At 37.4% G+C, this 57,671-nt stretch carries 52 protein-coding genes (2 of these 52 only partly in view); 19 read left to right on the plus strand and 33 right to left on the minus strand.

Annotation, left to right across the window (positions count from 1 at the left end; all coding sequences use genetic code 11):
* Nucleotides 1-156, plus strand: the final stretch of a protein-coding gene (locus PXG98_RS01495; RefSeq protein WP_276388628.1) for a lipid-binding SYLF domain-containing protein. It extends 402 nt beyond the left edge of the window; the window shows 156 of its 558 coding nt (coding positions 403-558); the start codon falls outside the window, past its left edge; it ends in the stop codon at nucleotides 154-156.
* Between the two features lie 82 nt (nucleotides 157-238).
* Here the strand turns inward: PXG98_RS01495 and PXG98_RS01500 are convergent, their stop codons facing one another.
* From PXG98_RS01500 to PXG98_RS01560, 13 genes are all read right to left on the minus strand, one after another.
* Nucleotides 239-1,360, minus strand: coding sequence for a formylglycine-generating enzyme family protein (locus PXG98_RS01500; protein WP_276388629.1), 1,122 nt, complete (start codon nucleotides 1,358-1,360; stop codon nucleotides 239-241).
* Between the two features lie 77 nt (nucleotides 1,361-1,437).
* On the minus strand, nucleotides 1,438-2,874 hold the full coding sequence (cls, locus tag PXG98_RS01505) for a cardiolipin synthase (RefSeq protein WP_276388630.1): 1,437 nt from the start codon (nucleotides 2,872-2,874) through the stop codon (nucleotides 1,438-1,440).
* Between the two features lie 40 nt (nucleotides 2,875-2,914).
* Nucleotides 2,915-3,415 carry a DUF4381 domain-containing protein gene (locus PXG98_RS01510; RefSeq protein ID WP_276388631.1) on the minus strand — a complete coding sequence of 167 codons (501 nt, stop codon included), beginning with the start codon at nucleotides 3,413-3,415 and terminating at the stop codon, nucleotides 2,915-2,917.
* Nucleotides 3,412-4,782, minus strand: a complete 1,371-nt coding sequence (locus tag PXG98_RS01515) for a BatD family protein (RefSeq protein WP_276388632.1) — start codon at nucleotides 4,780-4,782, stop codon at nucleotides 3,412-3,414. The genes PXG98_RS01510 and PXG98_RS01515 overlap by 4 nt, the downstream gene beginning before the upstream one ends.
* A gap of 2 nt (nucleotides 4,783-4,784) precedes the next feature.
* Nucleotides 4,785-6,521, minus strand: coding sequence for a VWA domain-containing protein (locus PXG98_RS01520; RefSeq protein WP_276388633.1), 1,737 nt, complete (start codon nucleotides 6,519-6,521; stop codon nucleotides 4,785-4,787).
* The gene (locus PXG98_RS01525; protein WP_276388634.1) at nucleotides 6,514-7,548 is read right to left on the minus strand and encodes a vWA domain-containing protein; all 1,035 of its coding nucleotides are present in this window, start codon (nucleotides 7,546-7,548) and stop codon (nucleotides 6,514-6,516) included. Before PXG98_RS01525 ends, PXG98_RS01520 begins: the two co-directional genes overlap by 8 nt.
* A gap of 1 nt (nucleotide 7,549) precedes the next feature.
* Nucleotides 7,550-8,521, minus strand: coding sequence for a DUF58 domain-containing protein (locus tag PXG98_RS01530; protein WP_276388635.1), 972 nt, complete (start codon nucleotides 8,519-8,521; stop codon nucleotides 7,550-7,552).
* A gap of 5 nt (nucleotides 8,522-8,526) precedes the next feature.
* Entirely contained in the window at nucleotides 8,527-9,564 is a 1,038-nt protein-coding gene (locus tag PXG98_RS01535; protein WP_276388636.1) for an HAD family hydrolase, read from the minus strand.
* 11 nt (nucleotides 9,565-9,575) lie between these two features.
* Nucleotides 9,576-10,547, minus strand: coding sequence for an AAA family ATPase (locus tag PXG98_RS01540; protein WP_276388637.1), 972 nt, complete (start codon nucleotides 10,545-10,547; stop codon nucleotides 9,576-9,578).
* Nucleotides 10,548-10,575: 28 nt separating this feature from the next.
* Nucleotides 10,576-12,087, minus strand: a complete 1,512-nt coding sequence (locus tag PXG98_RS01545) for an arylsulfatase (protein ID WP_276388638.1) — start codon at nucleotides 12,085-12,087, stop codon at nucleotides 10,576-10,578.
* Between the two features lie 14 nt (nucleotides 12,088-12,101).
* Complete coding sequence (locus PXG98_RS01550; RefSeq protein ID WP_276388639.1) at nucleotides 12,102-13,655, minus strand: arylsulfatase; 1,554 nt, start codon at nucleotides 13,653-13,655, stop codon at nucleotides 12,102-12,104.
* 290 nt (nucleotides 13,656-13,945) lie between these two features.
* Nucleotides 13,946-14,629, minus strand: coding sequence for a hypothetical protein (locus PXG98_RS01555; RefSeq protein ID WP_276388640.1), 684 nt, complete (start codon nucleotides 14,627-14,629; stop codon nucleotides 13,946-13,948).
* Between the two features lie 87 nt (nucleotides 14,630-14,716).
* Nucleotides 14,717-18,418, minus strand: coding sequence for a metallophosphoesterase (locus PXG98_RS01560; protein ID WP_276388641.1), 3,702 nt, complete (start codon nucleotides 18,416-18,418; stop codon nucleotides 14,717-14,719).
* A 237-nt stretch (nucleotides 18,419-18,655) separates the two neighbouring features.
* Between PXG98_RS01560 and PXG98_RS01565 the strand changes: the two genes are divergently transcribed.
* Entirely contained in the window at nucleotides 18,656-19,837 is a 1,182-nt protein-coding gene (locus tag PXG98_RS01565) for a Pycsar system effector family protein (RefSeq protein ID WP_276388642.1), read from the plus strand.
* 23 nt (nucleotides 19,838-19,860) lie between these two features.
* Here PXG98_RS01565 and PXG98_RS01570 read toward each other — a convergent pair whose 3' ends face one another.
* The gene (locus tag PXG98_RS01570) at nucleotides 19,861-22,236 is read right to left on the minus strand and encodes a GAF domain-containing protein (protein WP_276388643.1); all 2,376 of its coding nucleotides are present in this window, start codon (nucleotides 22,234-22,236) and stop codon (nucleotides 19,861-19,863) included.
* A 115-nt stretch (nucleotides 22,237-22,351) separates the two neighbouring features.
* Here PXG98_RS01570 and PXG98_RS01575 point away from each other — a divergent pair, with 115 nt between their 5' ends.
* On the plus strand, nucleotides 22,352-23,254 hold the full coding sequence (locus PXG98_RS01575; protein ID WP_276388644.1) for a metallophosphoesterase: 903 nt from the start codon (nucleotides 22,352-22,354) through the stop codon (nucleotides 23,252-23,254).
* A 63-nt stretch (nucleotides 23,255-23,317) separates the two neighbouring features.
* Here PXG98_RS01575 and PXG98_RS01580 read toward each other — a convergent pair whose 3' ends face one another.
* The 3 genes from PXG98_RS01580 to PXG98_RS01590 all read right to left on the minus strand — a co-directional run bounded on the left by PXG98_RS01580 (nucleotide 23,318) and on the right by PXG98_RS01590 (nucleotide 26,283).
* On the minus strand, nucleotides 23,318-24,040 hold the full coding sequence (locus tag PXG98_RS01580) for an energy transducer TonB (protein WP_276388645.1): 723 nt from the start codon (nucleotides 24,038-24,040) through the stop codon (nucleotides 23,318-23,320).
* 156 nt (nucleotides 24,041-24,196) lie between these two features.
* Nucleotides 24,197-25,795 carry a Gfo/Idh/MocA family protein gene (locus PXG98_RS01585; protein ID WP_276388646.1) on the minus strand — a complete coding sequence of 533 codons (1,599 nt, stop codon included), beginning with the start codon at nucleotides 25,793-25,795 and terminating at the stop codon, nucleotides 24,197-24,199.
* Nucleotides 25,792-26,283 (minus strand): DoxX family membrane protein, encoded by a 492-nt coding sequence (locus PXG98_RS01590; RefSeq protein ID WP_276388647.1) that lies wholly within the window; start codon nucleotides 26,281-26,283, stop codon nucleotides 25,792-25,794. Before PXG98_RS01590 ends, PXG98_RS01585 begins: the two co-directional genes overlap by 4 nt.
* 340 nt (nucleotides 26,284-26,623) lie before the next feature.
* On the opposite strand from PXG98_RS01590, the gene aqpZ reads away from it, so the two are divergent.
* The 8 genes from aqpZ to PXG98_RS01630 all read left to right on the plus strand — a co-directional run bounded on the left by aqpZ (nucleotide 26,624) and on the right by PXG98_RS01630 (nucleotide 35,222).
* Nucleotides 26,624-27,310: an aquaporin Z gene (gene aqpZ / locus PXG98_RS01595; RefSeq protein ID WP_276388648.1), complete on the plus strand. Its 687-nt coding sequence runs from the start codon at nucleotides 26,624-26,626 to the stop codon at nucleotides 27,308-27,310.
* A gap of 63 nt (nucleotides 27,311-27,373) precedes the next feature.
* A complete protein-coding gene (locus PXG98_RS01600) occupies nucleotides 27,374-28,690 on the plus strand; it encodes a gluconate:H+ symporter (RefSeq protein ID WP_276388649.1) in 1,317 nt (438 codons plus the stop codon).
* Nucleotides 28,691-28,699: 9 nt separating this feature from the next.
* Nucleotides 28,700-29,164 carry a RidA family protein gene (locus PXG98_RS01605; RefSeq protein ID WP_276388650.1) on the plus strand — a complete coding sequence of 155 codons (465 nt, stop codon included), beginning with the start codon at nucleotides 28,700-28,702 and terminating at the stop codon, nucleotides 29,162-29,164.
* A gap of 11 nt (nucleotides 29,165-29,175) precedes the next feature.
* Nucleotides 29,176-30,288 (plus strand): D-TA family PLP-dependent enzyme, encoded by a 1,113-nt coding sequence (locus tag PXG98_RS01610; RefSeq protein WP_276388651.1) that lies wholly within the window; start codon nucleotides 29,176-29,178, stop codon nucleotides 30,286-30,288.
* A 7-nt stretch (nucleotides 30,289-30,295) separates the two neighbouring features.
* On the plus strand, nucleotides 30,296-31,366 hold the full coding sequence (locus tag PXG98_RS01615; protein WP_276388652.1) for a dipeptidase: 1,071 nt from the start codon (nucleotides 30,296-30,298) through the stop codon (nucleotides 31,364-31,366).
* 224 nt (nucleotides 31,367-31,590) lie between these two features.
* Nucleotides 31,591-33,447, plus strand: a complete 1,857-nt coding sequence (locus tag PXG98_RS01620) for a 2-oxoacid:acceptor oxidoreductase subunit alpha (RefSeq protein WP_276388653.1) — start codon at nucleotides 31,591-31,593, stop codon at nucleotides 33,445-33,447.
* A gap of 2 nt (nucleotides 33,448-33,449) precedes the next feature.
* The gene (locus tag PXG98_RS01625) at nucleotides 33,450-34,460 is read left to right on the plus strand and encodes a 2-oxoacid:ferredoxin oxidoreductase subunit beta (protein ID WP_276388654.1); all 1,011 of its coding nucleotides are present in this window, start codon (nucleotides 33,450-33,452) and stop codon (nucleotides 34,458-34,460) included.
* 117 nt (nucleotides 34,461-34,577) lie between these two features.
* Nucleotides 34,578-35,222 (plus strand): hypothetical protein, encoded by a 645-nt coding sequence (locus PXG98_RS01630; RefSeq protein WP_276388655.1) that lies wholly within the window; start codon nucleotides 34,578-34,580, stop codon nucleotides 35,220-35,222.
* Between the two features lie 3 nt (nucleotides 35,223-35,225).
* Here the strand turns inward: PXG98_RS01630 and PXG98_RS01635 are convergent, their stop codons facing one another.
* Nucleotides 35,226-37,424, minus strand: a complete 2,199-nt coding sequence (locus tag PXG98_RS01635; protein ID WP_276388656.1) for an acylase — start codon at nucleotides 37,422-37,424, stop codon at nucleotides 35,226-35,228.
* Nucleotides 37,425-37,740: 316 nt separating this feature from the next.
* On the opposite strand from PXG98_RS01635, the gene PXG98_RS01640 reads away from it, so the two are divergent.
* Nucleotides 37,741-39,477, plus strand: coding sequence for an ABC transporter ATP-binding protein (locus PXG98_RS01640; RefSeq protein ID WP_276388657.1), 1,737 nt, complete (start codon nucleotides 37,741-37,743; stop codon nucleotides 39,475-39,477).
* Here PXG98_RS01640 and PXG98_RS01645 read toward each other — a convergent pair.
* From PXG98_RS01645 to PXG98_RS01680, 8 genes are all read right to left on the minus strand, one after another.
* Nucleotides 39,474-39,803 carry a 2Fe-2S iron-sulfur cluster-binding family protein gene (locus tag PXG98_RS01645; RefSeq protein WP_276388658.1) on the minus strand — a complete coding sequence of 110 codons (330 nt, stop codon included), beginning with the start codon at nucleotides 39,801-39,803 and terminating at the stop codon, nucleotides 39,474-39,476. The genes PXG98_RS01640 and PXG98_RS01645 overlap by 4 nt on opposite strands.
* 90 nt (nucleotides 39,804-39,893) lie before the next feature.
* Nucleotides 39,894-40,133, minus strand: coding sequence for a NifU family protein (locus PXG98_RS01650; RefSeq protein WP_276388659.1), 240 nt, complete (start codon nucleotides 40,131-40,133; stop codon nucleotides 39,894-39,896).
* A gap of 2 nt (nucleotides 40,134-40,135) precedes the next feature.
* Entirely contained in the window at nucleotides 40,136-41,275 is a 1,140-nt protein-coding gene (locus PXG98_RS01655; protein WP_276388660.1) for an Mrp/NBP35 family ATP-binding protein, read from the minus strand.
* Nucleotides 41,276-41,428: 153 nt separating this feature from the next.
* Complete coding sequence (locus PXG98_RS01660; protein WP_276388661.1) at nucleotides 41,429-41,764, minus strand: MGMT family protein; 336 nt, start codon at nucleotides 41,762-41,764, stop codon at nucleotides 41,429-41,431.
* A gap of 1 nt (nucleotide 41,765) precedes the next feature.
* Nucleotides 41,766-42,395 carry a LysE family transporter gene (locus PXG98_RS01665; protein ID WP_276388662.1) on the minus strand — a complete coding sequence of 210 codons (630 nt, stop codon included), beginning with the start codon at nucleotides 42,393-42,395 and terminating at the stop codon, nucleotides 41,766-41,768.
* A 3-nt stretch (nucleotides 42,396-42,398) separates the two neighbouring features.
* A complete protein-coding gene (gene trmB / locus PXG98_RS01670; protein WP_276388663.1) occupies nucleotides 42,399-43,070 on the minus strand; it encodes a tRNA (guanosine(46)-N7)-methyltransferase TrmB in 672 nt (223 codons plus the stop codon).
* A 28-nt stretch (nucleotides 43,071-43,098) separates the two neighbouring features.
* Nucleotides 43,099-44,082: a sensor histidine kinase gene (locus PXG98_RS01675; protein WP_420909526.1), complete on the minus strand. Its 984-nt coding sequence runs from the start codon at nucleotides 44,080-44,082 to the stop codon at nucleotides 43,099-43,101.
* A gap of 104 nt (nucleotides 44,083-44,186) precedes the next feature.
* Nucleotides 44,187-44,873: a response regulator transcription factor gene (locus PXG98_RS01680; RefSeq protein WP_276388665.1), complete on the minus strand. Its 687-nt coding sequence runs from the start codon at nucleotides 44,871-44,873 to the stop codon at nucleotides 44,187-44,189.
* 254 nt (nucleotides 44,874-45,127) lie between these two features.
* On the opposite strand from PXG98_RS01680, the gene PXG98_RS01685 reads away from it, so the two are divergent.
* From PXG98_RS01685 to PXG98_RS01695, 3 genes are all read left to right on the plus strand, one after another.
* Nucleotides 45,128-45,439, plus strand: coding sequence for a T9SS type A sorting domain-containing protein (locus PXG98_RS01685; RefSeq protein WP_276388666.1), 312 nt, complete (start codon nucleotides 45,128-45,130; stop codon nucleotides 45,437-45,439).
* 185 nt (nucleotides 45,440-45,624) lie between these two features.
* Nucleotides 45,625-45,945 (plus strand): T9SS type A sorting domain-containing protein, encoded by a 321-nt coding sequence (locus tag PXG98_RS01690; RefSeq protein ID WP_276388667.1) that lies wholly within the window; start codon nucleotides 45,625-45,627, stop codon nucleotides 45,943-45,945.
* 77 nt (nucleotides 45,946-46,022) lie between these two features.
* Complete coding sequence (locus PXG98_RS01695; RefSeq protein ID WP_276388668.1) at nucleotides 46,023-47,000, plus strand: LuxE/PaaK family acyltransferase; 978 nt, start codon at nucleotides 46,023-46,025, stop codon at nucleotides 46,998-47,000.
* Here PXG98_RS01695 and PXG98_RS01700 read toward each other — a convergent pair.
* Nucleotides 46,989-47,777, minus strand: coding sequence for a sterol desaturase family protein (locus tag PXG98_RS01700; protein ID WP_276388669.1), 789 nt, complete (start codon nucleotides 47,775-47,777; stop codon nucleotides 46,989-46,991). The genes PXG98_RS01695 and PXG98_RS01700 overlap by 12 nt on opposite strands.
* A gap of 9 nt (nucleotides 47,778-47,786) precedes the next feature.
* Complete coding sequence (gene tyrS, locus PXG98_RS01705) at nucleotides 47,787-49,085, minus strand: tyrosine--tRNA ligase (RefSeq protein WP_276388670.1); 1,299 nt, start codon at nucleotides 49,083-49,085, stop codon at nucleotides 47,787-47,789.
* Between the two features lie 100 nt (nucleotides 49,086-49,185).
* On the opposite strand from tyrS, the gene PXG98_RS01710 reads away from it, so the two are divergent.
* Nucleotides 49,186-50,193 (plus strand): NAD-dependent epimerase/dehydratase family protein, encoded by a 1,008-nt coding sequence (locus tag PXG98_RS01710; RefSeq protein ID WP_276388671.1) that lies wholly within the window; start codon nucleotides 49,186-49,188, stop codon nucleotides 50,191-50,193.
* Here PXG98_RS01710 and PXG98_RS01715 read toward each other — a convergent pair whose 3' ends face one another.
* The 3 genes from PXG98_RS01715 to PXG98_RS01725 are packed head-to-tail and all read right to left on the minus strand — an operon-like array spanning nucleotide 50,194 to nucleotide 52,630.
* A complete protein-coding gene (locus tag PXG98_RS01715) occupies nucleotides 50,194-50,574 on the minus strand; it encodes a DUF4296 domain-containing protein (protein WP_276388672.1) in 381 nt (126 codons plus the stop codon).
* Entirely contained in the window at nucleotides 50,571-51,905 is a 1,335-nt protein-coding gene (locus PXG98_RS01720; protein ID WP_276388673.1) for a dihydroorotase, read from the minus strand. Before PXG98_RS01720 ends, PXG98_RS01715 begins: the two co-directional genes overlap by 4 nt.
* Nucleotides 51,905-52,630: a polyprenol monophosphomannose synthase gene (locus PXG98_RS01725; RefSeq protein WP_276388674.1), complete on the minus strand. Its 726-nt coding sequence runs from the start codon at nucleotides 52,628-52,630 to the stop codon at nucleotides 51,905-51,907. Before PXG98_RS01725 ends, PXG98_RS01720 begins: the two co-directional genes overlap by 1 nt.
* A gap of 134 nt (nucleotides 52,631-52,764) precedes the next feature.
* Here PXG98_RS01725 and PXG98_RS01730 point away from each other — a divergent pair, with 134 nt between their 5' ends.
* From PXG98_RS01730 to PXG98_RS01740, 3 genes are read left to right on the plus strand one after another with little or no spacing between them, the layout of a single operon-like run.
* Complete coding sequence (locus PXG98_RS01730; protein WP_276388675.1) at nucleotides 52,765-54,441, plus strand: ArnT family glycosyltransferase; 1,677 nt, start codon at nucleotides 52,765-52,767, stop codon at nucleotides 54,439-54,441.
* On the plus strand, nucleotides 54,428-55,084 hold the full coding sequence (locus tag PXG98_RS01735) for a DUF4271 domain-containing protein (RefSeq protein WP_276388676.1): 657 nt from the start codon (nucleotides 54,428-54,430) through the stop codon (nucleotides 55,082-55,084). Before PXG98_RS01730 ends, PXG98_RS01735 begins: the two co-directional genes overlap by 14 nt.
* A gap of 5 nt (nucleotides 55,085-55,089) precedes the next feature.
* Nucleotides 55,090-55,836 (plus strand): uroporphyrinogen-III synthase, encoded by a 747-nt coding sequence (locus PXG98_RS01740; protein WP_276388677.1) that lies wholly within the window; start codon nucleotides 55,090-55,092, stop codon nucleotides 55,834-55,836.
* 27 nt (nucleotides 55,837-55,863) lie between these two features.
* Here PXG98_RS01740 and pckA read toward each other — a convergent pair whose 3' ends face one another.
* Nucleotides 55,864-57,483, minus strand: coding sequence for a phosphoenolpyruvate carboxykinase (ATP) (gene pckA, locus PXG98_RS01745; protein WP_276388678.1), 1,620 nt, complete (start codon nucleotides 57,481-57,483; stop codon nucleotides 55,864-55,866).
* 52 nt (nucleotides 57,484-57,535) lie between these two features.
* Nucleotides 57,536-57,671, minus strand: the end of a protein-coding gene (locus PXG98_RS01750) for a DUF423 domain-containing protein (RefSeq protein ID WP_276388679.1). Its footprint extends 257 nt past the window's final position; the window shows 136 of its 393 coding nt (coding positions 258-393); its start codon lies off the right edge, out of view; it ends in the stop codon at nucleotides 57,536-57,538.

Here is a 57,671-nt window from a genome sequence, read left to right on the forward strand (position 1 = left end):
AGTGGTCAGGCAAGTGCTACCGCCATTACTAAAGGAGCTAGCGCGGATGTTGCCTACCAGGATGGTGTTGCCATATTCACACGAGTAAAGGGTGGATTAATGCTTGAAGCCTCTGTTGGCGGACAGCATTTTTCTTTTACCCCCATTGGTGAGTAAAAGCCCGTGACAATACTTATTTAGAAGGTGTTATTTTCATTTCCTGAGGAATTGAGAATAACACTTTTTTCTGCATACAGCTTTAATTCACATCTACCACGCACCTAAATCCCACATGATTCATCGCACTATCCATTTCCAATGGCATTCTAGCAGAAACTCTATAACTGGCACAGTAACTATCATTGCATAGAAAAGACCCACCCTTAATTACATTTTGTTTAGCATAAGGCTGCGAGGGATCATAACTTTTTTCAGGACCCTTAGGGTTAATAATTGTCTCATTAATGGGAAGGGTCTTATAGTAGTTGATATCATATAAATCTGATGTTATTTCCCATACATTCCCGGCCATATCATAAAGCCCATAGCCATTTGGCTTAAAACTTCCCACAGGAGCGGTGTTTTCAAAACCATCAGCAATAGAATTTTCCGAAGGAAATGCCCCTTGAAAAAAATTACACTCATATGGAGTCTCATTTACATCCTTATTTCCCCATGGGTAAATAGTTTCGTTTAAACCTCCTCTAGCTGCCCATTCCCATTCCGCTTCGGTTGGAAGCCTTTTCCCAGCCCATGTAGCATAAGCCTTTGCGTCAGCTGTGGCAATGTGGACTACAGGATGTGTTTCCTTACCTTCAATAGAGCTTCCTTTTCCATATGGCTCTTTCCAATTTACGTGATTGGTCCATGCCCACCATTGGTAATAATTTGTGAGGTCTGTAATTCCTGGTTTTGGTGTAAAAACCAAAGATCCTGGCTGCAGAGCTTCATCGGGAGGTTTTGGAGTTCCCGGAGGGAGTTGTGTTTTCAATTCCTCCCAATTAATAGGTCTTTCGGCTATGGTCTTATAGTTAGTTTCCTCGACAAATTTTTTAAATTCTGCATTTGTAACCTCATGTTCATCCATATAAAACGAATTTACCTTAACCGGATGTTTGGGAAACTCTCTTTTCAAAGCCAACTTCCCTTCACCGCCCATCATAAACTCCCCCTCTGGTATTTTTACCATTCCATCGATGTTAGTCTTTACTGCGGCTGCCTGAGCCATAACCGAGCTGGCCCGTCCTGTGGGAGGACAACAAGTTTTTCCTTCCGGAAGAGATACAGAACTTGACTGTTGTGTCTTTATAAAATCGCAAGATTCTAGTAAAAAAAAGAGAATAAAAAATATGGCAATGGAATGTTGTGAACTAGTCTTCATAAATAGCAATTTATCTATCAAAGATACTATTCTTTAGGTTTTGGACAGGTTCAAAGCACCCATTATTTGGTAGATAATTACATCAGAGGACTACACAATCTGGCAAGTTTTTCTTTAACTATTTCCATCCTCGACCGTTTGGAATGAATTTCGGAAGTTAATAGTATACTGGCGTCCTGAAATATCTGATACTGTGCCTTCATACTCAAAGTAGTATCCTCATCATATATTAAGGCATTTACTTCAAAGTTTTGCTCAAAACTGCGTATATCTAAATTAGCTGTTCCAATAGAACAGATTGCATCATCGGACAGTATCACTTTAGAATGAATAAACCCCTTATTAAATTGATAGATCTTAACTCCAGCATCTAAAAAACGTCTGAAATAAGACTTAATCGTATAATGAATTATAGAAGATTCGGATTCCTTTGGAACTATAATTCTAAGGTCGATTCCACTAAGCGCCACCGTTTTTATAGCCATAGATAAATTAGAATCTGGGACTAAATATGGATTTACTATATAAACGTATTCTTTGGCTTGATAGAGAATATATAAATATTGTTGAAGAATGTTAGGGTAATCCGCGTCTGGTCCGCTAGAAACGATTTGTAAGGGTATATCCCCTATTGGGGGCATCATCTTAAAAATAGATGGTTTTATTAGGTTTTCACGACTTACAAATAGCCAGTCCGAAAGAAAAACAAAATGTAAGAAATTAACTCCCATCCCTTCAATTCTCAAATGTGTATCCGACCAATGCCCAAGTGTATCATTATCCAAAATATACTTGTCGTCTATATTAATCCCTCCGGTAAAACCAATCTCACCGTCTACTACCAGAATCTTCCTGTGATTCCTATAATTTAATCTTGCTAGTCTACCAAACCGCACTGGCATAAATGGAAATATTGAAACTCCTATTCTTTGAAATTTCAAGATTATATCCTTAGATAAATCCCAACTTCCCACAGCATCATATATTATTCTGACCTCAACACCCTCTTTAATTTTTCTTTCAAAAATTTCTATAAACTTCTCGCATAATATCCCATCAATAAAAATATAGTACTGCAGATGTATATAGGATTTAGCTAGTTCGCAAGCCTGAAAAATTGATTCAAAAGTTTCTGGCCCGTCGTGTAAAATCTTTACTTCATTATTAAAGGTTATAATGGAGCTGTTCACCCTAGTTAATAGTCGAATAAGATGTAAATAGCTTGGAGCAACATCGTGCCTTTTTAAAAGTGTTGTCTCCGCCACTTTTGAATACTTTTGAACAAAGGTCTCAAACTGTTCGTAGTCAATCTCTTTTTTAATATCGAAGAGTTTCCGTTTTCTTAAGTTAGCTCCGAATGAAAAATACAGCAAGGCACCTAAAATAGGCAAGAAAATAATCAGGAGAATCCACACCCATATTCGTACCGGCTTGCTTCCGTCTTTTATCAAAAAGAACATAGAGGAAGAAGCCAGAATTACATGGGCAATTGTACTAAGGGTAATCCATTCCAATTCTACTATTTTTAATTAATAACTTTAGGGTGTATGAGAATTACTTCGAATCTCCTTTGTGATCCTTAATCCAAACCGCAGCTGTGGCAAGTATGTCTTTCCATTCTATCGGTGTTAGCTCTGGGCCTGCATTTTTATTGTACATTGAATTTACCAAAACTTTAGCAGAAATGTCTGTTAATTTTATATTGGAACAACTAGACTCTAGAAACTGCAGCCATTCCTTTCCCGTAAGTGAGGCAACTTTCTCCCTTTTAAAGGCATAAAGAGCGGTAGATTTGAGTAATAAGTTTAGTTGTCTAAATGCCTTTTCGTCTATAGGCATGCTCTTAACTTTTTCTAGCTCCTGCAGTGAAATCTTACGGTATTCATTTCTTTTTCTTTTCAGATAGAGTTTTCTCAAAAGGAAAACTATTCCCATAAGTAGAATGGCTCCAAAAACATACCATCCAGGTTGTGGAGGCCAAGCTGGGATAGGTGGTGGCGCCGTAATTGGCTCTAAGTCTATTTGAATATCTTGTATTTCCATAGTTCTAATCATGGATTGATCTTATACCATTCCTTCTTTTTTCTGATGGAAGCCTCCTTAGTTATCGATTCCCGTCCCTTCTTTATGGAGGCGTATAGATCAGAAGGAAGCTTGGCTTCATCAGACCCTTTATATGTTTCTTCCGATAAATCTTCTATTTCTTCTTCAAATTTCTGGTTATGACTCGCCTTAACGAAGTCGCCAAACTCCGGACCTAGTCTGTTTTCTCTAAAACGATCATACCAAAAAAATAAATTCTTTATTACCTCTTGTCTTTCTCCATTATGAAACGAATTCCTTAGCAAATCCAAATAATGCTCTTCCGAGTTAAGTTTCTTTTCTCGTTTAGTGTCATTGATTAGTTTTAATCTTTTGAAGCCTTCGAAAAGCAGTTTTATCAAGGCAAGAATACTCAGTACTACCAAGGTTAATTGCCACCAATTTAATCCAAACAATTGAAAACCTTCCTCCTCAGGCAATACCTCTTGCTGCTCCAAAGCTAAGGCCTCCTGCAATTCCTTTTGTCTTGTGAGAATAAAGGCCATATCCTTGTTCGGAGCTATATTAATGTCAATAGAATCTATGGTTTCGTATTCCATTTGCTTTGTGTTCAAATTATACCATGGAATGCTAACTTCTGGAATCTTGAAACTTCCATCTTTCTCGACCAAGTATGATAAAATTTCTGTTCTTGTGCCCGTAAAACTAGCTCGATTCTGATAATTAATCAAAGAAGGAGGTTTGGGGTAAATTGTTCCAAAATCAATAGTGGAAATATCCACCGGTGGAATTGCAGCTGCAAGGGCCCCAGAGGCCTTAATGATAATTCTCCGCTCCAGAATGTCCCCAACCTTTATGCTGTCAAAAGCCCTATTCCATACTTCCGTTAGACTTACCTTGTAGGCTGCCAACCACTTAGATTGCTCTGCCTCTTCCGGTGGCGGTAAAACTTCGAAACTTCTCTCTTTAGTATAGACCACTCTTTCCTGCCCTTTATAATCTCCTTCACGTGGACTGCTGATAGTTATTTTAAATGGGGGTAAAGTATTTTTTCCAATGGCATTAGGATACACCACAAATTTTTGTTCTATCGCCGGATATATTTTCCTCCCTATAGTAACAGATCTTGCAGAATTCCTCTGTTCCAGTCTGGTCATTAAGGCCCCTTTAACCTGAATCTCCTCAAAAATTGGTGGTTTAGTAAACCAGGTACTGGTATAGACTGTAATGGTTACTACGAGAGGTTCCCCAACCATTACCTCTTTCTTATTGAAATTGGCAGTGGCCCATACTTTTGCAGGCCCTTGCTGACTAGCTATATTTGGGGTTATTCCTAAGAATAGTATTAAACACCATATGTTGTTAAAAGCACTCTTCATGTCTACCAATCCTCCAATTGTTTTTCAGGCTTAATAGTTCTGTTTTTTATTTGATACGCAAATTTTCTTCTTAAAAATACCGAGGGATCTTCCGTAACCTGCCTTAAGAGTGTTTGCTTGGCCGCATCCTTATCTAGTACAATACTCTCATCGAGTTCAAAAATATCAATAGTATTTTCATCGACTTCCTTAGTTACCATTTCTTGTACATCACCCTTTCCTTTATAAGTCTCATCACTTTTTTGAGCAACATCTTTTTCATCAGGAACTTCAGTATATTCCTGAAATTCTTTTGGTTTACCATCCGGATCGGTAAGATTATCTTCCGCCAAAGAATTGGCCTCTGTGATGCTGTCATTTACCTGGGCTAGCTTTTCCAAATTAATCGAAGCTTTCGCCATTTCTGGATCTAACTGCAATGCAGCATCAAAAGCTTGTTGTGCTGCCTTAAGATCGCCCATATCACTGTAAACCACCCCTAAGTTATAGAAGCCTTCTGGGCTAACATCCCTAGAATAAGCCTCCGCAGCCTTGTCTAATTCTCCCATTTGATAATAGACATAACCCTTGTGAATGTCTGAAGTGAATGTTTCTGCTGCTTCTACTTTTTCCCCTTTCTCTAATAATCTCTGGGCCCGCTGGTCTGCAGAATAAAACAGATTTTTTAAAGAAAAATCTTCTATTCTATTACAAGAGTTAAATGAAAAGAGTAATAGCCATATCCAATGAACTTTCCAACCCCGTCTAAACCAAAATAGACTAATAAATAATAAGGGAAATACTAACCAAATTCCTTGATCTTGCCAGTCCTCTTCGGCATTATCTAAGTCGATTATGAATTCCAGGTTCTGACGAACTCTTGCTGCCAATATACTCACGTCCGTATCGTCTAATGTAACCGTTACTACATTAACATTCTCCAAAGTACCTAACTGATCTAAAGTACTAATATCCAGCCTGCTAATTACCGTATTTCCACTTGCATCTTTTTGTACTCCTTTACCTCTTGGGATAGTAGCGCCATTTGGGGTAGATATTGCCATTAACTCCATATGTGTATGACTTGCCGTTTGCGCAATTCTTTGAATATTATCAGTAGTGAAATTATCGCTTACAATAAGTATGGTACTCGGTGCTTGTACCAAAGCCAGAAGGGAGTCGGCCAGATTCAAAGCATCGTCTAAATTGGTTCCCATCACAGGCATTATATCAGGTCTAAGGGCTTCCATTTGTTTATTAATAGTCTTGTAATCTTTGCTAAAAGGAACCACAGAATGAGCAGACCCGGCGTATGCCACCAAAGAAGTTTTAGAATTCGGGTTCGCCTTAAAAAAATCCTTTAATTTTAATTTTGCTCGTTCCAATCTGTTGGGTTGAATATCTTCTGCCAGCATCGATCGGGAAAGATCCAAAAGAACTATCATTACCGCCTCTGTTCTTTGCCCTGGCTTTTCTATTCTTTCCCATGTAGGTCCGGCCAAAGCTAAAGTCATTAAGGACAGAAGTAATACCAGCAAAGCTTTTGGTATTATAAACTGACGACTGGTACCTGGTATCGTTAAATAGGGCAGGAGATGCGCTGCATAATTTCTTTTCCAATTTTCTCTTCTTTTATGATTTAGCACAAAGAGTATAATCAAAAGAAGTATTGGAAAAAAAGCGTACAACCAATCTGGCCTTAGAAAAAATAAGTTCTCCCAGGCAAGCTTTATATACTCATTTAAAGATAAATCATCCATATTCCTTGGGTTTATAGAAGATTAGTCTAAAGGAATACCCTATTCCCATTATTAAATGATATCCCAAGGCTGCAATAAAAGCAACTATCAAGGGGTAATAGAAAAGAAGTCTCTTAGGAATATAGTCTTTATTCTCGTATTCAATCGGTTCCAATTGATCTAATTCGTCATATACCTGCTCCAGTCTTTCCCGATCCGAGGCTTTAAAATACTGACCTGTTGTTGCCTTTGCAATCTCTGTGAGGGTATATTCATCTAATTCATAAATCTGTGCTTCTGTGGTGCCTATCCCGATAGTATAAATTACAATACTATCTGCCGCAGCGAGCCTTGCCGCTTGTATAGGTTTTAATTCGCTACCGCTATCGGCACCATCGGTAATAAGTACCATTACCTTTTTCTGAATACTATCCTGTTCAAAAAGCTCTACTGCCTTACCAATAGAATTGCCAATGGCTGTTTTGGCCCCTGCCATACCCACTTCTGATTCTTTTAATAAAGATTCAACTACCTCAAGATCATCTGTAAACGGGGTCTGTAAATAAGCCTGAGAACCAAATAAAATTAGTCCCATCCTATCCCCCTTTCTCCGAGATATAAATTCTGCCATTACCTCCTTTACAGCCTCCCATCTGGTAGTTTTTACACCTTTCTGATTAACCCAGTCCCTGGTCTCCATACTTAGTGAAATATCCACGTTTATAAGAAAATTACGAGCTGTTTTAATTTGTTTTTCAGGTTCTCCAATAAGTTGAGGAGAGGCAGCGGCACATACAAGAGAAATCCAAACGAGTAAAAGAAGGACTAAGGCGATCGGATTTCTTTTTGCTATTTGCACTCCTTTTGTTGGCTTCTCTTGCTTTAAGCGGATAATCTCATCAAAAAAAGGAGCAAATAGAGATTCAGCCCTATATCGCAGTGGTTTTAATGCCAAAATCAAAATAGGGGCAAGAATTAGCCATAACATCCAAGGATATTCAAACTCCAAATGCCCTGAGGTCCATATTTCTTTAAGTTCTGAAAACACTTTATTTACCGTTCCTTTTCCTGTTTCCAGCCAGTATTTCTCTTAACTGTTTAGCCGCAGAATCTAAGGTATTTACTTGAAAATAGGGGATGCCAAATTTTTTAAAACCAGTGAAGAGATCTTCATTCTTTGTGGAAAAGTTTTTGGCATAATCTGCTCTTATCTTTTGGCTTTGGCTTAACCTAGTCTGAAATTCGCCATCTGAAATAACCAAATTACTCTTAAACAATATCTCTTCCCCCGGATCACTTACCTTAGCTATTATAACATCATTTCTTTTCCTAAGCCTTATAATGCTCTTCATCGATTCGCTGTTAAACGAATGAAGGTCACTAATAACTACAACCAAATAATCGTGGGTGATAACTTCTTCCGAATGTCTTAAACCCTCATTTAAGGCGTGTTTAATAGCATTTGTCTTTTTTTCAGCCCGTAATTCTTGATTTTTTTTGGCAATTAAAGACAAATATTGTTGAACAGATTTTCTATCCCTCCTTGGCTTAATGTAATCTATGTGGTTATCGTTAAAAACCAAACCTCCTACCCGATCTCCTACTTCTAAGGTCCTCCAACACCCAACTGCAGCCAATTGCGCCGCTACCACAGACTTTAGATAGACCATTGTACCAAAGAACATAGAACTCGACTGATCGACTATAAAAAAAACAGGGCGTTCCTTTTCTTCTGTAAATTCCTTGGTGTGTGTTTCCCCAACTCTGGCGGTAACCTTCCAATCTATATTGCGAATATCATCTCCGGGAATATACTTACGTACCTCATCAAAGTCTAATCCTCTACCTCGAAGTTTTGATCGATGTTTCCCAGATAGAACGCTTTGAACTGCATATTTCGGCAAAAAACTAAATCCCCTCGCCTCATATTGAAGTCCAATTAGGTCTCTCAGGTTTACATAAACTTCGGGAGGACCTTTTCGTGACTCTTCTTCGTTCTTTGTTAGAAGTTCTTTGGGCATACGATTTACTCATTTTCTAATTGAAAGGGATATACAGTTTTCCAGTCTTTTGCCATATCAATTATTGTCCATCCCCTTTCCAAAGCCTCATCCAGACCTTTGTCTAACTTACCTATATGGGAGTCTCGGTCGTATGCCCATTCTCTATCAGCATCTGTATGATGAGTATACAGCATAAAACTTGGGTATTTATTAGACGCAGTGTATTGCATCATCTGCAAATCTCCATCCGAATTTCCCGAAGCAAAGATTGGTCTCTTTCCAATAAATTTACTTATGCCCACAGGCTTTCCTTCTTTATCATCTATAAATTCCAAAGCTGGACTTCTTCTAATGGTAGGTTTCCCCTCATTATAATTGAATTCCTTTTTAATGGAACTACCAACTACCTGATAGGTAGGAATTCCATATACCTCACTTACCCAAACTCTCATAAAATCGACTCCCCCACCCGAGACAATAAATGTTTTAAAACCATTGTCCCTTAAAAAATCCAACAACTCTAGCATGGGCTGATAAACCATGGCATTATATGGCTGGTTAAATCTTGGATGTTTAGCAGTCTGAAGCCATGATATAACTTGCTCCTGAAATTCTTCATCCGACATACCTGCATGACTAGCCATTACAATTTCCAAAATACCTTTTTCGCCTTGCTGTAGCAGCTCCTCCATATCATTGTCTAAAATGGCTTTGAAAGGTTGATCCGTTTGCCATTCCGGGTGGTCTGGTGCCATTTTTTTAATCTGTTCTATCGCATATATCAATTGAAAATACAAGGGCTGCTCAGACCATAGATTCCCGTCATTATCAAAAGTTGCAATCCTATCCTCTATTGGGACAAAACCCTCTCCACCCTCCAAGGTTACCATCTCAACATACGATATTATCGCACTTTTGGTATCGCCCTCATTCCATGAAGGAAGCGGATCAACGGTAACAACCTCTATCTGCGAAGGAGTATCTAAATTAACCGATTCCTTACACCCTACCAGTAAAAGGAAAGCAAAAGACAACACATAGCCTAAAACATTTATTTTCATACTTTTTAATATTAGGCGACTGCCACAAGTTTTAATAATTCATCAATTATCTGATTTTTGGTAACCCCCTCTGCATTGGCTTCATAACTTTGTACTATTCTATGCCGCAAAATGTCATGAGCAACAGCTCTAACATCATCGGGACTTACAAAGTCTTTTTCATTCAGCCAAGCATTAACACGACTACACTTATCAAAGGCAATCGATGCTCTGGGGCTGGCTCCATAGTCTATCCATGAAGCCAGAACCTCAGAATACTTTTCTGGATATCTAGTGGCATTTACCAATGCCACGATATAGTTCTCGATACTCTCAGACACATGTATCTTATGAATATCTTTTCGTGCTTCAAAAACGATATCTTGAGAAAGAGTCTCTTTCTCTTTTGCCTTGCTGGGGGAAGAAGCTTCTTCACTTCTTACCAAACTTAGTACTTTAATCTCTGAAGCCACATCTGGATAATCTACAATTACATGCATTAGAAAGCGATCCATTTGGGCTTCCGGAAGAGGATAAGTCCCTTCCTGCTCAATAGGGTTTTGCGTTGCCATAACCATAAAAAGTGGGTCCAAAGCATGCGTTTCACCAGCAACAGTAACCTGTCTTTCTTCCATAGCCTCTAACAGTGCCGATTGTACTTTAGCCGGAGCTCTGTTGATCTCATCGGCCAAAATAAGGTTATTAAATATTGGACCAGGCTGAAAAATAAACTTCTCTTTAGCTTCAGGCTGATAAACTTCCGTTCCTGTAATATCGGAAGGAAGAAGATCTGGTGTAAATTGAATCCTACTTAAACCTGCGTCTAAATTCTTGGCAAGGCTACTAATAGCCCTAGTTTTAGCAAGTCCCGGAAGACCTTCTAATAAAAGATTTCCGTTTGCCAAAAGCACTAAAATTATTCGCCTTACAATATTCTCCTGCCCTAAGACGGAGGAATTCATCTCCGTCTCTAAAACATTAATGGCCTGAAGATTTTTATTCATTAGTGAAATTTAAAATTATGGTCTATAACTAATTCTGTGGTCTGCTACCAAGGCTTTGTACCACTTTGTCAATTCCCAAGGAACTTCCACTAACCGGTGGAAATTCTTTAAATGTTTCCAAAAATTTGGCGGCATAGGCCTGTGCCGGAACAAAAAGCCACATATTGTCTCCATACCATTTAGTGTACATCGAAGACTTCCAAGACACTTCAAATGGATCAGCTCTTAAATTAATAACTAATGGCCAGGACGGGGTAACTCTAAAAGCCTCATTTATGGCACCTTCCATATAGGAAAAATGTAATTTCCAATTATTATACCTAATCGCGTTTAGATTACCTCCTGCATCAAAATAGAAAATCTCTTTTCTCGGATTTTCAGAAACATCTCCCTTCCATAGAGGCATAAGGTTATACCCATCTAAGTGAACTTTAAAGTTCTTTCCATTTGCCTCGTAACCATTAAGTAATTTCTCTTTTACATCCGATACTCCAGCAGCAGCTAATAAGGTGGGCATCATATCTTCGTGTGAATGGATATCATTCGATATGGTACCTGGTTTAATAACCCCAGGCCATCTTATAACACATGGTACACGAAAGCCCCCTTCCCATGTGGAGCCTTTTTCCCCTGCAAAGGGAGTTGTTCCTCCATCTGGCCAGGTGAATTTTTCAGCACCATTATCGGTAGAATACATTATTATAGTGTTGTCTATTATACCTAACTCCTCGAGTTTATTTAAAACTAATCCGATAGACTTATCGTGCTCCACCATTCCATCAGGATATAAACCTATACCGGTAACGCCAGAGCTCTCTTCTTTTAAATGGGTCCATACATGCATTCGTGTGGCACTTAACCAGACAAAAAATGGTTTCCCAGCATTATGAGCCCTCTCTATGAAGGATATGGCTGCATTGGTAAATTCCTCATCTGCAGTCTCCATACGCTTTCTGGTAAGTGGTCCGGTGTCCTCAATATTCCCATCCGCATAAGAATGTAACACTCCCCTTGGTCCAAACTTTTCATGAAAAGCTGGGTCTTTAGGGTAATAATATCCCTCAGGTTCTTCTTCGGCATTTAGGTGATAAAGGTTTCCAAAAAATTCATCGAAGCCATGATTGGTCGGTAACATTTCATCACGATCCCCCAAATGATTTTTACCAAACTGTCCTGAAGTATACCCCTGATTTTTTAATAATTCAGCTATCGTGGGCTGGTTATCCTTAATACCCTGAGCTCCTCCAGGCATTCCTATGGTCAACAGACCCGTTCTAAACGGATGTTGTCCCAATATAAATGCCGCCCTTCCAGCAGTACAGGACTGCTGGGCATACCAGTCTGTAAATACTGCTCCTTCTTTTCCTATTCGATCAATGTTAGGGGTTTTATACCCCATCATTCCTTGGCTGTTAATGCTTATATTAGAATAACCGATATCATCTCCCCAAATGACAAGTATATTGGGCTTTTTAGTCTGCTGCGCAAAAGTGTTAACCCCGAACAGCATTAGGGCTGTAAAAAAGACTTTAATTTTCATATAATAGGTCTTATTTATTTAGATCCTCCTCCTTTGCTCAACTGCTCCATTACCTGGTCTAAAGAAAAACTAGCCGCCTTTTGACGAGGTGGGTATTCTTTAAATGTGGACAAAAACTTACCAACATATTGCTGGGCTGGAACCAACAAATAGGCTCTGTCTATCAACCAGTCGTAATACGTATTTGAGGTAGTCTGCGCCCTTTCATATGGGTCTTGCCTCAAATTGAACATTAATGGAATTCTCAGCGGTGTAAAAGGGTTAGCCCACAACAGAAGGGTTCCCTGAGCTCTTTGCTCCATAAATACCAATTTCCATTCGTCGTATCTAAGCGCAGATAAATCACCATCATCTGTAAAATAAAATATCTCATGTCTTGGACTAGGCACATTAACCGGGTCCTTTAAGTGGTCTATAAGGTTATAACCATCTAAATGGATCTTATAATTTCTTCCAAGGGCACTGGAAGTATACCCATCCAAAAGATCTTCTTTGATATCTGTTTTACCTGCAGCGGCCACAAAAGTTGGCAACCAATCCATATGGTGAATAATACCATTACTAACACTTCCCGGTTCAATTACTCCTGGCCAGCGAACAGCAGCCGGTACTCTCCATCCGCCTTCCCAATTGGTGTTTTTCTCTCCCCTAAAAGGTGTAGCGGCGGCATCAGGCCATGAATTATAATGGGGACCATTATCTGTAGAATAATGGACAATTGTATTATCTGCAATTCCCAATTCATCCAAAACTTTTAGGAACTGTCCAATATGCATGTCGTGCTCTACCATTCCATCGCCGTATTCACTCTGGCCAGATATTCCTCTTAATTCAGGCTTTACATGGGTTCTAAAATGCATTCTGGTACCGCTCCACCAAACAAACCAAGGTGTCCCCGCAGCCGTTTGTTGTTTAATGTAATCTATTGCTGCGGCGACAGTTTCGTCGTCTACTGTTTCCATACGCTTTTTAGTTAACGGACCAGTATCCTGAATACTACCATCTGCGCTCGACTTTATCACTCCTCTGGGACCATAGGTGTCTCTAAAAGTTCTTCCATCAGCCATAATCATGTCTCCAGGGTAATCTTCATTCTCTGGTTCTTCCTCTGCGTTTAAATGATAAAGGTTGCCAAAAAACACATCAAAACCATGGTTGGTAGGTAACATTTCATCTCTATCGCCCAAATGGTTTTTTCCAAATTGTCCAGTAGCATAACCTTGGTCTTTAAGTAAAACAGCAATAGTTGGGTCTTCTACTCTCATTCCCTCTTTTGCTCCAGGCAAACCTACCTTAGACAATCCTGTTCTAAATACGCTCTGTCCCATAATAAACGAAGACCTGCCGGCTGTGCATGATTGTTCCCCATAATAATCTGTGAAAATCATTCCTTCTTTGGCAATTCTATCAATATTAGGAGTGTGATATCCCATCATGCCCTTGGTATAGGCACTAATATTAGACTGCCCGATATCATCTCCCCAAATAACAAGAATATTTGGTTTTTTTTGACCATAACCCAAGGTTGTCATAACCGCAAGGGCCAACAATAAAATTCTTTTTTTCATTCGTTCTAGATTTAGTGTTTATGTATAATTCTCAATAGTCTTCCGGTTCAGCGAAGCAAGCCTATTTACCATAGGGGAAATAGAAGCACTGTCTGCGCTTCTAAAAAATAGTATTACTTATTTTAATCTATGTCTAAGTTGTTTGAATGGCCTTGACGGGAGATAGTTCAATTCCGGGAAGTAAGATAGGACAATAAAGTCTTATTCAAAAAAAAAATGGTGCATATCACACCATTTTTTAATCTTTTTTGTTCTCAATAAATAATCCAAGTCTATTCCATAGAATATTTCTAATCCTCAAATGCTTTAACCATAGTATCCATATACTTCTTTGCAGTTTTATAGGCCTCCTTAGGATCCGTAAGGCTAGAAGTAACTACAGCAACTAACTGATTCTCTTCCGGTTCATCTAAGTTATAAAACACCGTTTCCAGAATATACGTAGTCGAGGTACTGGTTGTGGTAGATACTGGAGCATATCCTGTATAGCCACCATAATATGGCCCATAAGCATATGGGGTCCGATAATAATTATAAAAACCCCCATAATATCCAGGATAATAGCCTCCATAGCCCATACCCACAGATACGCCACTTGTAGAAGTTGTCGTTGTTTGTTCTTTATCCTTTACGGCTACCACTACAATTCCGTTATAACCTTCACTATCTAGAACACTTTGTACTAAAGCAACTCTTTCCTCCGAAATCTCTCTATTGGCATATACTTTCGGGAACTTCTTAAAACTTTCTGTTGCCTTTATACCAGCAGTATTTAACTCATTCGCTAATGCCTCTTCAAATGCGATTCTTGAAGTATTGTCCGCAGTTCTGGCATAAACCAAAACATTCTTTTTCTTAAACTTTTCAACCGTATCCTCACTCGCCTCCCATGAATCAAGCACTTTAACACTACCACAATTCTGCATCGACATTGCTATTAAAACAACAAAAATTATTAAAAGACTTCTTTTCATATATATAAATTTAAAGATTTTTAAGAACTGCAAGCTACTAAAATATGTTAAGTAATCATGCGAGTGTAATAAACTATTTATTTAAAACTATAGCCCTAAAACAAACCCAAAAGAAAGTCGCAAACCATCGTCAGAGTGAAAAAGACCTAGATTGGCTTTTACCATGTCTACGGCATTTACAAAAAATCCCCCGCCAACAGACGTATTCCAGCTCTCAGCATTAAAAGACGGATCCAATACTAGGTCATCACTAACCCAAATTCTTCCGAGGTCAAATCCCCCGTAAATACCAATTTCAAGTGGTAATATCGCAGTTTTATATCGTTTAAAATTGAAGAGAATATCTGAAGATTGATAAAAAGAAGACTTCCCGGTAAATCTCTGATTTCTATACCCCCTTAATCCATCATCTCCTCCAATGCTGGCTGCCTGATAGAATTCAAAATCATCTCCAAATATTATATGTGCTTTAGATTTGGTGGATAAAACTAGTCTCTCATCTGAACTGATTTTATAATGAAAGCCCATTGTTGGTTTGAAGAAACCAAAAGAATTAGAATTTTCTATGTTAGAAGTATAGCCAGAGAGTAACTCGAACTCCATTCCAAAAGTTGGAAAAGTCTTGCTATCGTATATTTGGTAGCGATAGGCAATCTCGGCGCTAAGGAAATTATTTCTTACCTCTTGAGGAACTATGGATGAAAACAGATTAATATATCTTCCCTCTGTTTTGTCCAATTCAATGGATTCATATTTAGTCCCTATGGTAAATTCTCCATTATTTTCCCCTCTCCAAACCAAGCCTGCATATCCCATTAAGACCCCAATTTTTACCCTGTTGTAGTCTAAATTAAATCGATCTTCATTTACCACGTTTGGATTGGGAGTTGAATTCCCATAACCAAAAAAGTTTATGCTGTAATTCGGGCTAGTAAATCTTCCTTTAATATCTAGATTTAAATTCCCTAAAACATGTGCAAATTCTCCATTGTATCCCAAATCAAATCCTCCCGTGGAGGTGTAAAAAGCAGCTGCGAGCAGGTGACTTGAAGTAAAAGGATTGCGCTCAAAACCATAGGTCTTTAAATTTTCAATAAGTCCAATTTTTAAGCCATCATCTGGATTGGCACCAATAATTGGAACCAAGGTATTTACATTGTACTTGGGCTTGCTATAGTCATAGTTATTATTTTCGTAGTCATCTTTAATATGCTTTCTCCCTTTTGAAGTCAGGACTGTATTTGGCTTACTTTTAAAATCATATATATGGGTTTTGCCTCCCTCGAGAACCTCATAGGTATCATTGTTGGCTCCACCAATCATTCTTACGGGGATTGGTTTGTTACCTTTTCCATTTACTTGGAAGTAATCATCATCGTCCAATCCATAAATCCATATCTCCTTAGTATAATTATGAGAATATTCTCTTTCATGAATCTTGGGGCCCTTTTTTCCACCCTTAATTCTATAGGCAGTAACTTTAGTTACACCGAATGACTTCCTTTCAATATCAAACCAATCGTCCTTATCGGTTCCCTTAATCACTGCATACTTACTAATCACTTTGTAATAGTCTGCTGCTATTTTGACTAGGTTAGCCCTGCGGCCTCGTAATTTTCTTTTTATGTCATCTATAGTCTGGTTTTGAAGTTCTGGAGGTATTCCTAAGAAAGCCTTTTCTATTACCTCATCTGTAATATGTTCAGATATAAAGGCCGCCTGATTAAGCCAAACTTCCTCTCCGGAATTCTCAATTAGGGCAACATCTAGAATGTATGGATTAAAATTACTCCATCTAATTGCTTTAATATCTTCGTCGTAGGAGTTCAATAATCTGGTGGAAGCGGCTAGGGTTGTGGCCATCCCTAACATAAATCCGTCGTTCATAATTGAAAAAGCCTGATCTCTATCACGAGGAACGGGTTTGTAAATAGTGGCCCCTTCTTCTTTAAATACGGCCCAACGCCATTGATCCTGGTGTCTGTCCCAGTCTCCTATCAACATATCAAACATCCTGGCCCGTATATAGGCTTGTTCATCTATTCTATGGTTTTCATTCTTACGAATTTTATCCATCATATCATAGGTGCTAATCATCTCATTGGCATACCCAAAACTCGCCTTATCTCCATGACCATCGTCTGTCCTTTCTTCAATCATATACAAAGCATCCCCAAATTCATCATTGTATTTCCCAATGGCGTTTTGTTTGGGTACATAATACAATTTAGGATTAGTATGAAAAACACCAACGGCATCCGACAAATCACCTGTGATAAATGGTATATATGGGTGATCGCCTGTAAACACATCTAGAATTAATTCTTCCGTTGCCGTTTTATCAAATTCGTCCTTAACGTATTGGTCTTTAAATCCTACTGATTGAATATACAAAAGAGCATCTTTACGCATTGCCCTCATAATATACTGCTGGCCTTTATTGTTCTCTAGTCTGAGTGAAGTGGACTGATGCCCACCCCCCTTTCTTATTGGGGTAAGACCCCCAAACAAAGTGTCCAGGTCTACAGTCGGAGCTTGGATTCCCGTACTATAAACATCCCTATATCGTTCCCCCCATAGCCATTTATAAAAATTTGATTTTTCAGTTTCCTCCTCCGTATAAATAGAAGCCTTTTTTGTAGGTGGAAAGTCTTTAGCAAAGGACGGCACTTCTTCTTCCTCTGCCTCAAATACCGTGGTACTAAAAACTGTTGCCTTATCTTTTGAAGAATAAAAGGCAACTTCAGAAGAACCATCCGTATATACCATAAGTTTCGCAAATCCTGGAGCTCCATAAGAGAACTTTCCTCCTCCAACGTTTCGAGTTGGTGTTGTTTTAGAACCAGCGCCACTCACAATTTGCGGCAAATTGGCCTCAACCAAGTATTGAAGACTATGTTCGTGACCCGAAACAAAAATTACACGATCATTTTCCTGAGAAAGTGTTATAATCCTCTCCCGTAGTTCGTCATATCGTTTGTGTTGAATATCCGCTGGGGAAACCCCACCGGCTCTTCGCAAAACATTTTTTAGGGTTCCTAAAATAGGAATAGGGGTCATGTGCTGACCTACGGAGAATTGACCGCCATGTGGGCCATTAGTAAAAAGTGGATGATGCAAAGCAACCACCGTAGTCTTACCTCTGGCTTTTTTAATAAGGCTTTCATATTCTATAAAAAACCGATTTCTCGACCTTATCTCACAATCGTCATTTAGGGTTGGGTGCTTGTCCCACTTTGTGATATACCACTCAGTATCAACCACTATTAATTCAACCTCATCATTAATTTTGACTTTTCTTATTGGACAGCCATTCTCCGGCAAAAAAGTATTTTTCCCCAACCTATCTTCAATATACTTTTCTTGTCTTTTTAAGCCTTCTGGTCCCTGACTGTACCAGTCGTGATTCCCAGGTATAAAAATACTTCTTCCCGGAAATTCTTTGACAGCTGAAATCTGAACATCCAATTGATGTTCTGCCATCTCTCTCCCTTCTTCTTCTTTCTTTGGCAACCCTTTGGGGTATATATTATCGCCCAAAAACAGGGCGGTTGAATTCTTGTTTGCCTTAGATAATTCTGTCTGAAAATCTCGTAAAGCGACCGTCATAGAGTCTTTGGGAGAATTCCCCGCATCTCCGATTAGATAGAAGGTATGTTCTATTTGTTTTTCAGCACTTAATGTACTAAGCTCTTCCTTATGGTATTGAAGCTTATGTGAAGCACATGAACTTAAAACCAAAAGTCCTGCAAGAATAAAGGAGGTTTTAAAGAATAGTTTCACGGGCATAATTATTCTATTTCTGATCTCTGTCGAAAATTTTATAGGTAAATTACTAATATAGCGCCAAAATCCAATAGGAAGTCGTCTATTATTAAATTTTAGTTTTAATGGTAAGGTATTAGATAATTTTCGTCTACTTTAAGGCTAAAATAACAAAGGCCGGATCACGGTTAACCATCAAAATACGACATATATTTTAAGGAGATATAGTTAATTCGTATTTTAGATTAATAAACACATTTTATGTCTTCAATTCTGGAAAAAACAGAGTCTTTTGCAACCGAACTTTTAGTTTCGCATCTAGATCCGAAGTATTTATATCATAATCTCAGACATACACAACGTGTAGTTAAGAGCACATATGAATTGATAGAAGCCCTTGAACTGGCTACAGATGAGAAGGAGATTCTAATTCTCTCGGCTTGGTTACACGATGTAGGATATACAAGAGGACATAAGAATCATGAGAAAGAGAGTTGTATAATAGCCGAGGAATTTCTTAGTTCGCAGAACTATCCAAAGGAGCGGATTGAAAAGGTAAAGTCGTGCATTATGGCCACTGTAATGCATCATCAACCTACAAATTTGAATGAAGAAATAATAAGAGATGCAGACTCTTCCCATTTTGCTCAAAAGAGCTATTTGGAAACCTGCGAACTACTGAGGGAAGAATTAGCTCTTCTAGGAATAGCAAGTTTTAATGTAAAAGAATGGCTCGGAGAAAACATTAAAATGCTTAGAACTAAACATCACTATTTTACAGACTATGCCAAATCCGAGTGGCAGCCTAAGAAAGACAAAAACCTAAGTAGGCTAATAAAAAGCAAAAAAACGATCAAAGAAATTGTGAAAAAGGAGGCTATTAAGGCTAAATATAAAAATGAAAGTCCGGATAGGGGGGTTCAGACTTTGTTTAGGGTAAGCTTAAAAAATCATTTAACCTTGAGCGATATTGCAGACACCAAGGCGAATATCTTGCTGTCCGTAAATGCCATTATTATTTCATTGGTTTTGGCAAATCTAATCCCAAAATTAGATAACCCATCCAATGCCTACCTGATTTATCCAACCGTTGTTTTTTTAGTGTTCAGCGTAACTTCTATGGTTCTCGCAGTAATTGCTACACGCCCAAATGTTACAAGTGGAGAGTTTAGCAAAGAGGATGTTACGAACAAAAAAGTAAACTTACTCTTTTTTGGAAATTTTCATAAAATGAGCCTAAACGACTATGAGTGGGCAATTCAAGAAATGGTAAAAGACAAGGAATACATTTATTCGTCACTTACCAAGGACTTGTATTTCTTAGGCCTGGTTCTTAATAGAAAATATAAAATACTTTATTGGACGTATACTATTTTCATGATAGGTGTAATAATTTCAGTCATGGCTTTTGGAGTAGCTTTCCATTTTTATGGCACTCCTTAACCCAAAGCAGAATTCAGTAAATATTAGTCTACTTTTAATTCATTCATTAAGTCTTCGTAGGTATAGGTATTCTCCTGTTCCTTATCCTTCTTGTAAAGGATTTCTGCACGAATAGCTTTTAGTCCTGAAACCCCTTGTAAACCTTCTAACTCAACAATTTCTATATTATTCGTAAAATAGCCTTTTGCCTTTAAAAAAGATATATATCTCAAGTATTCCAGTTCGTCCTTTTTCTGAGAATATACAATGGCTAATTTACCTTTTTGGGTAAGTCTTTCTCTGGTACCTTTAATTGTTGATTTATCGATACGTTTTTTAATTATTTCGTAGCGTGCATTATACGTACCATCTACGTCGAATCGCTTTTCGTCCATTCTAAAACGTATAGACAAAGAGGTGCTATAAACCAATACCAAGGATGCAACATCTAAAGGAACTTCCAATTCAGGTTTTAGTCGATAATAACTGTTTTCCATTTCACACATAACTTGTAACTGCCATAATCTTAAATTATTAAGATATAAAGTGTCAAAAGTTTTATCTCTTGAAATTGAATTTCCAATATACATATTGTGCTCTATGCCATCCGTCTTATAGCGTTCATAGAAATGGGGAAACATTTGTTGTGCTTGCTCCTGGTGCTTGTCTAACACAGAAGCTAGTTTTTTATTGATTTTCATTACACTCTGATCATACTGCTTTCTATGATCGTAATAGGAATGTGTATTTTCATCAATAGATTCCTCATAGGCCTTAACTAGTTGAGACAGACCTTCGTCGATAGTTTTGAGATGTTCCAAAACGGGCACTATATCAGCATTGACGAAATCATATATAGATTGTTCCATATTAGAATATAGCGCCTCCCGCACATCAACTACGTAGTTTTCTATTCTAAAATTAAGTTCTTCATAAATTGGCAGTTTCTCCAATTCAAAAGCAGCTTCTAGAATATTCTTAATATGGGATAATTGAATCATTAGATCCCTCTGTATTGCCGTGTTTCTGGCATTTGAAGATTCACTAATATCAATTTGACCGTACAACGGATATACCTCTTTAAATACAATTTCCTTGAAAGATGGCTGTTTTTCTTCCAGGCCATCCATAATAAATTGCTTCGCTTCTTGTTCAAATCTCCAATGTACTGACTTATGAACCGCGGTACATTCATTTTGAATTACTGCATCAATTAAGTTTTCTTCTTCAATTTTAGAACGGACTACCGCTGCCACTATGTAGGGCATTACATCTTCTAGCTTATTAGCGTTAATTCCGTTTAGTTTATTCTTTTTTGTTGAAACTAGTTCTAATACCCCTAACAACTGACCTTCATTGACGATAGGAGCAAAAATGGCGCTCTTAATTCCTTGCTCATACAGAGATTTATAAGGCGCACTTCCTTCAGAGATTTTATATGCTTTGTCTACATCCGAAATAGCGAAATAGGATTTTTCTTCTAAAAGTCTCTCATAAGAACCTTCACAGAGTAGCTTATTGCAGATTTTCTTGTTAGCATCATTTAGGAGAAAGCTCTCCATTCCGTTTCCAAAAACTCTTTCTAATTGATCCTCTTCAGCGTTATAGGTAACAAACCCTATTCTAAGCTCTTTAACTTTAAAAAAAGATTTAAAGGTTTCTTGGAGATCCGTGATAAAATTTTCACTTCCTCTTTTATCGCTTGATATCAATGCCGTCTTTATCTCAGATATCGTGTGTTCAGCAGTAACATCAAACATATTAGAAATAACGAATCCTTTTGAAATAAAGCTATTGGGAGGAATCATCTCTTTCCATAAACTCATGTCCTCTGGATTCTCTAACAGTCTATCTACATCTTCTTGAGTAATATCTTTGGAGAGGGAAGTAGGTATTATTTCCATAAAATCTGCATTGTACAGTATGCGATAATGCCGCATAATACCATTGGCATCGGGAATATCATAAAAATATGGTCTGCTAAAATCTAATTGATATCCGTAATGAAAATTCAGAATTACAATACAGGCCATGATGTAGTCTATCCCTTCTTCCTGATTCCGTAAAAAAGGGACGTAGTCTGTTCCGGCATTTTCAACTATTTTTTTAAACCTGGGAGATGCGTTAAAAAGTACATTGTAATATGGTAAGGAAGCGGTCTTTATTTCATTTTGTCCCAGGACATCCGCAAAAGAGTCTTGTAAAATTACTTTAATAACGTCTTCATGTTCTTGTAGCAAGGATACATCATCAAAACCTTCTCGGAGTATGGGGTATGGAGCCTGTGTTTTTAGAACGTGCTTTGCCTTGGACGCCAAAAACTTATCCGGGCTTTTAGCCATCTCGTCATACCTTTTTAATATCTTATCAAAACTGATAAGCATTTGTAAGGGCATTTCTTTATCTGTAGTTTTCATCATGATACTATTAGTCTGCAATACCTTCATAAAATTACAAAACAAATCGATTTGTTTATGTTAAGGAAATTATTACGATATATCGTGCTTTTTTAGGATATTACTCCTAAAAATAAGGATGTCCTCTTTCGAAAGATTTACAAGAGCCTATAAAAATGCCAAAAAACTCTATTATGATAACACTTCAAAATTTATTTTTTTTAGTGATTGTCATAGGGGAGACAACAGCTTTGCAGATGAGTTTGCAAACAATAGAAATATCTATTACCACGCCTTAAAACATTATTACAAAGAAGGATTTAGTTATTGCGAAATAGGAGATGGTGATGAACTTTGGGAAAACCTGAACTTCCAAGCTGTTTTCGAAGCCCATAAGAACATCTATCTTCTCTTAAAAAAATACCATGATTCTTCCAGGCTTCACATGATATATGGTAATCATGATATGGTATATAAAGACCCTGAATATGTAAAGAAAAATCTATACACTTATTTTGAACCTAAGAACGAGGCAGAATCTAACTTACTAGATGGCTTAGTTTACCAAGAAGCAATTGTTCTCGAACACCGGAATAGCGGGCAACAAATTTTTTTAACCCATGGGCATCAGGCAGAATTCATGAATTACCATGGATGGCGTATCAATCGGTTTTTAGTTAGGGTTCTATGGAAACCATTACAAGTGTGGGGAATTGCAGATCCTACAAGCCCCGCAAAAAATCATAAGGAGCTAATAAAAGTAGAAAAACGTATTAAGCGCTGGATACTAAAAAATAATATGCTTATTACGCTTACAGGGCACACGCATAGACCAAGATTTCCAGAACCGGGCAATATTCCATTTTTTAACGATGGTAGCTGTGTACACCCTAGGAGTATTACCGGTATAGAAATTGAAGAAGGGCAAATCTCTCTGATTAAATGGCAGATAGCCACCAAAGACGATGGCACCCTACAAATTATTAGAATTCTTTTAGAAGGGCCACAAAAATTATCTGCTTATGCCATAAAAAAGAATTGATTCTAGACAATTAGCCTAAAAAGGCAACTGTAAAGAATCAATCCCTCTCAAATAGCCGTAAGCTTATTGAATTAAAAAATTAATAGGTATACTGTAAGGAACTTTAACGGACTTACCACGTTGCATTCCTGGCGTCATAGTAGGAAGGGATGCAATAATTCGCTGCGCTTCTCTTTCTAACATCTTGTCTGGTCCTCTTGTTCGAATGGCTTCGACATAACCCTTTGAATTAATCATAAACTGCACGTATACTTTCCCTTTAATTCCCAATTCTAGAGCACTTGCGGGATAGCTAAACTGTTGTCTAATATGTTCCTGGATCATTTTTTGGAAGCAAGCCTTACGTTCGTCATTACCTACTGCGTTTTCACAACCGGGATATATAGGAACGTTTTCAATAACGGCAAAAGGAACTATAATTTCTTCTTCTACCTCGTCTACCTCAACGTCGTCCACCGCAATGGCCTCTTCAATTACCGATTCTTGGCTGGTTTCAGTACTTTCAATTATTGTTTCCTCGATCTCCTCAGAGTCATCTACAACTTCAATTAGTTCAGGAGCTGCTGGCGGAGGAGGTGGAGGTGTAGTTTTAAGAACTTCAGTAACTGGCACATCTTCTTTTAAATCATCTACTGCTTGAGCTACTTCAAGTGTAGTTGCGTCCTTAGGATACGATTTGTATTCTAGTGCACGCCAGGTCAAAAATAGAACGACTGTAAGACCCATTACAAAATACAGTCCGCTGTTTCTATTTAAGTCTACTTTTGGGTTTTTCTTTACTTGCATGACTATTTGTATTAAGAATTACATAAATTTACATCAAGTAAATTGCGAATTATATGATATTTATCAGTTTATCTTAATATTTTCATAAAATTTAAATAAAAAGGAGCAGCGTTTTTAAACGCTGCTCCTTTATAATTTTCTTGTTTTAAAAGTAAATTAGGTCTCCTGTTGTAAAGAACCCAACAGAACCTCGTCAAAGTTTATCCCTTCTATTGGAACAATCTGTTGCAATTCAGGATCCCAATCAATTCTGCGACCTAATTTGTAAGATAGTCCGGTCATATGAGCTGTAATAGCTTCATCAAAACCCTCATCAATCCCACAACTAACTTTACCTCCATTACGTGTATTACTTAACCATTCTCTAAGGTGTAAGAAAGTAGAATCAACTCTGGCGCCGTTTATATACGTCCACATAAGTCCCTTATCGGCAAAATATTGAGAGGTGGCCGAAGATACCGCATCCGGCACACTAGCCCCTGGATTGTATTGATACATAGGAATTCCAGGATTCATTCTTTCTGCCTCTAACATGTCAGCATACTTTGTAGATCTCCCGTCCGGCCAAATGGTTAACCTGTTTCCTAATTCCATGGTACCATCGTGTCCCATCAAAATTGTTGGTCTACTAAAGCCATTTCCTAAAGTAGCGCTGTAAACGAAGGTCATCCCCTTTTCTTTTCCTGCTTTCTGGCTGCTACCGGTACTAAAATTAGGAAACTCCATATTTACCTGTAATACATCCGGAACGTTTCTTCCATCTCTATGGGTATAAATACCACCTGAAGCGGTAATAGAATTTGGAATACCCATTTCTAATACACAGTTTAACCTGTCGTAATCATGAGTTAGTAAATCGCCTGATAAACCGGAACCGTATGCCCACCATTTTCGCCATCTAAAAAAATGGTTTTTATTAAATGGGATTTTCGGAGCTGTTCCTAAAAACTGATCCCAGTCTATTGTCTGGGGCGTTGCCTCTTCTTCTAAATAATAATTCCATGCACCGTTGTCGTCATTTCTATTGGTATTAGTCTGTACCAATGAAACATGTCCTAGTACCCCTTTTTCTACTATGTCTTGGGCTGTTTGAAAACTCAGCGTTTGTCTGTGTTGATGTCCTACCATAAGAACTGCTTTAGACTTTCTTGCTGCATCTCTTAAAAGGTAAGTTTCCTCAATAGTATGGGTCATTGGTTTTTCTACATAAGCATGTATTCCATTATTTAATGCATCAATTGCCATAGGAGCGTGCCAATGATCTGGGGTTGCAATAATTACCGCATCTACCTTTCCACTTCGGATCATTTCTTTGTAATTCCTAAATCTAACCACCTTTGTTGTTTCGTCTGAAAAAGAATCTATGACACGTTTTGCTCTTACATCATAAATATCACAAACAGCGGTTAATTGTACATTTAATTTATCCTGATTAAGAAAGTCTTTCAATCTGCTGTGGTTCGGATCTTCCTCTGCCGCCAATCGCATATCTTCTAACCATTCTTTGGTAGCAAAGCCCAAAGCTCGGCATAACTGTTCCCCTCTAATACCAAAACCTATAATACCAACTTTTACAGCTGCTCCATCAATTGTTTTAACGGCTGATGGCAAGCTTGGTTGAATATTGAGTTGTTCTAAAATTGCAGATCTTTCCTTGTTTTTTGAAACGGCATTAGAGGCTCCTGCCCACCAAACTGCTCCAAGGATTGGAATCCCGCCTAAGCCCTTTAAGGCATCTCTTCTTGTCCATTTCATACGGTCTCGGTTTTAGGTTGTTCTTTCTTATTTAATAGATATTTTATGCCAAAAAATTGCCCCGTTGGATATTGATAAAGCACCAAACAGGCGGCGAGTTCAATTAAGTTCTTATTTATAAACCAATAACTGCCCTCGACATTGAGTTGCTGCAGCCATGGAAAGGCTGGATGAGAGAAATAGTACAAAGCCAGGAGAAGTACCCCAACTAGTGCCCCTATTTTTTCATAGAAACCCAAAATAAGTGTAATCCCAACAAACATCAAAGCCATCCAATTAAGGGTATCAGCCCATCCGATAAATGGTTCTTTAGCCATGAATAAGAAGAAGGATTCAAATGGACCTTGGGCTGTGGCTAAATATCCAAAAGAAGTCCAATCGGGATTATAGAGTTTAATGACACCTTCATACAGGAAGTGCCATCCAATAAATAGGCGCAACAAAACCATACTGTGTTTTAATTGCCATCTTTTTTTAGTTTGATTCATATTTATAGTTCTAGTTGTTAATCAGTTAAGATATAAAGAATAGCTTAAAATTTATATTGGCCAGACAAATTATATGTCCAGAAAACAAAATATAAGAAGAATATATCTATCAAAATTAAATCAGAGCTACGGCAAAGCCTATGACTTTTGTCAGTTTCCATTTTAACCAGTGGGATTAGCTTAAACTTTTTAATCTTTTCTAAGATGCGCCAGTATTAAATAGAAAACCCAGGTTTTTTAAAATCATTTATTACTTCCATGCCATAATCTAAACTAATAGGATTTAATTCCATTAGAAAATAAGTATCTTGTCTGAGAATAATTTAAACCAACACATATTATGAAAAAATTAGTAGCTGAATTTATCGGTACCCTTTGGTTAGTTCTAGGGGGATGTGGAAGTGCAGTTTTGGCGGCTTCCTTTCCAGAATTAGGTATTGGATTTGTAGGTGTCTCACTGGCATTTGGTCTCACTGTATTAACTATGGTTTATGCCATTGGACATATCTCTGGCTGTCACTTGAATCCGGCTGTGTCTATAGGCCTGTGGATAGGAGGTCGATTTAGTCAAAAAGAGTTAGTTCCTTATATTATTGCACAAGTGCTTGGGGGTATCGCGGGTGCAGGATTGTTATATCTTATTGCATCGGGAAAACCGGGATTTGAACTAGGTGGCTTTGCAAGTAACGGCTATGGAGAACATTCGCCCGGCGGATATAGTATGTTAGCTGCGCTTATCACTGAAGTTGTTATGACCTTTATGTTTCTAATTATTATTCTTGGTGCTACTCATTCTAAAGCACCCAAAGGAATGGCTGGCATAGCAATCGGACTTGGTCTTACCCTAATACACCTTATTAGTATACCTGTTACCAATACCTCTGTAAACCCGGCGCGAAGTACTAGCCAGGCATTGTTTGCGGGAGATTGGGCTATTGACCAATTATGGTTATTTTGGGTAGCCCCAATTGTGGGAGCCTTATTAGCCGGTTTAGTTTACAAGTATTTATCCCCGGAGGAAGCCTAACATTTTGCATATTTCCTTGAAGGTAAATTTCTTTATTACTAACATAAAAAAGCCCACCTAAAAATGCCCTTAATTATTGTACTAATTGGCATATTAATTCTCTTTGTCTTAATTGCCCGATTTAAACTAAACGCCTTTATTGCCTTTATTATAGTTTGCCTATTTGTGGGCATTGCGGAAGGGATGTCATTGGACAAATTAATACAATCTATCCAGGATGGTATTGGGAATACTTTAGGTTTTCTGGTAATGATTCTAGGTTTTGGTGCCATGCTAGGTAAATTGGTTGCAGACAGTGGCGCAGCACAACGAATTACCACAGGTTTAGTGTCCAAGTTTGGCATAAAAAATATTCAGTGGGCTCTAGTACTTACGGGGTTTATTGTTGGCATTCCTATGTTCTATTCTGTTGGTTTCGTAATTTTGATTCCACTAGTCTTTACCATTGCCGCTGCTACCAAATTACCTTTACTCTATGTAGGCCTGCCTCTTTTAGCATCTCTTTCGGTTACCCATGGATATCTGCCACCGCATCCTGCGCCCACGGCAATATCTATAATGTTTGGGGCAAATCTGGGAAAAACGCTTCTTTATGGGATTGTGATAGCCATTCCGGCAATTATTTTCGCCGGACCTATCTTTTCTAAAACAGTAAAAAATATAAGCGCAACTCCCTTAAAAGAGTTTGTTAATCCAAAGGTTTTTAAAGATGAAGAAATGCCGAGTATGAGTATAAGTATACTCACTGCGTTATTGCCCATTTTTTTGATAGGAATAGCAGCTGTTAGCGAATTATTTCTTACCCCCGATTTCTTCTTATATTCCACTATCTTGTTTTTGGGGAACCCTGCTATCGCGATGCTTATAGCTGTTTTAGTTGCTATTTTTACCCTTGGCCTTGGACGAAATAAAAAGATGGTAGAAGTTATGGCTTCTGTTGGGAGTTCCATATCTGGTATTACCATGGTTTTATTAATCATAGCAGGAGCGGGAGCCCTTAAACAAGTTCTTGTTGATAGCGGAGTTAGTAATTATATTGGAAGCCTGCTAGATGGCTCTGCAATATCTCCCCTAATCCTAGCTTGGTTAATTGCAACAGTGCTAAGGATTTGTGTTGGCTCAGCCACTGTGGCAGGACTAACTGCCGCAGGAATTGTTTTACCTTTAATAGAATCCTCCGGAGTTAGTCCAGAATTAATGGTGCTCGCCATTGGCTCTGGAAGTTTAATGTTATCTCATGTAAACGATGGTGGGTTTTGGTTATTTAAAGAATACTTTAATCTTTCCGTTAAGGACACATTAAAAACATGGACTGTTATGGAAACAACCATTGGAGTTATTGGTATTCTCGGCGTTTTGATATTAAATTCAATCCTTTAATTTTATACTATGAACGATTCACCCTCTAAAAGAATAGAAACCTTAGGCCTGGTTTTACCTCCAGCACCTCCTCCTGCGGGGCTATACAGACCTATATTAGTAATTGATAACTTTTTGTACGTTTCCGGTCAAGGGCCCATGCAAACAGATGGAACCTTAATTACAGGCAGAGTTGGAGATGATTTAAATTTAGGACAGGGCAAATTAGCCGCCGAACAGGTAGGCCTCACCATGTTGTCTACAATACAAACACATTTTGGCGATGTAGACCGGATTAAGAGGGTGGTAAAAGTCCTAGGAATGGTAAATTCCACTCCTGATTTTGGGCAGCATCCATTGGTAATTAACGGGTTTAGCGAGTTAATGGCGGATATTTTTGGCAATGAAATGGGTGTAGGGGTAAGAAGCGCCGTTGGAATGATGTTGCCTGGAAATATTCCTGTGGAAATCGAAGCCATGTTCCAGTTACATTAAATTCGGCCTTTATGATTGATCAAAATTGGTATGAAATTGAATCGCCGGAATCTTTGAATACCCCCGCCTTATTAATCTATCCAGAGAGAATAGATAGAAATATAGATCTAATGATAGAAATATCAGGAGATGCAAAAAAATTGCGACCACATATCAAAACCCATAAAACTGCAGAAATAATTATAATGCAGATGAATAAAGGGATTACAAAATTCAAGTGTGCCACTATCGCAGAAGCTGAACTCTTAGCAATGAATGATGCCAAAGATGTCTTATTAGCTATGCAGCCTGTAGGCGCCAATTTAGACCGTTATGCAAAACTGATTAAGGAATACCCCAATACTATGTTTTCTACCATTGTAGATAATGAAAATACCGCACAGGAAATGGCCCAAATAGCAAAGAATAATGGGGTGGTTATTTCCTTGTTTTTAGATCTTAATGTGGGCATGAACCGCACAGGAATTGAGCCAAACAATGAAGCTCATTTACTATTTAAAAAAATTGAAGAGAACCAATTCTTAAATGCACAAGGTCTACACAGCTATGATGGACATCTACGAAATCCGGATTTTGAGGAAAGAAAAAAGGACTGCGACAAAGCTTTTCAGAGGGTACTGGCGTTAAAAGAAAGCATAGAAAAAGAAGGTACAAAAGTACCTTCCTTGGTTCTTGGAGGGTCTCCCTCATTTCCTATTCATGCAAAGAGAGACGGGGTAGAGGTGAGCCCTGGAACTACCCTTCTCTGGGATGAAGGCTACGGGAACCTTTTCAAAGAAATGCCATTTTTAAAAGCTGCAGTTTTAGTATCTCGAATAATAAGCAAGCCAGCTAAGGATATCATATGCTTAGACCTAGGTCATAAGGCTATGGCACCTGAAATGACTTTTCCAAGAATTAAAATTTTCGGCTTGGAAGACAGTAAGCAGATAGGACAGAGTGAAGAACACCTCGTAATCGAATACCATAATAGCGAAGCCTTATCTATTGGAGATATTTTTTATGGCATTCCTATGCACATTTGCCCCACTGTGGCAAAATATCCAAAATTATTAACCGTACGGGATAAAAAGCTTGAAGGAGAATGGAAGGTTGCGGCAAGAGATCATCAATTAAATATTTAATATTCACATGTTTATTTTTGACGCGCATTTAGACTTGGCTATGAATGCCTTGGAATGGAATAGAGATCTGAGATGGTCCGTAGAGGATATTAGACAGGCAGAAAAAGGCTTAAAAGACAAACCAGATAGAGGGAAAAATACGGTGTCTCTACCTGCGATGAGAAAAGGCAACATTGGATTGTGTATGGCAACGCAGATAGCTCGCTATGTAAAAAAAGACAACCCAATTCCCGGCTGGAATTCGCCTCAACAGGCATGGGCCCAGACTCAGGGACAACTAGCATGGTATAAGGCAATGGAGTACGAAGGAGAAATGTCGCAAATTACAGATTTGAACAGCTTAAATAAGCATTTAGACTTATGGGAAAACGGAGATTCGCTGAAAAAACCTGTGGGTTATATTTTAAGTTTGGAAGGGGCAGATTCTATTTTTGACATAGGTTATTTAGAAAAAAGTTATGAGCAAGGCTTAAGAGCCATTGGCCCTGCCCACTACGGACCAGGCACTTATGCCCAAGGCACAAACGCAAAAGGAGGTATTGGAAATATTGGTAAAAATCTCCTAGCTGAAATAGCCAGGCTCAATCTTATTTTAGATGCTACACATTTATGCGATGAAAGCTTTTGGGAAAGTCTAAACTATTACGATGGTCCACTATGGGCCAGCCATAATAATTGTCGTAGTTTAGTTAATCACAACAGACAATTCACTGACGAACAAATAAAAGAATTAATTAATAGAGGTGCTGTAATTGGTTTGGCTTTAGACGCTTGGATGATGGTGCCTAATTGGAAACGAGGCGTATCCGACCCCAAAAGGATGAAGGTTACACTAAACACCATGTTAGATCATTTAGATCACATTTGTCAGCTTGCTGGCAATGCTAAGCATGTTGGAATCGGCACCGACTTAGACGGTGGGTTTGGTCGAGAACAAGCTCCCTATGATTTGGACACTATTGCGGACTTACAGAATATTCCCAAATTGCTAACCAATAGGGGGTATACCTCAAATCAGATTGAAGGAATAATGCATAAAAATTTCCTTGATTTCATTAAAAGCGCTTGGGGAAAATAAACTACGTAATTCTTTAAAAAATAGTATTTATTGATCGTTAGTTACTAAAAATTCAGGAGACATTTTTATAGTTTAGAAGCTTCTCAGGCGAAACTTTTAGACTAATTTTTTATATGATGTTTATTGAATTCTCTGTACATTTAGTGATAGAGAAAGTAAAGATGGTGCATTCTGATTCTATTTTTATCTAAATTACTGATGAAATAAATATTGCTTTTTTTGCTATGGAAATTAAAAAAGGAGGTCTAAAAGCTCTTGAAGCTGTTATTGTTAGATTTGTTGGGGATTCGGGCGATGGAATGCAATTAACGGGAAGTCAGTTTTCGGATACTTCAGCCATGTTCGGTAATGATATTGCTACTTTCCCAAATTACCCTGCCGAAATCAGAGCTCCTCAAGGAAGTTTATACGGGGTGTCGGGTTTCCAAGTACATATAGGAAGTGTGGAAATAAGTACTCCTGGCGATAATGTAGACCTATTAGTTGCCATGAATCCGGCTGGTCTAAAGACTAATCTTCATTCGGTACACGCGGGTCATACTATAATTGTGGATATCGATTCATTTACACGAAAAAACTTAGAAAAGGCACTTTATGATAGTAATCCTCTGGAAGATGGTAGCCTAAACAACTATAGAGTAATCGAAGTCTCTATGACTTCTCTAACGAAAGAGGCTTTAAAAGAAGTAAAAGGGCTAGATAACAAGACTATCACCAGAAGTAAAAATATGTTTGCTTTAGGCATGGTATATTGGATGTATAGCCGATCTCCCTCGCATACTATTGAATTTTTTAAGAAGAAGTTCAAATCCAGACCTGAACTCATTGAAGCAAATACTAAGGTCCTCAATGCTGGTTTTTTTTATGCTGAAACCCTAGAATTAATTCCAAATGCATATACCGTAGCACCTGCAAAAATGGCCAGTGGCACATATCGTATTATTATGGGTAACACGGCTACGGCCTGGGGCTTTCTTGCAGCCGCAGAAAAATCTGGTCTTGAACTTTTTCTGGGGTCATATCCAATAACACCTGCCTCGGACATTCTTCATGAGCTCGCCAAACACAAACACTTTGGGGTAAAAACTTTTCAGGCCGAAGATGAAATTGCCGGGATAACATCAGCTATAGGGGCGGCCTTTGCAGGAGACCTGGCCATCACAACCACATCTGGCCCAGGTATGGCTCTTAAAGGCGAAGCCTTAGGGCTGGCAATGATTTTGGAACTCCCCCTGGTTGTTGTTAACGTGCAAAGAGGAGGGCCTTCTACCGGATTGCCAACAAAGACAGAGCAATCCGACCTTTTACAAGCCATGTATGGAAGAAATGGTGAAAGTCCGATTATTGTGATTGCAGCCAGTACTCCCTCAAATTGTTTTAAATATGCCTATGAAGCGGCAAAACTTGCCTTAGAACATATGACTCCGGTAATTCTATTATCTGATGGTTATATTGCCAATGGATCAGCGCCATGGAAAATTCAAAAAGTTTCAGAAATGCCAGAAATAGAGACTAGGAAAAAAAACAAGGCAGATGTAAATTCAAGCTGGAATCCCTATGATCGAGATTTAGCAAATCTCGTAAGAGAATGGGCTATTCCAGGCACACCAAATCTGGAACATCGCCTTGGCGGATTAGAAAAAGATAAAAGTTCTGGACAGGTATCGTATGACCCAAAAAACCATGAAGAAATGACTCGGATTAGGGCAGATAAAGTAAAAAGAGTAGCCAATTATATTCCAGACTTAAAAATAGAATTTGCAACAAAAGGGAAACTATTGGTCGTAGGTTGGGGCGGCACTTATGGCACCTTATATGCTGCTGTAAAACAATTAAATAATGAGGGCTTAAAAGAAATTGGTCTGGCACATTTTAATTACCTAGCTCCCCTTCCCAAGAATACAAAGAATATATTATCAGGATTTAATAAAATAATCGTTTGCGAGCTAAATATGGGGCAATTTGCATCTGTATTGCGAAACAATTTCCCATCCTTCCATATTGTTCAATATAACAAAGTACAAGGTCTTCCCTTTGGCAATGCCGAACTGGTGGAGGTCTTTAATACGGAAATCTCTTAACTATGGCCTCTATAGAAAAAAAGAAATATTCTTTTAAAGACTTTGCCAGCAACCAAGAAGTCCGCTGGTGTCCTGGATGCGATGATTATGTTATTCTAAGAGCAATGCAAATGGCACTGCCGCAAATGGAAATTAACAAGGAAGATGTTGTATTCATATCAGGTATCGGCTGTTCTTCCAGATTTCCTTATTATATGGACACCTATGGTATGCATGGCATTCACGGGAGAGCGCCTGCCATTGCTTCCGGAGTAAAACTGGCAAATCCTAAGTTAAGTGTTTGGGTAATAACTGGTGACGGGGATTCTCTAGCCATAGGTGGAAATCATTTTATACATGTTTTAAGACGAAATCTAGACCTAAATATTATATTATTTAACAATGAAATATACGGTCTTACTAAAGGACAATTCTCTCCCACCTCTTTGGTGGGTCAGAAGACAAAATCCTCTCCTTATGGCAATACCCAGCCACCCTTCCATCCAGGGGAATTGGCTCTAGGAGCACAGGCTAGATTCTTTGCCAGAATTGGCGGAAATACTCCAAAAGACATGACACAATTGTTTATTGAAGCGGAAAAGTTTAAAGGGACTTCTTTAATTGAAGTATTACAAAATTGTCCCATTTTTAACGACGGATGCTTTACGAAATATACGGATAAATCAGTAAGAGAAGATAAACAGTTATTTGCTGTACACGGAGAGCCCATGGTTTTTGGCAAAGAAAAAAATAAGGGTTTAATCCTAAAAGGCCTTCAATTAGAGGTTGTTACCATAGGGAAAAACGGTATAAGTGAAAAAGATATCCTTATACATAATGCCAAGGAGAAAGACCCCACACTACATCAAATGTTGGTTAGACTGGAATATCCATTGGTAACGGGCATCATCAGGAGTTATGAGGATGTTATATTTGAAGATAGAGATGCACAACTTACAGATAAGGTCAAGGCAAATTCTTCTTTTTCAAAAACAGATGACTTGTTTTATTCTGGAGAAACCTATGAGGTGTAGGGAGCAATATTCCCAAGTCATCTTATTGGTATCTATTTACCCCTTTAGTCGAATTTAACACCATCTTAAGCCCATATGGCAAGGTATTTGCTAAATTTACACCAAGAAAAGCAAGTCATGAAAAAGGGAATATTTCTTTTTTTATTTTTATTCATTCTCATTAATATACAGGCGCAAACAGATTTTTCCACGGTACAGCCCCTAGAAATAAATGCGGATAAAAACTTGGACTTAAAAAGCACTCCAAAGGCAGGGCCTTCTTTGAATATCCCATCAGTTCTTGATTTCAGCAAAAAAAGTTTTAAAGAAAGTCCACAGGCCAGAAATATCAAAATGCTCCCAGAAAAAGAATTAAAACAAGCTGGTTATGATTTAAAGTTAGACACCAAAGTAGGTGAACGCCAGAATTCGAATTCTAAAAAACACTTTGGAGATATGTATCTGGGTGATGTAAGAACGGGCGGAACCTATGTTGGAATTGTTTGCAGAGATCACGAATTTGTTGATGGGGACCGCATAAGAATATTTGTTAATGGAGAGATTGCAGAAGCCAATTTATTATTGACAGGTGCGTTCAAAGGGGTTAACATTGATCTTCAGAAGGGCTTTAATAGATTAGATTTTGAGGCCTTAAATCAGGGCTCATCCGGGCCCAACACAGCACAAGTAGACGTCTATGACGAGAACGGTCAGTTAATACACTCCAATCAATGGATGTTGTCTACAGGATCTAAAGCCTCACTAATTGTAGTAAAAGACTAATAATTATCTTTTGCCCGGACGGTAAGTTTCCTCTGCTCTTTTTAAAACATCCTCCTTATAATAAGCAGCTTCTTTAAATTTCACATCGGCATAAGGAACCACTTGATCACCAAAATGCGGGGAACTTGGATCTCCACTTTGCCCTCCAGCTAAAATAGTTTTAGCTCTAACTTTGGGTCCAAACTCCACAACGGCAACAAAACTATTCCCTCGAGTCCCATAAATCTTTTTAGTATTATTGTTATACCTAGCCCCATAAGCCGCTAGAGCTCCCCATCTTCCTGAAGCAAAGCCAATCGGCGAACTGGGTAAGTCATCATTAAATGCCTGTCTTATTCCACCATCTAAACGCTGGTATCTATTAACTTCTCCCCAGGCTATATTCCAAGACCCAAAGTCTTCCTCTAAAATACTCAGGCTTTCTTTAAAAATCCGAAGCCTTTCTTCCCTAGGGGAAGAATTACCAAAATAATGTAAGCGTTCCATATCGCTGGCAACGAAAGGCAAGTCTATTTGTTTACTATAATGGCTGGCATAAAAGTGCGAGAGAGTCATTGCAACAGACGTTATGGATGTTTTATAATCCCATTCTCTTAAAACGGCTATTGGTCCTGCCAATTCTTTATGCTCGGACATACTTTCATTATATGCCTCAAGCAATCCTGGTATAAGAACTTTAAAAGCAGGTAAATATGGGTCATAAGCTAAAGAAATCAGACTGTCTATGGTATAGTCTTCTTTCTGTTGCAATAAAGATATTGCGTGTATCCCTCTAAAGTTCTCCCGGTTTAATGACATATATTTTGGATAGTTCTCTACCCTAGGGCTATGATTTCCAGCAGCTGTAAAGGGAGTAGAATTACAATTCTGTATCCACCCATTTGGGGGATTTAATAAGGTAATATGTTCATCTACCTCGTGTAAGCCCTTCCAATCTGTTTCGGGGTTACTTCCATCTACAGGTTTAGAATAGTCAAATATGGTATCGCGTATTGGAATGAAGTTGCCATGAAAATAAGCAATTGTGCCATCAGCATCGGCATAAACAGTATTATTCGAAGAATTAGTACGTAGATTCATCATCTTACGAAACCCCGTATAGTCTTCTTGTTTTGTTCGAATAAAGGATTGTTCTAATGCCGTTACGGGGTCCCACATCATTGAAGAAGAAATTGGAAATTTTCCCTCCTTATGTGTTAAAGGTCCATGATGCGTTTTGTAAATGGGGAACACCTTCTCGGAGCTACCCTCTGCAGTTTTGTATTTAAGGATAACCTCCGATTCCTTTATCGGTCTCCATTCATCACCATATTTATAAACCAGACCATTGGCCTTTCTCTCTAAGGTTTCTTTAAACTCATCTAATACATCGGTGTAGGTGGAAGTATGCATCCAACCTGTTCTTTCATTAAAACCCTGGTAGACAAAAAACTGACCCCAAGTAACTGCTCCATAAGCATTTAATCCCTCTTCACTAACTACGTGGACCTCTCCCCTGAAATAAAAAGAAGTATGCGGATTTATTAACAACATGGCATTACCACTCTGAGTTAAACTGCCAGATAGGGCAATACCATTAGAACCTTGAGGTTCTAACTCCTTCTGCGTATTTTGCTTTTTAAGTTCTACCGCCAACGGAATGGCCTCATTATTCTCATAAAAGGCTTGTATTTTATCCACGTCAATCCGCTCTATATCTCCGCCAATAGAACCTTCACTGAAATACATTGGCATCCAGGGTTCAAAATGTGTTATTAGTTTGGGTGAGACTTCTGGATGGGTAAAAAGGTAGTAGTTAATGCCATCTGCAAAAGCTATACATAACTCTTTTAACCATTCAGGACTATTATCAAATTTGGCAAGTGCCTCTTCCTTACTCATAAACATTCGAGCACGTAAATCACTATATAGAGCTTTTTCACCTTCAATTTCTGCCAACCTTCCAATTGCCCATATATAGTTTTGCTCCACACGATTAAAATCATCTTCACATTGGGCATATAGCAACCCAAATACTGCATCGGCATCACTTTTTCCATAGATATGAGGCACTCCAAAATCATCCCTAATAATCGTAACACGCTCTGCTATTTTTAACCACCTTTCTTCCTCAGCACTCCCATTTGTAACACAGGAAAGCATGCAAAAAAGGACGCCTCCAAGGAGTAGAAGTATTTTTATTTTCCCAATTTGATATGACATTATTTCGCGTTTTAAAAACTTTGTTTTAAGATTCAATAGACTCTTTCCTAATCCACTTTCTGATTCCTTAGAAATACTACAGAGTCTTATGTCTTTAATTTTTGGCTACTATTTTTAATGGTACGGATACTCCCTTTTATTTCTATGTCTTACTTATGTAAACATTATCTCCGTCCTTTAAAAATTTCGTTTTATAGTTAATTGGAGGATTAAAAAGTAACAGCCACTAGAACATAGAATAAATAATAATCCGGGTAATTAAAAGCAATTTTACTTTAATTTACGACCTTTCACAACTAAAAGTGTTGTATTTAATATGTCCGATAAAAAAATAAGTGTTTTAAAAGCCTTTAAGACAATCATTTGGCCCAGAAGAAATTTAGTCTTTATTGGTCTAATCCTAATTGTAATAAGTAAGGCCGCTAGCTTTGTAGCTCCATTATCTCTTAAATATTTGATGGATGATATAATTCCTAATAAAGATCTAGACTTTTTAAAAATATTAATTGGAGTGGTAATAACCGCCATATTAGTGCAGGCCATTACCTCTTTTCTGCTTACTAAAATACTAAGTGTTCAAGCTCAGTATATGATATCAGAGCTTAGGGCCCAAGTACAAAAAAAGATTCTTTCTTTACCTATTCGCTTTTTTGACAATACCAAATCAGGAGAATTAGTGTCTAGAATAATGTCGGATGTAGAAGGAGTAAGAAATCTAATTGGGACAGGTCTTGTACAACTGGTTGGAGGTTCAATAACGGCTGTTGTTTCTTTGATTTTACTGCTAAGAATAAGTACAAGTATGACTCTTTTTGCCCTTGTTCCTTTAGCCATATTCGCCGTAATTGCACTTAAAGCCTTTAAAATTATTCGACCTATTTTCAGGAACAGAGGTAAAATCAATGCGGAAGTTACTGGACGTTTAACCGAGACTTTAGGCGGCATACGTGTAATCAAAGGATTTAATGCAGAAAAACAAGAGCATAAAATATTTGAACATGGCGTACTGAAATTATATGAAAATGTAAAAAAGAGTCTCACTGCTACAGCCTTTATGACAAGTTCATCGACCTTTCTTCTCGGGGTAGCAACAACTGGAATTATGGGTCTAGGAGGATATAAAATAATGATTGACGAATTGACCATTGGAGAGTTTTTGACATTTACATTTCTTTTAGGTTTAATGGTTGCCCCTATAGTTCAGATGAGCAACATCGGAAGTCAATTAACAGAGGCCCTTGCTGGCTTGGACAGGACTGAAGAGCTTATGAACATGACAGCCGAGGCAGATTTGCACCATAGAACAACCACCCTAAAAGAGATAAAAGGTGATGTTGTATTTGAAAATGTTTCTTTTTCCTATGAAACCGATAAGGAAGTAATCCGAGAAGTAAGTTTTGAAGTACCCTCAGGCTCGGTGACGGCACTAGTGGGGAGTTCTGGATCAGGAAAAAGTACTATTGCCGGATTGGCTGCCAGTTTTCTTACACCCCAAAAAGGAAGAATTACAATTGATGGTAAGGATTTATCTAAAATAGAATTAAGGAGTTATAGAAAGTATTTAGGTGTAGTTTTACAGGATGATTTTCTCTTCGAGGGAACAATAAAGGAAAATATCCTATTTCCTAGACCAAACGCCTCAGAGGACGAATTACAAAATGCTATTAAGGCGGCCTATGTGGATGAGTTTACGGATAGATTTGAAGAAGGATTGGATACCTTGATAGGTGAAAGAGGGATTAAACTCTCCGGAGGACAAAGGCAAAGAATTGCCATTGCCAGGGCGGTATTGGCCAATCCCAGAATATTAGTTCTCGACGAAGCCACCTCAAATCTGGATACGGAAAGTGAAGGATTAATTCAGAAGAGTTTAGCCGAACTAACCAAAGGTCGTACCACATTTGTAATAGCACATAGACTAAGTACTATTAGAAAGGCAGATCAGATCCTGGTTATTGAAAATGGGAAAATTGCCGAGCAAGGCACCCACGAAAGTCTCATTGAAAAAGAAGGCAGGTATTATAATCTTTTTACCTACCAGGCCAGAATTTAGTCTTCCGGGGCTAGCTTAATTTCTAATCCATTTAGTTGTGAAGTGATATAAATTTGACATCCCAATCTACTATTATCTTCTACATTAAAAGCCTCAGCAAGCATAGCTTCTTCCTCTTCAGACCTATTCCCTAAATTATGATTAGATTCTATATAGCACTGGCAAGATGCGCACATAGCCATTCCTCCGCATACTCCAATAGTCCCTTCCGGGGCAAGTTCATAAGTGCGAACCAACTCCATTAGATTCATATTCATATCGGTGGGAGCATCTACCAGATGATGATTTCCATCTCTATCAGTGATACCTACTTTAATATCTGACATATTTATTTCTTAGAAGCTAATTTTAAGAATTTTTGAAAAGAACAACTGCATGAGGTGTTGCCATTCGAAGAATGATTTTAGCACAAGATTTTAAGAGACATTAATTACTTCTTCAATTTGAGGCGCATGTTTTTTAATTGTCATTTCAACACCGCTTTTTAAAGTCATTTGGTTAACGCTGCAGCCAACACAATTTCCTTCAAGCTGCACCTTGACGAGTTTATCGTTATCTATGGAGATTAATTTAATATCTCCGCCATCGCTCTGTAAAAAAGGGCGGATTTCATCCAATGCCTTTTCAATGTTAGATTTCAATTCTTCTGATGTCATAATCATTTCTTTTTAACTGCCGAGCAGCCAGCCATAGTCGTTATCTTGATAGCCTCTGTAGGAGGTAAACTTGTGTTTCTGGAAACTACTTGCTGAACCACATTCCTTGTAATATCTTCAAAGGCTTTTTCTACAGGGGTTGCAACTTGTAGCGCCGCAGGTCTACCAATATCACCCGCTTCTCGAATGCTTTGAACTATTGGTACTTCCCCTAAAAAGGGCACCTCTAAATCTGTTGATAGATTCTTGGCCCCTTCATTGCCAAAAATATAATACTTATTCTGCGGCAACTCTTCTGGTGTAAAGTAAGCCATATTTTCTATAATTCCCAAAACAGGAACATTTATGGATTGCTGTTGAAACATAGCAACCCCTTTTCGCGCATCGGCTAATGCCACTTCTTGTGGTGTACTCACTACCACTGCTCCCGTGATTGGCAAAGCTTGCATTATACTTAAATGAATATCCCCTGTTCCTGGTGGAAGATCAATCAACATAAAGTCTATTTCTCCCCAGGCCGCATCAAAAATCATTTGATTTAATGCTTTGGATGCCATTGGACCTCTCCATATGACCGCCTGATTAGGTTGCGTAAAGAACCCAATAGACAAGATTTTTACACCATAATTCTCAATGGGTAACATCTTTGATTTGCCGTTTACTTCTGTAGCCAATGGCTTTTTTTCAGTTACATCGAACATTATTGGCATAGACGGGCCATATATGTCAGCATCGAGAAGGCCAACTTTAAAGCCCATTTTGGCCAGGCTAACTGCCAAGTTTGCTGTAACAGTTGATTTACCAACACCACCCTTGCCGGAAGCAACAGCTATAATATTTTGTATTCCAGGAATAGGTTTTCCTTTTATTTCATTCACCTTAGGTTTAAGAGGAGCATCTACCTTAACATTTATAGTAATCTTGGCCTTATTATAAACCTCACGATGAATAGCCTTTAAGATTTCAACCTCTGTTTTCTTTTTTGCCTGAAGACTAGGGTTTTTAATGGTTATATCCACTATTACTTCATCTCCAAATACCTGAACATTGTCTACTGCCCCACTCTCTACCATGTTTAGGCCCTCCCCAGGTACAGTTATGGTCTCTAAAGCTTTGTAAATATCTTTTTTTAGCAACTTCATCTAACTCTAAAATAATACTTTATATAAAATGATTCTAAACAACAAAGATAGACTATAGCCTTGAAAGATTAAAGACTTCCTATTGAAAAGGCCTATAAAACTATAGTTCAAAAAAATTCTGAACTATAGCTATGAAATTTTAAAAAAATAAAATCAGAGTAGCTCTATAGATGGGTCCCAAAAGTGTTTTTCAAATTCTACTATTTTAAGATCAACCACTTTTATTCCTTCACTTTCCAATAGTTGTTGCATAAGATTTGTTCCATCAAAATGATGCTTGCCCGTAAGTATTCCATTGCGGTTAACCACTCTATGGGCCGGAACATCTTCTCTATGGCCAGTCTTATTCATCGCCCAACCTACCATTCTAGCACTTTTTGCAGCGCCCAAGTACTTAGCAATAGCCCCGTAGGATGTAACTCTACCGTAGGGAATTGCCTTACTTACGTCGTATACTTTATCAAAAAAATTATCCTTGGATTCCGGCATCTTAAGAATTTAAAATTCGAATTGTTGTTATTATAAATAACACAAGCATAAGCAAACTCAGTATATAGTTAGAATTCTTTGAAAATTTATCTGTCTTAGATTCTAATCTATTAAAATAAATGGTGTAAAGGTATAAAGCCATAAAGGAACCAGTACCTGCGGCACCTATAAAGGTAAGGATATCCCAAAGTTCAAAATTAATCCACCCAGAGGCTCTCCACATAGCATTAAGGCCACTGTAATATGGAATGGTAAGTAAGTTTACTGCCGCTAATAGTAGTCCTTTAAAGTAACTATTCTTTTTACTGACTTTTACAATTTTAATTTTCTTGGCCTTTTCTCGCCTTGCCGCCATAAAAAATGCAACTGCCAAAATTGCGAAAATAAAAAGAGCTGTTTTAAGCAATAAATCTAAAACTTCAGGGTGGCGAAAGAGTAATTTGGAGATTACCACGGCAATATACGCCTGTATCATTATCATTGTGGACACCCCCAGACTAAATACTATTCCATTTAGTTTTCCTTTTTTTACACTGGTCTTTGCAGCATTCATATTAAGTAGACCTGGAGGTACTGTGGCCATAAAGGCCGCAGAAAACGTTACAAAAAATAAGATAAGTGAATGTATCATTGGCTATTGAACCCTAAACTTAATATAAGTTATGGGCTTTCCCTTATCAAGATACTGATTTTCATAATAAGTCTGAATATCAAGAACTTCTTCAGGACTGCCTTCATTCTTGTAAACATCATGATTAGCATAAATAATATCCAAGTTAAGTCCCTGTAGTAGTCCTAAAGTATAACCATGCATAAATTCACTATCCGTTTTAAGATTAATTACACCTCCGCATTTAAGAATTCGCTTATACTTTTCTAAAAAACTAATGTTGGTGAGTCTATGCTTAGTACGCTTAAATTTTATCTGAGGGTCCGGAAAGGTAATCCATATTTCATCTACCTCTTCCGGGCCAAAAAGCGAATCAATCAGCTCTATCTGAGATCGTAAAAACGCAACATTAGTAAGGTTTTCTTCAAGGGCAGTTTTGGCACCCCTCCAAAGTCGTGCTCCCTTTATATCCATTCCTATGAAATTCTTTGAAGGATTTCTTCGGGCAAGTTCTATGGTGTATTCTCCTTTACCGCATCCAAGCTCTATAACTATTGGATGGCTATTCTGAAAGTGTTCTCGCCAACTTCCCTTAAAAGGAAATACTCCCTCTATAATTTCAGTCCTACTAGGCTGAATAACATTTTTAAACCTGTCGTTTTGTTTAAAACGTTTCAGTTTATTCTTGCTTCCCAAATGAAAAATAATTATTGATTTATCAAAACTAATTATTTTTTTCAGATACCGTTCCAAGTTCTATATTCGGATCTGCCTTTTCTAAGGTGAAGGAAAATTCCGATCCAACATCCAGCACACTTTCAACATAAATCTTTTCCCCATGTGCTTCTATAATGTGTTTTACAATAGACAAGCCAAGACCTGAACCTCCTTCCTTTCTACTTCCGCTTTTATCTACGCGATAAAACCTCTCAAATATACGTGGCACGTGTTCTTCACTCATCCCCTCCCCATTATCGGTAATTCTAATTATAACTTTGTTTCTTATTAAGTTTTCAATGCTAACTTCAGTGGTTCCGGAACGATGACCGTATTTAATGGAATTTACAATTAGGTTAGAAACTACTTGTTGAATTTTATCTCTATCGCCAAATACATAAATAGGTGTATCGTAATTCATGTCGAAAGTCAAGGATATTTTCTTTTTTCCTGCTTTTATCTCTAAGAGGTCAAAGACGTTCTGAATAAGTTCAATAATATCAAAATTACTCCTCTCTAAATTGAGATCTCCCACTTCGAGCTTGGTAATTAGATCTAAATCCTTGATTATATAGATTAATCGATCTACCCCCTTCTGCGCCCTTTGTAGGTATTTTTTACGAACCGATTTATCCTCCAACGCCCCATCTAAAAGGGTGAGAATATAGCCCTGTACGGTAAAAAGTGGTGTTTTTAATTCGTGTGAAATATTGCCAAGAAAATCCTTACGATATTCTTCTCGGATTTTTAAAGTATCGATTTCAATCTTTTTGTCCTTTGCAAATTTTTCAATTTCTTCCGTCAGAGTTTTCATGTCCGTGGTGACCGATCCGGAAGTAAATGAAGAGGATTCTAAAAGAGACACATCGTCGTAAATCTGCTTTATTCTTCGATAGATATACTTCTCTAGGCGAATTTGAATAAGAATAAAGGAAGTTAGAAAAACTACTATAAAGAATAGCGAAATACTTAGAAGTTGTATTTCTGCCATCTTTGAAAACCAAACAAAAGCCCATAAAGCGATTGTTAAAATAATAGCAATAAACAAAGCGGACCTGAAGGCAAATTTATACGACTTCCTTACTCGAGTAGCCATTACAGTACAAACTTATAACCTACACCTTTGACGGTTTTAAAATGATTGTCTCCAATTTTTTCACGCAACTTTCTAATATGCACGTCAATGGTTCTCCCTCCTACAACAACCTCTTGCCCCCAAACTTTATCCAAAATAACCTCTCTCTTAAAAACTTTATCAGGCTTTGAGGCTAGCAGGGCCAGAAGTTCAAACTCTTTTCTCGGCAGAATAATTTCACCCCCTTTGTTTACCACTTTATACTCTTCTCTATTTATCTCCAAAGAGCCTACCTTCATAATTTCGTCAGTCGGTAAAGAATTTTCATTGAGCCTTCGTAATAAGCCTTTAATTTTACTTATTAAAAGTTTAGGCTTTATAGGCTTGGTTATATAGTCATCGGCTCCTGCATTAAAACCAGCAACTTGGGAATAATCCTCTCCTCTGGCCGTAAGAAAAGCAACTAGGGTGTTTTCCAAACCTTTTGTATTTCTAATTATTTCACAAGCTTCAATCCCATCCATTTCTGGCATCATAACATCCAAAATAATTAGATGCGGATGCTTTTTCTTCGCTTTCTCTACGCCTTCCATTCCATTTTTTGCCGTATAAACTTGATAACCCTCCGAGGAAAGATTGTATTTTAAAATTTCAAGAATATCTGGTTCATCGTCTACTAAAAGAATTTTAATATCCTGTTTTTTCATGAGTTAAATTCTTGCCTTAATTTCAAATGTAAAGATAATACTAATAAATCTTGTCCCCTTAACATTGATTTAATCTGCTTAACTATAAGATAATGTTGTCAACTAGCTATTTAGGTATTCTAAGTGTTAAAAAACCCAAGAACTGACGTAATAAAATGCATTTGGTCGAATAATCCAGAATTTGAAGAATTTGCTATCATTCTTGATTCCTAAAATTTCTATATTTGTGATAGTTAGATTGTTGATAGGACTATATGAAGCACTTTTACCTTCTTTTTTGCTTACTTTTTATAAGTTTTTGTTTTGCACAAAAGTCTCCTACACCAAGTGGTGATATTGATGGGTTTAAAGTATATCCTAACCCAGTTACTACAGGAAGGGTATTTATTGAAACTGCCGTTAATGCGCCAAAAAAGGTATTAGTTTTTGACATTTTTGGAAATATGGTTCTAGAAACTACTATTCTTAGAAAAGAATTGAGCGTGGCAAATCTTGTGTCCGGAGTTTATGTCTTAAGGGTACTTGAAAAGGATAAAGTTGCAACAAGAAAGCTGGTTATCAAGTAATACTCCTTAATTTTAATTTTGCCATAGGCCTTTTTTACTTTCTAAGCAATTCGATAAAACACCTATTTTATCGATGAAATACACTGACTGAAATTTTTACCTACAAAAAAACTTTGTTCACAACATATTCTGTTTTAAAGTTATGAAATGAAGTACATTTAAGTGTTGATCCCAAATCAATCTTAATGAAACAAACCTACTTCTTCATTCTGCTGTTTTTTTCCCTTCTTGTTTCCGCGCAAGAAGTTAAACAGAAAAACGACAAGGATCAAAACATTTCTGGTTTAACACTTTATCCCAATCCGGCTGTAAATGATATAGTTTATGTCAGAACAGATTCCAATGACCTAAAGCTTGTTACCGTTTTCGATGTTTTTGGAAAAACAGTCCTCCTAGACAGACTTCGAAATAACGCACTAAACATTGTTAGTTTATCACCAGGAGTCTATTTAGTTCAAGTGGTAGAAAACAATCATAAAATGACAAGAAAACTAATTGTAAAATAAGCTGCAGTTTTTAAGAATTTTGAATTTGTAAATAGTCGCTTTTATATTTTGTTTACTTTTGAACTACTAAGATTTAAATGACTATCACTGACATTTTTGGGATTAATTCTAGGGACCAATTTCAGGACATTGCCCTTAAGGTTTTCAATTTCCAATTTGAAAATAGTATAGTCTACCGAAGTTTTTGCCAGCACCTTCAAAAATCTCCTGAGACGGTTAATCAAATAAGTGAAATTCCTTATTTACCCATTGAATTCTTCAAAAAAAAGGAAGTTATTTCAGAAGGTAAAAAACCCCAAATCATCTTTGAAAGCAGCGGTACCACTGGCACAATTACCAGCAAGCATTTAGTCAGTGATGTCTCCCTATATGAAAAAAGCTTTACAAAAGGTTTTCAACTTCGTTATGGTGCTATCAAAAACTATTGTATCCTAGCACTACTACCTTCTTATTTAGAAAAAGGAAACTCTTCCTTAATCTACATGGTAAAGACCCTAATTGAAAAAAGTGAGCATGCAGATAGCGGGTTTTATTTACAAAAAGGAGGTGAATTAAAAAACGTTTTAGCAGAGCTTCAAAAGGCAAACAGCAAAACGTTGCTCATAGGTGTATCTTATGCTCTTCTGGATCTTATTGAAGAATCACATATTCCACTAAAAAACACCATAATAATGGAAACTGGCGGGATGAAAGGGCGACGAAAAGAAATGGTCAGAGAGGAGCTTCATAAAAAATTAATGGAGGGCTTTAAACAGACAGCAATTCATTCGGAATATGGAATGACCGAACTGTTATCTCAGGCATACTCCAATGGAAATGGAATATTTAAATGCCCCCCTTGGATGGGAATAGCTATTAGAGATGCCGAAGATCCTTTAAACTTAGTAAAGACTGGTAAAAATGGAGGCATTAATATAATTGATCTGGCCAATATTAATTCCTGTTCTTTTATAGCTACCCAAGACTTAGGCAGAGTATATAAAGACAATTCCTTTGAAGTATTAGGACGGTTTGATCATTCGGATATAAGGGGGTGTAATCTTTTAGCCCTTTGATTTTAGTGTTCTTTTCTTTTTATGTCCATGTTCGGTGGCCATCCATCTGTCCCAAAAAGTAAAGTAAAGACCAAAATTATAATTGAATCTGCGATGATGGTGGTCATGATGTGTTGCTCCAATAATCCACTTTCCCATAAGATCTCCAATTTTGCCTGAAGGATATATCTCTACCCCTGCATGATTGATGGTAGCAGAGAGGGTCATTAATAAGAGGGTTAACAATAGGGCATATACATGTAGAGGCAATAAGACCACTATTACTGGCAAAATAAGTGCCTGAAGAATAGTTTCCAAAGGGTGGAATGAAAAAGATGTCAAAACAGAAGTATGAACACTTTTGTGGTGGATTTTATGTAAATACCTGTATACGGAGGGTAGATGCATCCATCGATGTATCCAATAATAATAGGTATCCTGAATAAAAAGTAATAAAGCAACACTTATTGGAATATACCACAGAGGATACTTATTTATATCTGTATATATAGCCGATTTATCAATAGCCCATAAATAATAAATAAATACCCCAAAAGCTGCAAAAATCAGCCCACTAATTGCCGACCAATAGACTTCAGTTAATAGTTGCTTTCTCTTATGTGGTTTGTGATCTAAAATTCTGTGCTCAAAATGTTTGCGAAACAAACTAAAAAAAAGATAATGATAGGCTCCCGATACTACTAAATATCGAACAAAAATAATTCCTGCCAGTACTAGTGTTAAACCAAGGATAACAGAAATACTTCCACTACTAATATCATCAAATGATAAATTCATCAATTGTAATTATTTGTCGACAACCAGAATAAAATAATTCTTTTTTCCCCTTTGTAAAAGCACATATTTATTATTAATAAGATCGTTCTTTGAAATCCTATAAGTTTCCCCTACTTTCTCCTTGTTAACGGATATAGAATTCTGCTTCAACTCTCTTCTTGCTTCTCCATTTGAACCTAAAAACTGGGTTTTTGCGGCCAGTGCCCCTATCATATCTAAACCTGCCTCAATTTCAGTCTTAAGAATGGAAGCCTGAGGCACTCCGTCAAAAACATCAAGAAAAGTATTCTCATCGAGCTCTTTTAATTCCTTGGAGGTAGACTTCCCAAATAAAATAGAACTAGCCATTTCTGCTTTCTTAAGGTCTTGCTCTGAGTGTACCATTATAGTAATTTCTTTTGCAAGTGTCTTCTGCAGGCTGCGTTGATGTGGAGCTTGTCTATGCTCATTGATCAAACCTTCGATTTGGGACTTCGAAAGAAAGGTGAAAATTTTAATATACTTCTCAGCGTCTTCGTCTGAGGTATTTAGCCAATATTGATAAAATCTATATGGCGAAGTTCTATGTGCATCTAACCAAATATTACCCCCTTCTGTCTTTCCAAACTTTGTTCCATCGGCCTTAGTTATAAGGGGGCAAGTTAGTGCAAAACCTTTACCTCCTGCAATTCTTCTTATCAGCTCGGTTCCAGTGGTAATGTTTCCCCACTGATCGCTACCACCCATTTGAAGACTGCAATTGTGCTCCCTAAATAAGTGCAGAAAATCATACCCCTGAACTAATTGGTAGGTGAATTCTGTAAAAGACATCCCCTCTTTATCTTCTGAAGAAAGTCTCTTTTTTACAGAATCTTTTGCCATCATATAATTGACAGTAATATGTTTCCCCACATCCCTAATAAAATCTATGAAAGAGAAATCTTTCATCCAGTCATAGTTATTAACTAAAACTGCGGCATTCTTTTCATGACTATCAAAATCTAAAAAACGCGAGAGTTGCTCTCTGAGTGCTTCCTGATTCAACCTCAATGTTGTCTCATCTAATAAATTTCGTTCTTTGGATTTTCCTGAGGGATCTCCAATCATTCCGGTAGCGCCACCAATAAGGGCAAATGGCTTATGACCTGATAGCTGAAAATGTCTTAACATCATAACACTTACCAAATGACCAATATGCAAAGAGTTAGCCGTAGGATCTATTCCTACATAGGCAGACTGCATTTCTTTCTGCAAATGTTCTTCTGTTCCCGGCATAAAGTCGTGTAACATCCCCCGCCACTTCAGTTCCTCTACAAAGTTTTTACTCATCTCAATTTAGCTTACTTAAATCCTTGCAAATATAATGGAATTACAAAGTAGGCTTACTTTCTATTTAAATTTATCCGTTCTATTTAAGTAAATTTGACATATGATTTTAGTTACCGGAGGTACTGGTTTAATTGGATCGCATCTTTTGTGGCAATTAGTACAAAAAAATGTTGAAGTAAAAGCTATATATAGAAATGAAGCACGTCTGGAAAAAGTACTTCATGTTTTTTCATATTACTCAAAAGACCCTGAAAAGTATTATAGAAAAATCAACTGGGTAAAGGCAAATCTTAGCAGTATTCCAGATTTAGAGATTGCATTTAAACAAATAAAAGAAGTGTATCATTGTGCGGCTTTAATTTCCTTTGATCCCAATGATTTTTACCGCTTACAGAAATCCAATAAAATAGGCACTGAGAATATTGTTAACCTATGTCTGGCCAATAAGATTAAAAGATTGTGTTATCTAAGTTCTATAGCCACCTTGGGAAGAGCCACCTCGGGCAATACTATTTCGGAAGAAATTGACTGGACAGATAGCTATTCTAACGTTTATGCCCTTTCAAAACATCAAGCAGAAATGGAAGTATGGCGGGGCGCTCAGGAAGGCCTTCCTGTTTGTATCCTAAATCCGGGAATTGTGCTGGGACCTGGTTTTTGGAGAAATGGAAGTGGCCTTTTATTTAAAATTGCAGCTAAGAAACCCAACTACTATCCCCCTGGAGCCACGGGTTTTGTTTCGGTAGAAGATCTCACCAATCTTATGATTTTGGCGATGAATTCTACAATTAAAAACGAGCGATATATTGTAGTTTCTGAGAATTTAACTTATAAAGCCGTCCTCGACACAATTGCGAAAGGACTTGGAGTGAAACCTGCCTCAAAAATATTAAAAAATTGGCAGCTTCAAATACTATGGCGCTTAGATTGGTTTTGGAGTATTTTAAGTAGTAGAAAAAGAAGGCTTACTAAGAATACTGTATATTCTTTAAATAATGCACAGGAGTACAATAATGGAAAAGTTAAAAAAGATTTTTCATACGCTTTTAAACCAATAAATACTTCTATTTTAAAATATTGTACTTACTATAAAAGAGATAGGAATTAATTATTTTCTGGAGGCCTTTACACTATCTTTCTTTTGTTGCCTTGACGATTCCAAAGAATTTTTTTCACTGTCTATTCTGGCTTCCAATTGTTCATAAATATCCTCGTAAACAAGCGGTAAAGACGCGTAATAAAGATTGCTTGAAACAAGTTGTGCACTATCTACGTTGTATTTGTTATATATATACTCCATAGGTACAAACTCCCTTTCTTCCAGTGTATTTGAAGCCGTAATTTTAGCTGCATTTATAATTGCTAAATCGTGCAATATATCAATCATTCTTTCCTTTTCTATTAGATTATCTGGTTTCTTAATCACCTCCTCGGCACAGGAAATAAATACTATCAGCGCAGCAATAGAATATAATAGTCTTTTCATCATCTGTTAAAAGTTAACCTTTTTGCCTTACGCTGTCTCGATAAGACCCCTTTGTTGTAGGCCAAGTGACCATTTACAAAGGTATGCTTAACCTGCGATTTAAAGCGGGTGCCTTCAAAAGGAGACCAGCCACATTTATACAGTATATTGTCCTTGTTTACTTCCCAGGCCGTATCCATATCCACTAAGACAAGATCAGCATAATATCCTTCTCTGATAAAACCACGCTTTTCAATTTGAAATAGAATGGCGGGGTTATGACACATTTTTTGAACTACTTTTTCTATTGAAATAAGGCCTTCCTGGCTTTTATCTAAAATAGCAGGAAGAGCATGTTGTACCAAGGGGCCTCCCGAGGGTGCTTTTGTATATACATTTAACTTCTCCTCCATCTTATGTGGTGCATGATCAGTAGCAATAACATCAATTCTATCATCCAAAAGAGCCTTCCACAACCCCTTTCTGTCCTCTTCCGTCTTTATTGCCGGATTCCATTTAATAAGAGTCTTTTTTTGCGGATAGTCCTTATCTGAAAACCACAAATGATGTACACAAACCTCTGCTGTAATTTTCTTTTCCTCTAAAGGAATATCATTTGTAAAAAGTGCTGTCTCTTTTGCCGTAGAAAGATGAAAAACATGTAGTCGGGCATCTGTTTTTTTTGCTAACGATATTGCCCTTGATGAAGATAAATAGCAGGCTTCCTCGCTTCTAATAAGTGGATGCTTTTCTATTGGGATGTCTTCTCCATACTTTTGCCTGTACAATTCCAGATTATTTCTTACGGTGGCTTCATCTTCACAATGAACTGAGATTACCATATCCGTATTTCTAAAAATCTTCTCCAGAACCTCTTCATTGTCTACTAACATATTTCCTGTGGAAGAACCCAAGAAAAGTTTAATACCAGAACAGGCCTTTCTGTCTAATCGCTTTATTTCTTCTAAATTATCATTTGTGCCTCCAAAAAGAAATGAATAGTTTGCATAGGCAGTTCTTTTACCTATGGCGAACTTTTCTTCTAGTTTATTTAATGTAGTTGTTTGTGGAATAGTGTTAGGTTGTTCCATAAAGGTAGTAATCCCTCCAGCTACGGCTGCCCTACTTTCTGTTGCAATACTTCCCTTATGCGTTAAGCCTGGTTCACGAAAATGAACTTGATCATCTATTATACCCGGTAGTACCAGAAGCCCGCTAGCATCAATTATTTTTGCAGTAGAAGAAGAGAGGTCTTTACCTATCCTTACAATATTTTCTCCTTGTATATGGATATCGGCTTCTATCTGCTGTCCTTCATTGACTAGCATTCCATTTTTTATTAAAATCTCACCCATTACCAATCTTTAAATAAAATACTTCTTGTTTTCATACTAAACACTCCAAAAATTGCCTCCCATATAATTGCCGTACTCATTTTAGATTTACCCTTTTCCCTATCTGTAAAGATAATTGAGACTTCCTCTATTTTAAATTTCTTCAAATAAGCTCTAAATTTCATTTCTATTTGAAAAGCGTAGCCAATGAATTTAATAGCGTCCAAATTTATGGTTTCTAATACTTTTCTTTTATAGCATACAAATCCTGCGGTTGGGTCGTGGATCTGCATTCCAGTAATTAACTTAACATAAAAAGAAGCTCCATAGGACAAAAGAACTCTGTATAATGGCCAATTAACCACGTTGACACCCTTTTTATAGCGAGATCCCACGGCAACATCGGCCCCATTTAAACACGCTCTATATAGTCTTTGCAAATCGGATGGACGATGAGAAAAATCCGCATCCATTTCAAATATGTACAAATAATCTCTTTTTAGGGCCCATTTAAATCCGTGTATATAGGCAGTTCCCAACCCCGCCTTCTCTTTTCTGATCTCCAAAAACAATCTGCCCTTAAAATCTTCCTGAAGTTGTTCGACCTTATCCGCAGTTCCGTCTGGCGAATTATCATCCACGATAAGGACATCAAAGTCTTTTTTAAGAGCAAAAACTGCTTTTATTATAGCCTCGATATTCTCGATCTCGTTGTAGGTGGGAATAATAACTAAACTGTCAGACATCCTGAATTGTACGAATTTGAGCAAAAATAGCATTTTATAAGGTGGTCTGTAAAATAGCTGGCTACTTTTATGGTTTCTTTAAGCCAAATACATATAACTTTAATTTGTAATTTTGTTTTGAACTAACCAACTATATGAGACTTAAGCTTCCACCAACTTTTCTGTATTTATTGGCCTTAGTTTTATTACTTAATATTATTCAAAGTTTTTTTACCGAATTAATCTTTGACGAAGCCTACTATTGGTATTATGCTCAAAATATGGCTTGGGGCTATTTTGATCACCCTCCTATGGTAGCGGTTTTGGTTAAACTGGGAAGTTTATTTTTTAATCAAGAACTAGGCGTAAGATTTATCAGTTGTTTAATGTCTGTTGGAACCTGTATTATCCTATGGCAATTAATTGATAGTAAAGAGAAAAGTAAATATACCAGCTTGTTTTTTGTGCTTTTTTTTTCGATGACCCTCTTACATGCCTACGGGTTTCTCACTCTTCCGGATACACCTTTGTTATTTTTTACTTCTCTTTTCCTTCTGGTTTACAAAAAGTTTATTGAGAAACCTAATCTATATATATCGCTTTTACTTGGTCTTGTAATGGCCGGATTAATGTATAGTAAGTACCATGCCGTCTTAGTTATACTGTTTGTAATTCTTTCAAATTTAAGATTAGTCCAAAACAAATACGCATGGTTTTCTGTTTTTATAGCCATCGTTGCGTATTCTCCACATTTACATTGGCTGTATGAAAATGATTTTGTTTCCATACGGTACCATCTTTATGAGAGACCAAATAGAGCCTATGAGTTTGGTGATTTTACGCTGGCTTTTTTTATTAATCTAATCGCTTTGTTTGGATTTACCTTTCCGTGGATATACAAAGCCTTATGGAAAACCAAACCTCGTGATACCTTTTCCAAAGCTCTTTTGTATTTGGTTTATGGGGTTATTATTTTCTTTTTTATTTCTAGTCTAAGCAGAAGAGTCCAAATGCAGTGGTTAATTATTATTTGTATTCCGATGGTACTTATCGTTTTTAATTACCTGCTTGAGAATTCGAATGATAGAAAATGGATTATGCGAATGGGTATACTCAACCTTGGGATATTGTTATTTCTTAGAATCGGTTTGATATTCGAGCCATTTTTTCCTATTGTATATGAAACACATGGCAATAAAAAGTGGGTGAATTCATTGAATGAAAAAGTTGGCGACGCCCCTGTTGTATTTGAAAACTCATACCGCGAAGCGCCAATGTATTCCTTTTACAGTGGAATTACCTCCTACTCTTTAAACAATATTAGATATCGCAGAAATCAATATTCCATAGATAATTCAGAAATGACGGTGCAGGGAAAAGACATTGCATATATTTCTAAATTTAGGGATAATGGCGACTTTGAGTACCTTACCGCCAAAGAAGACACCATCTATGGTGTTGTTATTAATAACTTTCAGTCTTTTAGGAAAATTAGAACCTATCTGAAAGAGTCCGAGGTGCAATCTGGTGCAAAAGAGTTAAGCCTAGAAGTAGATAATCCTTATGAAATTGACATACCCCTTAGCAAATTAAAATTTGCTGTAATTTTTTTAGACAAATACAAAAATGTAGTTGACATTCAGGAAACCCAGACGATACCCGCAAACAAAAAGGACACTATTTTAAGGTCCAAAACGACTACCAGTTTTAAAACCATGTTACCAGACACGCTTGCTGAGGAACCGAACTATATAAAAATAAGTATATCCGAGAATACGTTGTATTGGGGGATAAATGGTGATAACGTAAAACTACCGGATGGAAGCAACTAATAGATTCGTTGAAAATTTCGATGGTATCACCATAATTATGGTCATAAGCCTACTGATGGTAGCCATTGCCAAAACTTTATTTTACAACCGTTTTACTAACTTTATTATCCTGCCGTTTAACAATAAATATATTTCCCTATATAACAAGAAGGATAAATTGGTAAACTGGTTTCATATTTTTTTTAGTGTTTTTCAACTTCTTAATTTTTCCATTTATATATACTACATTTCCAAAATCCTTTTTGAGGGTGGTACACAGGATTATTTACTATCCATTTTCCTAATTCTAAGCCTGCTAATTCTTTATCTTCTTTCCAAAATACTCTTGCAACTTGGAGGAGGCGTTATTTTTAATAATCACAGAGTAATTGTGGAATTAATATTTAGGAAACTTACTTACCTGAACTACAGTGGAATCATAATGCTGCTCGCCAATATCATTTTAAGCTATATAATACCGAATTCCAAAATAGTATTGTTTATAAGTATTTTTCTTATTGGTCTAATAAATCTAATAGGGTGGGTTAGAATAATAAAAAACTATCAAATACTAATCTCAGGCTACTTTTTCTATTTTATTTTGTACCTTTGCGCTCTCGAAATTGCACCCTTTGTAATCATTGCGAACTATCTAAAAGATTAAGGTATATGAAGATAAAGACGATTTTGGTGTCTCAGCCAGAACCAAAAATGGAAAATTCCCCTTACCTCAAACTCATTGAGAAAGAAAAGGTAAAGGTAGATTTTAGACCGTTTATACACGTGGAAGGCGTTGATGCTAAGAATGTTAGACAACAAAAAATTGATCTCAATAACTATACGGCCATTATTCTGACCAGTAGAAATTCCGTGGATCATTTTTTCAGAATTGCCGAAGAAATGCGTTTTAAAGTCCCAGATGCGATGAAATATTTCTGTCAATCAGAGGCTGTGGCATTTTATCTGCAAAAATATGTCGTATATCGAAAAAGGAAAATCTATGTTGGGAAAAGAAATTTTCCTGAGTTAGTTCCGTTAATAAAGAAGTATAAGGAAGAGTCATTTCTACTTCCTTCTTCTGATGCTTTAAAGCCAAGTGTCCCAGAAATATTAAATAGTTTAAATATAGATTGGACGAGGGGCATATTTTACAAAACAGTAATTAGCGATCTTTCCGATTTAAGAAATGTCTATTATGACGTCCTAGTATTTTTTAGTCCGTCAGGAATAGAATCCCTTCTTAAAAACTTTCCTGATTTTGAGCAAAACAATACCAGAATTGCCGTATTTGGAAACTCTACCGTGCTGGCCGCAAATGATGCCGGTTTAAGAATAGATATTGAAGCTCCAACACCGGAGACACCTTCAATGACCATGGCATTACAAAAATATATAACCAGCGTAAATAAGAAATAATCACTTTTTAGCGCTTTTTATTAATTTCTAGTATCCGTAGCGTTGAGGTCCGCCTCTTCTAATTTCCTCATTCGCATAAGATTCAAACTTTTTAAAGTTTTCACGAAAAGCGTTAGACAACTTAAAAGCTGCATCGTAGTAGGCTTTATCATTATTCCAAGTAGCTCTTGGACTAAGGACACTCGTAGGTACTCCAGGGCAACTCCTTGGTTGTGCTACGCCAAATACCGAATGTATGTGATAAGTATCATAGGAATATAGACCTAATGAACCAGAAAGTGCTGCATCTATCATCGCTCTGGTATATCGCAGTTCCATTCTTTTCCCAACACCATAAGATCCACCGGTCCATCCGGTATTAACCAACCAAACATTTACTTTAGAGGTAGTCATTTTCTCACTTAATTGTTCGGCATAAACTGTTGGGTGGAGTGGCATAAAAGGGGCTCCAAAACAGGCAGAAAACGATGGAATTGGTTCCTTCACTCCTGCTTCTGTTCCAGCCACTTTAGCGGTATACCCAGAAATAAAATGATAGGCCGCCTGGCTAGGGGTTAGTTTGGAAATTGGGGGTAAAACGCCAAAAGCATCGGCGGTCAAGAAAAAGATATTCTTAGGATTATCCCCAATGGACGGTTCTTTTATATTAGTAATAAAGTTAATAGGGTAGCTTACCCTAGTATTTTGAGTAATGCTGGTATCATCAAAATCAACCTCCCCGTTTGACTTTAGGACTACATTTTCCAAAATTGCACCAGGTCTTATTGCATTGAAAATCTCCGGTTCTTTTTCCTGATTCAAATGTATTACCTTGGCATAACATCCCCCTTCAAAATTAAATACCTTGTCGTCCTTTGTCCACCCATGTTCATCGTCCCCTATCAGCTTCCTTTTTATATCTGTAGATAAAGTCGTTTTTCCAGTTCCGGAAAGACCGAAAAACAAGGCTGTATCTCCTTTTTCCCCAACATTGGAAGAACAGTGCATTGGTAAAGTTTCATGGTATACTGCTAAAAGGAAATTTAATGCAGAAAAGATCCCTTTCTTAATTTCCCCGGTATAACCAGTTCCACCAATTAACGCAATCTTTTTTGTAAAATTTAAAATAGCAAAATTGTGTTGTCTGGTACCATCTTCTTCTGGCGACGCATGGAATCCAGGGGCATTGATTACCTTCCACTCCGGGCTAAACGCCTCCAATTCGGCTTCCTTTGGCCTTAAAAACATATTATAGGCAAACATATTAGACCAGGGGTACTCATTTATTACTCTAATTTTTAAACGATACTCTTCGTCTGCACAGGCGTAACAATCTCTAACAAACAAGTCTTTCCCTTTTAAATAGGCAATTACCTTAGCGTACAAGGCATCAAAGTCTTTAGGCGCAAATGGAATGTTAATATCTCCCCACCAAACTTTGTCTTCGGTTATCGCATCTTTAACTATAAAGCGGTCTTTAGGCGATCTTCCAGTAAATTCTCCAGTCTTCACGGCTAAGGTGCCATTTGTGGTTTCCACTCCCATTCCTCTCTCAATAGTAACTATCTGGAGTTCTTCCGGAGCTAATTGGTAATAAGTCTTGTTGTTTTCCAAACCGTAAGCCTTTAAATCGAGTGAAATATTATCTATGATTTTCTGATTTATCATCGTAGTCGTATATATTCTGTGAATTAGTAAATGTCAAAAATTTAATTTTATGTTAGTTCTTCTTCAATTGAGAATAGCCATAGACCCCTAACAATAACCAAGCAGTTATCATAAGGACTCCTCCAATGGGTGTAATTATTCCAAAAATTGATATGTCAAGACCATGCAATTCTTTTATGGCTAAAAAG

The sequence above is a fragment of the Eudoraea chungangensis genome (assembly GCF_029360665.1).
GTDB lineage: Bacteria > Bacteroidota > Bacteroidia > Flavobacteriales > Flavobacteriaceae > Eudoraea > Eudoraea chungangensis.

What these genes read in the sequence shown, in the direction of transcription:
- PXG98_RS01500 (WP_276388629.1), bottom strand. Translation starts at nt 1,360, where the DNA reads ATGAAGACTAGTTCACAACATTCCATTGCCATATTTTTTATTCTCTTT.
- PXG98_RS01510 (WP_276388631.1), bottom strand. Translation starts at nt 3,415, where the DNA reads ATGATTAGAACTATGGAAATACAAGATATTCAAATAGACTTAGAGCCA.
- PXG98_RS01515 (WP_276388632.1), bottom strand. Translation starts at nt 4,782, where the DNA reads ATGAAGAGTGCTTTTAACAACATATGGTGTTTAATACTATTCTTAGGA.
- PXG98_RS01520 (WP_276388633.1), bottom strand. Translation starts at nt 6,521, where the DNA reads ATGGATGATTTATCTTTAAATGAGTATATAAAGCTTGCCTGGGAGAAC.
- PXG98_RS01530 (WP_276388635.1), bottom strand. Translation starts at nt 8,521, where the DNA reads ATGCCCAAAGAACTTCTAACAAAGAACGAAGAAGAGTCACGAAAAGGT.
- PXG98_RS01535 (WP_276388636.1), bottom strand. Translation starts at nt 9,564, where the DNA reads ATGAAAATAAATGTTTTAGGCTATGTGTTGTCTTTTGCTTTCCTTTTA.
- PXG98_RS01540 (WP_276388637.1), bottom strand. Translation starts at nt 10,547, where the DNA reads ATGAATAAAAATCTTCAGGCCATTAATGTTTTAGAGACGGAGATGAAT.
- PXG98_RS01545 (WP_276388638.1), bottom strand. Translation starts at nt 12,087, where the DNA reads ATGAAAATTAAAGTCTTTTTTACAGCCCTAATGCTGTTCGGGGTTAAC.
- PXG98_RS01550 (WP_276388639.1), bottom strand. Translation starts at nt 13,655, where the DNA reads ATGAAAAAAAGAATTTTATTGTTGGCCCTTGCGGTTATGACAACCTTG.
- PXG98_RS01555 (WP_276388640.1), bottom strand. Translation starts at nt 14,629, where the DNA reads ATGAAAAGAAGTCTTTTAATAATTTTTGTTGTTTTAATAGCAATGTCG.
- PXG98_RS01560 (WP_276388641.1), bottom strand. Translation starts at nt 18,418, where the DNA reads ATGCCCGTGAAACTATTCTTTAAAACCTCCTTTATTCTTGCAGGACTT.
- PXG98_RS01565 (WP_276388642.1), top strand. Translation starts at nt 18,656, where the DNA reads ATGTCTTCAATTCTGGAAAAAACAGAGTCTTTTGCAACCGAACTTTTA.
- PXG98_RS01570 (WP_276388643.1), bottom strand. Translation starts at nt 22,236, where the DNA reads ATGATGAAAACTACAGATAAAGAAATGCCCTTACAAATGCTTATCAGT.
- PXG98_RS01575 (WP_276388644.1), top strand. Translation starts at nt 22,352, where the DNA reads ATGTCCTCTTTCGAAAGATTTACAAGAGCCTATAAAAATGCCAAAAAA.
- PXG98_RS01580 (WP_276388645.1), bottom strand. Translation starts at nt 24,040, where the DNA reads ATGCAAGTAAAGAAAAACCCAAAAGTAGACTTAAATAGAAACAGCGGA.
- PXG98_RS01585 (WP_276388646.1), bottom strand. Translation starts at nt 25,795, where the DNA reads ATGAAATGGACAAGAAGAGATGCCTTAAAGGGCTTAGGCGGGATTCCA.
- PXG98_RS01590 (WP_276388647.1), bottom strand. Translation starts at nt 26,283, where the DNA reads ATGAATCAAACTAAAAAAAGATGGCAATTAAAACACAGTATGGTTTTG.
- aqpZ (WP_276388648.1), top strand. Translation starts at nt 26,624, where the DNA reads ATGAAAAAATTAGTAGCTGAATTTATCGGTACCCTTTGGTTAGTTCTA.
- PXG98_RS01600 (WP_276388649.1), top strand. Translation starts at nt 27,374, where the DNA reads ATGCCCTTAATTATTGTACTAATTGGCATATTAATTCTCTTTGTCTTA.
- PXG98_RS01605 (WP_276388650.1), top strand. Translation starts at nt 28,700, where the DNA reads ATGAACGATTCACCCTCTAAAAGAATAGAAACCTTAGGCCTGGTTTTA.
- PXG98_RS01610 (WP_276388651.1), top strand. Translation starts at nt 29,176, where the DNA reads ATGATTGATCAAAATTGGTATGAAATTGAATCGCCGGAATCTTTGAAT.
- PXG98_RS01615 (WP_276388652.1), top strand. Translation starts at nt 30,296, where the DNA reads ATGTTTATTTTTGACGCGCATTTAGACTTGGCTATGAATGCCTTGGAA.
- PXG98_RS01620 (WP_276388653.1), top strand. Translation starts at nt 31,591, where the DNA reads ATGGAAATTAAAAAAGGAGGTCTAAAAGCTCTTGAAGCTGTTATTGTT.
- PXG98_RS01625 (WP_276388654.1), top strand. Translation starts at nt 33,450, where the DNA reads ATGGCCTCTATAGAAAAAAAGAAATATTCTTTTAAAGACTTTGCCAGC.
- PXG98_RS01630 (WP_276388655.1), top strand. Translation starts at nt 34,578, where the DNA reads ATGAAAAAGGGAATATTTCTTTTTTTATTTTTATTCATTCTCATTAAT.
- PXG98_RS01635 (WP_276388656.1), bottom strand. Translation starts at nt 37,424, where the DNA reads ATGTCATATCAAATTGGGAAAATAAAAATACTTCTACTCCTTGGAGGC.
- PXG98_RS01640 (WP_276388657.1), top strand. Translation starts at nt 37,741, where the DNA reads ATGTCCGATAAAAAAATAAGTGTTTTAAAAGCCTTTAAGACAATCATT.
- PXG98_RS01645 (WP_276388658.1), bottom strand. Translation starts at nt 39,803, where the DNA reads ATGTCAGATATTAAAGTAGGTATCACTGATAGAGATGGAAATCATCAT.
- PXG98_RS01650 (WP_276388659.1), bottom strand. Translation starts at nt 40,133, where the DNA reads ATGACATCAGAAGAATTGAAATCTAACATTGAAAAGGCATTGGATGAA.
- PXG98_RS01655 (WP_276388660.1), bottom strand. Translation starts at nt 41,275, where the DNA reads ATGAAGTTGCTAAAAAAAGATATTTACAAAGCTTTAGAGACCATAACT.
- PXG98_RS01660 (WP_276388661.1), bottom strand. Translation starts at nt 41,764, where the DNA reads ATGCCGGAATCCAAGGATAATTTTTTTGATAAAGTATACGACGTAAGT.
- PXG98_RS01665 (WP_276388662.1), bottom strand. Translation starts at nt 42,395, where the DNA reads ATGATACATTCACTTATCTTATTTTTTGTAACGTTTTCTGCGGCCTTT.
- PXG98_RS01675 (WP_420909526.1), bottom strand. Translation starts at nt 44,082, where the DNA reads ATGGCAGAAATACAACTTCTAAGTATTTCGCTATTCTTTATAGTAGTT.
- PXG98_RS01680 (WP_276388665.1), bottom strand. Translation starts at nt 44,873, where the DNA reads ATGAAAAAACAGGATATTAAAATTCTTTTAGTAGACGATGAACCAGAT.
- PXG98_RS01685 (WP_276388666.1), top strand. Translation starts at nt 45,128, where the DNA reads ATGAAGCACTTTTACCTTCTTTTTTGCTTACTTTTTATAAGTTTTTGT.
- PXG98_RS01690 (WP_276388667.1), top strand. Translation starts at nt 45,625, where the DNA reads ATGAAACAAACCTACTTCTTCATTCTGCTGTTTTTTTCCCTTCTTGTT.
- PXG98_RS01695 (WP_276388668.1), top strand. Translation starts at nt 46,023, where the DNA reads ATGACTATCACTGACATTTTTGGGATTAATTCTAGGGACCAATTTCAG.
- PXG98_RS01700 (WP_276388669.1), bottom strand. Translation starts at nt 47,777, where the DNA reads ATGAATTTATCATTTGATGATATTAGTAGTGGAAGTATTTCTGTTATC.
- tyrS (WP_276388670.1), bottom strand. Translation starts at nt 49,085, where the DNA reads ATGAGTAAAAACTTTGTAGAGGAACTGAAGTGGCGGGGGATGTTACAC.
- PXG98_RS01710 (WP_276388671.1), top strand. Translation starts at nt 49,186, where the DNA reads ATGATTTTAGTTACCGGAGGTACTGGTTTAATTGGATCGCATCTTTTG.
- PXG98_RS01715 (WP_276388672.1), bottom strand. Translation starts at nt 50,574, where the DNA reads ATGATGAAAAGACTATTATATTCTATTGCTGCGCTGATAGTATTTATT.
- PXG98_RS01720 (WP_276388673.1), bottom strand. Translation starts at nt 51,905, where the DNA reads ATGGGTGAGATTTTAATAAAAAATGGAATGCTAGTCAATGAAGGACAG.
- PXG98_RS01725 (WP_276388674.1), bottom strand. Translation starts at nt 52,630, where the DNA reads ATGTCTGACAGTTTAGTTATTATTCCCACCTACAACGAGATCGAGAAT.
- PXG98_RS01730 (WP_276388675.1), top strand. Translation starts at nt 52,765, where the DNA reads ATGAGACTTAAGCTTCCACCAACTTTTCTGTATTTATTGGCCTTAGTT.
- PXG98_RS01735 (WP_276388676.1), top strand. Translation starts at nt 54,428, where the DNA reads ATGGAAGCAACTAATAGATTCGTTGAAAATTTCGATGGTATCACCATA.
- PXG98_RS01740 (WP_276388677.1), top strand. Translation starts at nt 55,090, where the DNA reads ATGAAGATAAAGACGATTTTGGTGTCTCAGCCAGAACCAAAAATGGAA.
- pckA (WP_276388678.1), bottom strand. Translation starts at nt 57,483, where the DNA reads ATGATAAATCAGAAAATCATAGATAATATTTCACTCGATTTAAAGGCT.